This window comes from Vibrio splendidus, assembly GCF_024347615.1.
Taxonomy (GTDB): Bacteria; Pseudomonadota; Gammaproteobacteria; order Enterobacterales; family Vibrionaceae; genus Vibrio; species Vibrio splendidus.
Map to the genome: position 1 here is coordinate 1,956,867 of NZ_AP025508.1, position 57,671 is coordinate 2,014,537.

General features: G+C 43.2%; 51 protein-coding genes and 2 pseudogenes (2 of these 53 cut by a window edge). 23 read left to right on the forward strand and 30 right to left on the reverse strand.

The window, feature by feature from the left end:
- On the reverse strand, window positions 1-694 hold the 5' portion of the coding sequence (locus OCU90_RS08895) for an MBL fold metallo-hydrolase (protein ID WP_046225231.1). The gene continues 248 nt to the left of window position 1, outside the view; 694 of the gene's 942 nt are visible here — the first part of the coding sequence; it begins with the start codon at window positions 692-694; its stop codon lies off the left edge, out of view.
- Window positions 695-1,028: 334 nt separating this feature from the next.
- Window positions 1,029-1,853, reverse strand: a complete 825-nt coding sequence (fdhD, locus tag OCU90_RS08900) for a formate dehydrogenase accessory sulfurtransferase FdhD (RefSeq protein ID WP_004733738.1) — start codon at window positions 1,851-1,853, stop codon at window positions 1,029-1,031.
- Between the two features lie 370 nt (window positions 1,854-2,223).
- On the opposite strand from fdhD, the gene OCU90_RS08905 reads away from it, so the two are divergent.
- From OCU90_RS08905 to cobB, 11 genes are all read left to right on the forward strand, one after another.
- Window positions 2,224-2,688, forward strand: coding sequence for a DUF3305 domain-containing protein (locus OCU90_RS08905; protein ID WP_004733736.1), 465 nt, complete (start codon window positions 2,224-2,226; stop codon window positions 2,686-2,688).
- On the forward strand, window positions 2,678-3,367 hold the full coding sequence (locus OCU90_RS08910) for a DUF3306 domain-containing protein (RefSeq protein ID WP_061024181.1): 690 nt from the start codon (window positions 2,678-2,680) through the stop codon (window positions 3,365-3,367). The genes OCU90_RS08905 and OCU90_RS08910 overlap by 11 nt, the downstream gene beginning before the upstream one ends.
- 299 nt (window positions 3,368-3,666) lie before the next feature.
- Window positions 3,667-5,328: a 4Fe-4S dicluster domain-containing protein gene (locus tag OCU90_RS08915; protein ID WP_017094054.1), complete on the forward strand. Its 1,662-nt coding sequence runs from the start codon at window positions 3,667-3,669 to the stop codon at window positions 5,326-5,328.
- Window positions 5,329-5,337: 9 nt separating this feature from the next.
- A complete protein-coding gene (locus OCU90_RS08920; RefSeq protein WP_054542114.1) occupies window positions 5,338-6,006 on the forward strand; it encodes a TorD/DmsD family molecular chaperone in 669 nt (222 codons plus the stop codon).
- 76 nt (window positions 6,007-6,082) lie between these two features.
- Window positions 6,083-6,283 (forward strand): twin-arginine translocation signal domain-containing protein, encoded by a 201-nt coding sequence (locus tag OCU90_RS08925; RefSeq protein WP_004733728.1) that lies wholly within the window; start codon window positions 6,083-6,085, stop codon window positions 6,281-6,283.
- A gap of 10 nt (window positions 6,284-6,293) precedes the next feature.
- Window positions 6,294-9,149: a formate dehydrogenase subunit alpha gene (locus tag OCU90_RS08930; protein WP_061024184.1), complete on the forward strand. Its 2,856-nt coding sequence runs from the start codon at window positions 6,294-6,296 to the stop codon at window positions 9,147-9,149.
- 11 nt (window positions 9,150-9,160) lie between these two features.
- Complete coding sequence (gene fdh3B / locus OCU90_RS08935; protein ID WP_004733723.1) at window positions 9,161-9,769, forward strand: formate dehydrogenase FDH3 subunit beta; 609 nt, start codon at window positions 9,161-9,163, stop codon at window positions 9,767-9,769.
- 13 nt (window positions 9,770-9,782) lie between these two features.
- A complete protein-coding gene (locus OCU90_RS08940; RefSeq protein ID WP_061024186.1) occupies window positions 9,783-10,856 on the forward strand; it encodes a formate dehydrogenase subunit gamma in 1,074 nt (357 codons plus the stop codon).
- On the forward strand, window positions 10,840-11,256 hold the full coding sequence (locus OCU90_RS08945; protein WP_017083675.1) for a hypothetical protein: 417 nt from the start codon (window positions 10,840-10,842) through the stop codon (window positions 11,254-11,256). The genes OCU90_RS08940 and OCU90_RS08945 overlap by 17 nt, the downstream gene beginning before the upstream one ends.
- Before the next feature lie 453 nt (window positions 11,257-11,709).
- Window positions 11,710-12,930, forward strand: coding sequence for an ammonium transporter (locus tag OCU90_RS08950; RefSeq protein ID WP_017077239.1), 1,221 nt, complete (start codon window positions 11,710-11,712; stop codon window positions 12,928-12,930).
- A gap of 256 nt (window positions 12,931-13,186) precedes the next feature.
- Window positions 13,187-13,921, forward strand: a complete 735-nt coding sequence (gene cobB, locus OCU90_RS08955) for a Sir2 family NAD+-dependent deacetylase (protein ID WP_061024188.1) — start codon at window positions 13,187-13,189, stop codon at window positions 13,919-13,921.
- 126 nt (window positions 13,922-14,047) lie between these two features.
- On the opposite strand, the pseudogene OCU90_RS08960 reads toward cobB, so the two are convergent.
- The 6 genes and pseudogenes from OCU90_RS08960 to potA form a co-directional block, all read right to left on the reverse strand.
- A pseudogene (locus OCU90_RS08960) lies at window positions 14,048-14,843 on the reverse strand (GGDEF domain-containing protein).
- 90 nt (window positions 14,844-14,933) lie between these two features.
- Complete coding sequence (locus OCU90_RS08965; protein ID WP_017059627.1) at window positions 14,934-15,971, reverse strand: extracellular solute-binding protein; 1,038 nt, start codon at window positions 15,969-15,971, stop codon at window positions 14,934-14,936.
- Window positions 15,972-16,199: 228 nt separating this feature from the next.
- Complete coding sequence (locus tag OCU90_RS08970) at window positions 16,200-17,234, reverse strand: extracellular solute-binding protein (RefSeq protein WP_061024190.1); 1,035 nt, start codon at window positions 17,232-17,234, stop codon at window positions 16,200-16,202.
- Between the two features lie 148 nt (window positions 17,235-17,382).
- On the reverse strand, window positions 17,383-18,153 hold the full coding sequence (potC, locus tag OCU90_RS08975; RefSeq protein ID WP_009846722.1) for a spermidine/putrescine ABC transporter permease PotC: 771 nt from the start codon (window positions 18,151-18,153) through the stop codon (window positions 17,383-17,385).
- The gene (potB, locus tag OCU90_RS08980) at window positions 18,153-19,010 is read right to left on the reverse strand and encodes a spermidine/putrescine ABC transporter permease PotB (protein WP_004733704.1); all 858 of its coding nucleotides are present in this window, start codon (window positions 19,008-19,010) and stop codon (window positions 18,153-18,155) included. Before potB ends, potC begins: the two co-directional genes overlap by 1 nt.
- Window positions 18,994-20,109 (reverse strand): spermidine/putrescine ABC transporter ATP-binding protein PotA, encoded by a 1,116-nt coding sequence (gene potA / locus OCU90_RS08985; RefSeq protein ID WP_004733702.1) that lies wholly within the window; start codon window positions 20,107-20,109, stop codon window positions 18,994-18,996. Before potA ends, potB begins: the two co-directional genes overlap by 17 nt.
- Before the next feature lie 329 nt (window positions 20,110-20,438).
- Between potA and OCU90_RS08990 the strand changes: the two genes are divergently transcribed.
- The 4 genes from OCU90_RS08990 (at window position 20,439) to ttcA (ending at window position 24,144) form a co-directional block, all read left to right on the forward strand.
- Entirely contained in the window at window positions 20,439-21,293 is an 855-nt protein-coding gene (locus OCU90_RS08990; RefSeq protein WP_004733700.1) for a DUF2189 domain-containing protein, read from the forward strand.
- The gene (locus OCU90_RS08995) at window positions 21,286-22,134 is read left to right on the forward strand and encodes a glucosaminidase domain-containing protein (protein ID WP_061024192.1); all 849 of its coding nucleotides are present in this window, start codon (window positions 21,286-21,288) and stop codon (window positions 22,132-22,134) included. Before OCU90_RS08990 ends, OCU90_RS08995 begins: the two co-directional genes overlap by 8 nt.
- A gap of 123 nt (window positions 22,135-22,257) precedes the next feature.
- A complete protein-coding gene (locus OCU90_RS09000; protein ID WP_061024194.1) occupies window positions 22,258-22,908 on the forward strand; it encodes a DUF2987 domain-containing protein in 651 nt (216 codons plus the stop codon).
- 342 nt (window positions 22,909-23,250) lie between these two features.
- Entirely contained in the window at window positions 23,251-24,144 is an 894-nt protein-coding gene (gene ttcA / locus OCU90_RS09005; RefSeq protein WP_004733695.1) for a tRNA 2-thiocytidine(32) synthetase TtcA, read from the forward strand.
- A 100-nt stretch (window positions 24,145-24,244) separates the two neighbouring features.
- On the opposite strand, the gene uspE is transcribed toward ttcA, so the two are convergent.
- The 10 genes from uspE to ccoN form a co-directional block, all read right to left on the reverse strand.
- The gene (gene uspE, locus OCU90_RS09010) at window positions 24,245-25,192 is read right to left on the reverse strand and encodes a universal stress protein UspE (protein WP_004733693.1); all 948 of its coding nucleotides are present in this window, start codon (window positions 25,190-25,192) and stop codon (window positions 24,245-24,247) included.
- Between the two features lie 132 nt (window positions 25,193-25,324).
- On the reverse strand, window positions 25,325-26,071 hold the full coding sequence (locus OCU90_RS09015) for an FNR family transcription factor (protein WP_004733691.1): 747 nt from the start codon (window positions 26,069-26,071) through the stop codon (window positions 25,325-25,327).
- Window positions 26,072-26,157: 86 nt separating this feature from the next.
- The gene (locus OCU90_RS09020) at window positions 26,158-26,832 is read right to left on the reverse strand and encodes a sulfite exporter TauE/SafE family protein (protein WP_004733688.1); all 675 of its coding nucleotides are present in this window, start codon (window positions 26,830-26,832) and stop codon (window positions 26,158-26,160) included.
- Complete coding sequence (gene ccoS / locus OCU90_RS09025; protein WP_004733686.1) at window positions 26,822-27,058, reverse strand: cbb3-type cytochrome oxidase assembly protein CcoS; 237 nt, start codon at window positions 27,056-27,058, stop codon at window positions 26,822-26,824. Before ccoS ends, OCU90_RS09020 begins: the two co-directional genes overlap by 11 nt.
- Complete coding sequence (locus OCU90_RS09030) at window positions 27,058-29,430, reverse strand: heavy metal translocating P-type ATPase (protein WP_061024196.1); 2,373 nt, start codon at window positions 29,428-29,430, stop codon at window positions 27,058-27,060. Before OCU90_RS09030 ends, ccoS begins: the two co-directional genes overlap by 1 nt.
- 5 nt (window positions 29,431-29,435) lie before the next feature.
- Window positions 29,436-29,915: a FixH family protein gene (locus tag OCU90_RS09035; RefSeq protein ID WP_004733683.1), complete on the reverse strand. Its 480-nt coding sequence runs from the start codon at window positions 29,913-29,915 to the stop codon at window positions 29,436-29,438.
- Between the two features lie 108 nt (window positions 29,916-30,023).
- Window positions 30,024-30,998, reverse strand: coding sequence for a cytochrome-c oxidase, cbb3-type subunit III (ccoP, locus tag OCU90_RS09040; RefSeq protein ID WP_004733681.1), 975 nt, complete (start codon window positions 30,996-30,998; stop codon window positions 30,024-30,026).
- Window positions 30,998-31,171 (reverse strand): CcoQ/FixQ family Cbb3-type cytochrome c oxidase assembly chaperone, encoded by a 174-nt coding sequence (locus tag OCU90_RS09045; protein WP_004733679.1) that lies wholly within the window; start codon window positions 31,169-31,171, stop codon window positions 30,998-31,000. The genes ccoP and OCU90_RS09045 overlap by 1 nt, the downstream gene beginning before the upstream one ends.
- Before the next feature lie 9 nt (window positions 31,172-31,180).
- Window positions 31,181-31,801, reverse strand: coding sequence for a cytochrome-c oxidase, cbb3-type subunit II (gene ccoO / locus OCU90_RS09050; protein WP_004733677.1), 621 nt, complete (start codon window positions 31,799-31,801; stop codon window positions 31,181-31,183).
- An 11-nt stretch (window positions 31,802-31,812) separates the two neighbouring features.
- Window positions 31,813-33,240: a cytochrome-c oxidase, cbb3-type subunit I gene (gene ccoN / locus OCU90_RS09055; protein WP_061024198.1), complete on the reverse strand. Its 1,428-nt coding sequence runs from the start codon at window positions 33,238-33,240 to the stop codon at window positions 31,813-31,815.
- Between the two features lie 258 nt (window positions 33,241-33,498).
- Here ccoN and OCU90_RS09060 point away from each other — a divergent pair, with 258 nt between their 5' ends.
- From OCU90_RS09060 to OCU90_RS09085, 6 genes and pseudogenes are all read left to right on the forward strand, one after another.
- Complete coding sequence (locus OCU90_RS09060) at window positions 33,499-33,864, forward strand: hypothetical protein (RefSeq protein ID WP_061024200.1); 366 nt, start codon at window positions 33,499-33,501, stop codon at window positions 33,862-33,864.
- 115 nt (window positions 33,865-33,979) lie between these two features.
- On the forward strand, window positions 33,980-35,164 hold the full coding sequence (locus OCU90_RS09065) for an FIST signal transduction protein (RefSeq protein ID WP_004733673.1): 1,185 nt from the start codon (window positions 33,980-33,982) through the stop codon (window positions 35,162-35,164).
- Complete coding sequence (locus OCU90_RS09070) at window positions 35,164-36,888, forward strand: ATP-binding protein (RefSeq protein WP_061024203.1); 1,725 nt, start codon at window positions 35,164-35,166, stop codon at window positions 36,886-36,888. Before OCU90_RS09065 ends, OCU90_RS09070 begins: the two co-directional genes overlap by 1 nt.
- A gap of 282 nt (window positions 36,889-37,170) precedes the next feature.
- A pseudogene (locus tag OCU90_RS09075) lies at window positions 37,171-37,689 on the forward strand (helix-turn-helix domain-containing protein); the annotation flags it as partial.
- 339 nt (window positions 37,690-38,028) lie between these two features.
- Complete coding sequence (locus OCU90_RS09080) at window positions 38,029-38,631, forward strand: porin family protein (protein WP_061024206.1); 603 nt, start codon at window positions 38,029-38,031, stop codon at window positions 38,629-38,631.
- 344 nt (window positions 38,632-38,975) lie between these two features.
- On the forward strand, window positions 38,976-39,578 hold the full coding sequence (locus tag OCU90_RS09085; RefSeq protein ID WP_061024208.1) for a DUF2971 domain-containing protein: 603 nt from the start codon (window positions 38,976-38,978) through the stop codon (window positions 39,576-39,578).
- Between the two features lie 99 nt (window positions 39,579-39,677).
- Here OCU90_RS09085 and OCU90_RS09090 read toward each other — a convergent pair whose 3' ends face one another.
- The 4 genes from OCU90_RS09090 to matP form a co-directional block, all read right to left on the reverse strand.
- Window positions 39,678-40,898: a hypothetical protein gene (locus OCU90_RS09090; RefSeq protein ID WP_017088516.1), complete on the reverse strand. Its 1,221-nt coding sequence runs from the start codon at window positions 40,896-40,898 to the stop codon at window positions 39,678-39,680.
- 147 nt (window positions 40,899-41,045) lie between these two features.
- Complete coding sequence (locus OCU90_RS09095; RefSeq protein WP_061024210.1) at window positions 41,046-41,354, reverse strand: hypothetical protein; 309 nt, start codon at window positions 41,352-41,354, stop codon at window positions 41,046-41,048.
- Window positions 41,355-41,459: 105 nt separating this feature from the next.
- On the reverse strand, window positions 41,460-41,768 hold the full coding sequence (locus OCU90_RS09100) for a DUF3634 family protein (protein ID WP_017082208.1): 309 nt from the start codon (window positions 41,766-41,768) through the stop codon (window positions 41,460-41,462).
- Window positions 41,769-41,791: 23 nt separating this feature from the next.
- The gene (gene matP / locus OCU90_RS09105) at window positions 41,792-42,247 is read right to left on the reverse strand and encodes a macrodomain Ter protein MatP (RefSeq protein ID WP_004733655.1); all 456 of its coding nucleotides are present in this window, start codon (window positions 42,245-42,247) and stop codon (window positions 41,792-41,794) included.
- Between the two features lie 188 nt (window positions 42,248-42,435).
- On the opposite strand from matP, the gene OCU90_RS09110 reads away from it, so the two are divergent.
- Both OCU90_RS09110 and fabA read left to right on the forward strand, forming a co-directional pair.
- On the forward strand, window positions 42,436-44,088 hold the full coding sequence (locus tag OCU90_RS09110) for an AAA family ATPase (protein WP_054542642.1): 1,653 nt from the start codon (window positions 42,436-42,438) through the stop codon (window positions 44,086-44,088).
- A gap of 70 nt (window positions 44,089-44,158) precedes the next feature.
- Window positions 44,159-44,674, forward strand: coding sequence for a bifunctional 3-hydroxydecanoyl-ACP dehydratase/trans-2-decenoyl-ACP isomerase (fabA, locus tag OCU90_RS09115; RefSeq protein WP_010440782.1), 516 nt, complete (start codon window positions 44,159-44,161; stop codon window positions 44,672-44,674).
- Window positions 44,675-44,923: 249 nt separating this feature from the next.
- Here the strand turns inward: fabA and rmf are convergent, their stop codons facing one another.
- From rmf to OCU90_RS09155, 8 genes are all read right to left on the reverse strand, one after another.
- On the reverse strand, window positions 44,924-45,097 hold the full coding sequence (gene rmf, locus OCU90_RS09120) for a ribosome modulation factor (RefSeq protein WP_017074275.1): 174 nt from the start codon (window positions 45,095-45,097) through the stop codon (window positions 44,924-44,926).
- A 160-nt stretch (window positions 45,098-45,257) separates the two neighbouring features.
- Entirely contained in the window at window positions 45,258-46,961 is a 1,704-nt protein-coding gene (locus OCU90_RS09125) for a DUF3466 family protein (protein WP_061024212.1), read from the reverse strand.
- A gap of 9 nt (window positions 46,962-46,970) precedes the next feature.
- The gene (locus OCU90_RS09130) at window positions 46,971-48,887 is read right to left on the reverse strand and encodes an ABC transporter ATP-binding protein (protein WP_061024215.1); all 1,917 of its coding nucleotides are present in this window, start codon (window positions 48,885-48,887) and stop codon (window positions 46,971-46,973) included.
- Window positions 48,865-49,083 carry a glutaredoxin family protein gene (locus OCU90_RS09135; RefSeq protein ID WP_004733650.1) on the reverse strand — a complete coding sequence of 73 codons (219 nt, stop codon included), beginning with the start codon at window positions 49,081-49,083 and terminating at the stop codon, window positions 48,865-48,867. Before OCU90_RS09135 ends, OCU90_RS09130 begins: the two co-directional genes overlap by 23 nt.
- A 67-nt stretch (window positions 49,084-49,150) precedes the next feature.
- Complete coding sequence (gene rlmKL / locus OCU90_RS09140) at window positions 49,151-51,271, reverse strand: bifunctional 23S rRNA (guanine(2069)-N(7))-methyltransferase RlmK/23S rRNA (guanine(2445)-N(2))-methyltransferase RlmL (protein WP_061024217.1); 2,121 nt, start codon at window positions 51,269-51,271, stop codon at window positions 49,151-49,153.
- A gap of 547 nt (window positions 51,272-51,818) precedes the next feature.
- Window positions 51,819-52,367, reverse strand: a complete 549-nt coding sequence (locus tag OCU90_RS09145) for a cell division protein ZapC (protein ID WP_017086279.1) — start codon at window positions 52,365-52,367, stop codon at window positions 51,819-51,821.
- Between the two features lie 205 nt (window positions 52,368-52,572).
- The gene (gene pyrD, locus OCU90_RS09150) at window positions 52,573-53,583 is read right to left on the reverse strand and encodes a quinone-dependent dihydroorotate dehydrogenase (protein ID WP_061024219.1); all 1,011 of its coding nucleotides are present in this window, start codon (window positions 53,581-53,583) and stop codon (window positions 52,573-52,575) included.
- A 371-nt stretch (window positions 53,584-53,954) separates the two neighbouring features.
- Window positions 53,955-57,671, reverse strand: partial view of an NAD-glutamate dehydrogenase gene (locus OCU90_RS09155; protein WP_061024221.1) — the 3' portion only. Its footprint extends 1,125 nt past the window's final position; only the last 3,717 of its 4,842 coding nucleotides appear in the window; the start codon falls outside the window, past its right edge; it ends in the stop codon at window positions 53,955-53,957.

Consider the following 57,671-nt stretch of genomic DNA (forward strand, 5'->3'; position numbering starts at 1 on the left):
TGATGTCGGCGCCACGAGCGAAGTCTAAGAACGCAGGGTTGCTACCGTTTTGGTCAGCTGAAATCACCATCACGCCTTCTTCACTTTCAATTCGGTAAGCGAGACAAGGCACATCACCATGAGGAATACCCAGAGCAGTGATCTTCAAACCATCTTTTTCATAAACAACGGTTGGCACTGTGGATTGATAGTCAACATCGGTAAGATTGACTGGGAATAGGCCATCGGTCCCATCGTATAAGCCGGCAAGGTAAGCGTATGCGCCATGGTCTGGGTCAAAGTTCGCTGCGAAGTAACCGTTGAGGCTAGGGAACGCTGAACCTGCGGCTGGACCTGAAATCTCCAACGCCTTTTCACGTTCAAAGAAGTAGCCACCTTTAAGAAGAGCGGGCATGTCATTTACGTGATCGGTATGGAAGTGAGTGATACCCATGAAATCTAGGTCTTCAAGTTTTGCACCCGCTTGACCGAAACGTAGGTAAACACCGCCACCGGCATCAATCATGATTCGTGATTTGCCTTTCCACCATACGATTTCACCAGATGATGCACGTAGGTCATCCGAGATAGGACCACCTGAACCCAGTATTTGTAATGTAAAGTCCGTATCGACTGGTTTAAGTTCAATTGCGTGACAGTTGGCGCCCAAGGTCAATCCAAGAGCTATTGCTAGAGCTTTTAAAGGCTGTTTCATATTGTTATCCAATTCTTTTTTCTTATGTGTTTTCTTCGAAGTGAGCATTCAAAGAAGTGAAACTTTCGCCAAGCAGCACAATAAGTGCGTGCTTCGTTCTGTTCACGGAGCACAAGATAAAGAATTGTTAACGTTTGGTATATCTAGTTAATTTGAAAATAACGTTCAATAAAATCAAACGAAAAGATCGAACTCGTTTTGAAAAGGGAAATGTACTTGAGAAATAGGGGGGGGGGGAGATTAGGAGTTTGGAACGAGATAAAAGGTGCAAGTGCAAGCTTACACTTGCACCTTTTTTTCTAATAGATAACCAATGTCTAAAACGAATTATCGTTTACTGATCACCTTTTACATCGAATTCAATCTTCTCTGCGCCAGTGAACACTTGGAATCGCAGGCCTTTAGCGCGAGCAATGGTCGTGATACCAAATTGCTGAGCCAAGTCTAAGCCCATTTGCGTTACGCCAGAGCGTGATAGCAGAACAGGAATACCCATCTGCGCTACTTTGATGACCATTTCCGAGGTAAGGCGACCTGTGGTGTAGAAAATCTTGTCTGTGCCGTCTTCTTTGTTAAGCCACATCTCACCGGCCAAAGTATCAACCGCGTTATGTCGGCCAACATCTTCAACAAACGATAGAACCTTGTCGTCTTTGCAAACAGCGCAACCATGTACCGCGCCAGCTTTTTTGTACGTGTCGTTGTAATGAGTCAGTGCTTCTAAAGCCGTGTAAATTTCAGATTGCTTAATTTTGGTCTGAGGCACTTGGTAATCTTCCAACTGCTTCATCACGTTACCAAACATGGTGCCCTGACCACAGCCAGAGGTCACCGTCTTCTTCTTAAGCGCTTGCTCAAGTTGGCTAGTATCTTCTTTGGTAATGACCGCTGCAGAGCTGGTTTCCCAATCGATGATGATAGATTCAACCGCTTCAGGGTCAGAAAGGAAACTTTGATTCTTTAAATAACCCAAGACTAAAGATTCAGGGCGCGAGCCAAGCGTCATCAGGGTTACGATCTCTTTCCAGTTCAACATAACGGTAAGAGGGCGTTCACAAGCGATCTGTTTGGTTAGCTTCTCACCATATTCATCAAACACTTCAACTTCGATTGTTTGAAGTGGGTTTTCGCTAGTTTTTATTATGTTTGGTTTTACCACAGTCACGTCCTACTTAATGAGATAGCGATTTTAAGAGATAAGAAGTTAACAAGAGGGTCTAACGCCGTTCTTGTTCATCGATTCTTTAACTCATGCTTAAAGCAAATCTTATTCCAAAATAACGGGTATTCAGGAAAACATGAAGCATTCGATTAAAATAGCGCAAAATATGAGAGTTCACCGGGTGGAGTTGTCTGAAATAACCAGTATCGACTAACGTTATAGTGACAACTTGATAACGAACGCTATAGATACGCTCTCGTAGGTAATCCGTATTGGCGTGTTTATTGCTTTATGGGGTGTATATGATTGCGCACAGTACAAAATGTCCTAAGTGCATTCAGACCAAAGAAAATCAATTGGGTGAAGTATGTCTGAGATAAAAGAATTCAAAGAACAATATGAAAAAACAGAAGCAGCTTGGCCAATCGGTGTCCAAAGAATAGAGAAAGAGATCAAAACAGGTATTTGGGTAACTACTCAATGGGAATTGACGGGGTTTGAACTGTCGCCAGAAGATGATGCCCAAGACGTTTGTTTACTCCAATTACATAAAGACGAGCGTACAGACTATCGTTTCAACCTAAGCTCTCAGCAACCTAAGCTTTTCTTAGTGATGGATAATGTCGATTCTGGTGTTAAGCCCGTCATTCAGTTACTTACAGCATCACAAACCGTTGCAGGGCAATACATGGACGGTGACAACCAAGTGTTGTCTTACGATATTCCTTTGCCCGTACAGGCTTGGATGGAAGCCTTCATCGGCCGTCATGGTGAATTGCTAGAAGCAAGACGTAAGAAACGTAAAGGTGCGGGTAGATCTAATGGCAACTAACTTCTTTAGCCGTTGGTCTCAACGAAAGCTTGACGAATCCACTGACGAACCTTTGGAAGTGGAGCAAACACTGGAAGCACCAGCACTCACTTCCTCTGATTCTTCATCTTCTGAGATTTCGCCTGCTGATCTTTCGTCTGAAATGGAAGCAGCAGCGCCTCAGTCTTTAGAGAGTGATGCTTTAGAAACCAATGAAGAAGTTCATGCTTCTGACGTTCAAGATCCCGCACCAGAAGCCACTGAAGACTTGTCTGTTGCTCAATTATTGGTATCAGAAGCTTCAGAAAGCGTAAAAAAAGCCGCATTGCGTAAATTATTTCTATCCAAAGAGTTTAACATTCGTGATGGTTTAGATGATTACGACGACGATTACAGTAATTTGAAGTCTCTTTCTGAAGGGGTTGCGGAAACCTTGCGAGATTGGGTTAAAGACAAAACGGAAGAAGAAACCACACTAGAAGAAGAGCAAATCATTGATAGTAAAGATGAAAGTGAAGTTTTAGAACATTCTGAAAGCGATCTTGAGGTATCTGATAATGAATTTGAAACGTCAGAAAGTGCCGAAATAACCGAACAAGAAAAAGAACTGTACAAAAACACAGTATCGGATGATAACGCTACAATGTCAGACGAAGATGACCTGAAAGAGATGGGACAAAATATACCACACAAAGAATAGGTACATTTTGACTAAATACTCAATGAACCGCTTGAGACAAAATGTCCCAAGCGGTTTTTTTATACGCACAATAAACGCTATAAAAGATTAAATTACTGATATATAAGGTTTATTAAATTGGCATGGCATTTGCTAAATAACGTTTATTATCAACTTTTTTGTAGATAGACGAATTCATAGTCTGACGAGCGGGACACTGGCTAAAGGGTTAGTTGTTAACGGATTACTCAGCAAGTTCTCTATCGCTTACTACAATGAAGGTTGAACAGATTATCCATGTCCAAAGATGGAACTGAGCAATGCTTAAACAATTATTAGAACAAGCAACTTCAAATAACGCTAAAGCAAGACTGTATGCATTTGAAAATACAGTTGAGTTAACAAATCTGATTCCACCTACTGTTAGCTACGAAAGCGGCGGTAATACTCTTATTATTGGTCCAACTGCGATCATTGAAAGTGCAGCGGCTCAATTACCTCAATTGACGAGCTTAACCTTATTGTCGACAGACGGCGAAAAGGGCAAAAACCCAGAACTGTACTTCGCGAATTCGGTTCAAGTATCCGGTTTCCTTGGCACGTTTGAAGTTGTGATTGAGAGTAAAGGCACATCAAGCAACTTGGCGAAAATCGCGATTAATCACGATTGTTTCGATGTTGTTCTAGACCTATGTCTGAATAGCTGCATGACAGAAGAAGTGCCTGTACCGGGTTATTACCCAGTGGGCCGAGGCTATCCAAAACTGGCCGAAGCACTGGAAGAGATTCCAACGCTAATGGGTACATTTGATAAGCCTAAGTTCTTCCGTTTAGACACTGACCTTTGTGCGCACAGTTCTCGTGGCGTAAAAGGGTGTGAACGTTGTGTTGACGCTTGTCCTGCTGGCGCACTATCAAGTGAAGGCTCAGACAAAACAGGTCACAAGATCGAGATTAACCCTTATCTATGTCAAGGCGTAGGAACTTGTGCAACAAGCTGTCCTACAGAAGCGATTACCTATGCGCTTCCAAACCCTGACGATACTCAAAAATTCATTGAACGTACGCTAGCTAACTATGAACATGCGGGCGGTCTGGATCCAATCGTACTTATCTGTAGCTCTCGTCATGAGACTTACAATGTAATGGCGCTAAAAGCACTGCCAGATAACGTTATTCCAATCGTTGTTGAAGAACTGCCTTCTATTGGTATTGATACTTGGTTTGCAGCGCTAGTGAATGGCGCAACTCAGGTTCTGTTTGCTGCTTCTCGTTTTATGCCAGAGACGATCATTCGTGTTCTGAATAACGAAGTCGGGATTGCTCAAGAGCTACTAGACCAAATCGGTGTGCCAAAAGAAACCATCGATATCCTGTATTTAGAGTCTCTACGTGAAGGGCCTCCAACACTGTGCGTTGATTCTTTCGACCTTGCACTTGGCGATCTTCAAGGCAACAAACGTCAACGTCTATTCACTGCACTCGATGCTATGTCTTCATCTCGCATTCCTGTCGAGAATATCGTTGAACTTCCTTCGAATGCACCATACGGCACGGTTTCGTGTGAAAGCAAAGATTGTACGTTATGCATGAGTTGTGTTGCAGTTTGTCCTACACGTGCTCTTCATACCGACGGTGCTTCTCCATCACTTAAGTTTGTAGAACAAGACTGTATTCAATGTGGTCTGTGTGAAAAGGCATGCCCTGAGAATGTTCTCACTCTGACACCTCGTATGAATTGGGTGAAAGAAGAACGTCAACAAGCAGTTGTGATTCATGAGGAGAAAGCAGCGGAATGTTTACGTTGCCATAAGCCATTCGCTCCACAGTCTATGATTGACATGTTACAGAACAAGTTACGCGGTCACTCTCATTTTTCAGATGAAACTGCGATTAATCGTATTGCGATGTGTGAAGACTGTCGTGTAGTGGACATGTTCGACTCAATGGCTCAAGACCCATTGAATCAATTGAAATACTAGGAGTTGGCATTGGATACTAATTTGGATCAGGCACAAGAGCCTGAGCTCGCAAAAGAATTAAAGCAAGAACAGACACTAAGAACTGAAATCTATTTGGTTCTTTCTGCATTGTTTCGTAACGCACCTTCTGAAGAGGTCATTGATTTCCTAAAGACGTTAGACATTGAAGCGTCTGAGAGTGCAATGCAAAAAGCTTGGATTGCCATTCAACAAGCGGCAACGGAATCAAATCGCGAAGCGTTAGAAGACGAATATCAAGATCTGTTCATTGGCATTGGCCGTGGAGAGATAGTTCCATTTGGTTCTTGGCATAGAACTGGCGCCATGATGGAAAAACCATTAGCAGAGATTCGTCATGACCTAGAGCTTTTAGGCATTGAACGTGATGATCAAGTGAAAGAGCCAGAAGATCATATTGCTGCATTGTGTGAAGTGATGGCAATGCTAACCGGTGAAGAAGAAGCGCTTCAACAAGCCGTTTTCAATAAGCACCTTGGTCCTTGGTTCAACTCTTTTACGCGTCAGCTTGAAAGTGCAGAAAGTGCGAACTTCTACAAATCGGCAGCTCAGCTGTGTGAAGCATTCCTAACGTTAGAGCAAGTGCGTTTTAGCGTTAATACAAAAAGCAGTAAACATAAATTAAAGATTGATGTGAAAAACGTCACTGATTACGAGTAATCGAGCAGTACGCGATTATATCGATAGAGGGGCATTAAGCCTCCAAAAAGATCTACCGCAAGGTAAGGAAGCAATGATGAAAGATAATAAAGAAATAAACACAAGCCGTAGGGACTTACTCAAAGGCTTAACAACTGCAGCCGTAGCGGGTGCAGTTGTCGCTGGAACAACGAAGGTGGCAACTGCTTCAGAAACGGTTGAAATGCCGAAAGAAGACATGAAGAAGACGGGCTATCGTGAAACGCAACACATTCGCGATTACTACGACACGCTTTAGGAGATAACGGATGAAACTTGTCAAACGCTCCGATAGTGTGAGCAAAGAAACCAATCAACTGGGTGTGTCTCGACGTGCCTTTATGAAAAACACCTCTCTAGCGGCTGGTGGTGCGGTAGTAGGCGCTGGTCTATTCGCTCCGGGTATGATGAAAAAGGCGCAAGCTAAGTCAGTCGACCCTGAAGCGAAAACAGAAGTGAAACGCACTATCTGTTCCCACTGTTCTGTGGGTTGTGGTATTTACGCTGAAGTTCAAAACGGTGTTTGGACGGGTCAAGAGCCAGCATTCGATCACCCATTCAACGCTGGTGGACACTGTGCGAAAGGCGCAGCTTTGCGTGAGCACGGCCACGGTGAGCGTCGCCTTAAGTACCCAATGAAATTGGAAGGCGGTAAGTGGAAGAAGCTTTCTTGGGAACAAGCGATTGAAGAGATCGGTAATAAAGCGCTAGAACTTCGTAAAGAGTCTGGTCCTGATTCCGTTTACTTCCTAGGTAGTGCGAAACACAGTAACGAGCAAGCTTACGCATTCCGTAAGATGGCGTCGCTTTGGGGCACCAATAACGTTGACCACCAAGCGCGTATTTGTCACTCAACCACAGTAGCCGGTGTTGCAAACACTTGGGGTTACGGCGCGATGACAAACTCGTTCAATGACATGCACAACTGTAAGTCGATGCTGTTCATTGGTTCGAACCCTGCAGAAGCTCACCCGGTTGCGATGCAACACATCCTAATCGCGAAAGAGAAGAACAACTGTAAGATCGTTGTTGCGGATCCTCGTCGTACGCGTACTGCGGCGAAATCTGATCACTATGTTTCTCTACGCCCGGGGTCAGACGTTGCGTTTATCTGGGGTCTGTTATGGCATGTCTTTGCTAACAAGTGGGAAGACCAAGAATTCATCCGCCAACGTGTATTCGGCATGGACGAGATCCGTGAAGAAGTTGCTAAGTGGAACCCAGCAGAAGTTGAGCGTGTAACAGGCGTTAGCGAAGAAGACGTTTACCACACAGCAAAACTGCTTTCAGAGAACCGTCCGGGTTGTATCGTTTGGTGTATGGGTGGTACTCAACATACTACGGGTAACAACAACACACGTGCTTACTGTGTTCTTGAGCTTGCGCTAGGTAACATAGGTAAATCAGGTGGCGGTGCAAACATTTTCCGTGGTCACGATAACGTACAAGGCGCAACTGACCTTGGCGTACTATCAGACACGCTACCGGGTTACTACGGCTTGTCTGAAGGTTCTTGGCGCCATTGGTCTAAAGTTTGGGATATCGACTTTGACTGGGTTAAAGGACGATTTGACGACAACGCATACGGTGGTCAAAAACCAATGAACAGTGCAGGTATTCCTGTCTCTCGTTGGGTTGATGGCGTGCTTGAAGACAAAGACAAGATTCGTCAACGCGAAAACATCCGCGCCATGTTCTACTGGGGTCACGCGGTGAACTCTCAGACTCGTGGTCCAGAGATGAAGAAGGCGATGCAGAAGCTGGATATGATGGTTATCGTTGACCCATACCCAACAGTCGCGGCAGTAATGAACGATCGCACCGACGGCGTTTACTTACTTCCAGCAACCACTCAATTTGAAACCTACGGCAGTGTAACGGCGTCAAACCGTTCTCTACAGTGGCGTGATAAGGTTGTTGATCCTCTGTTCGAATCTAAGCCTGACCACGAAATCATGTACCTTCTTTCTAAGAAGCTTGGTTTCTCTGATCAACTGTTCAAAAACATCCGTGTTGAGAACAATCAACCATTGATTGAAGATATCACTCGTGAATTCAACAAAGGTATGTGGACGATCGGCTATACAGGTCAAAGCCCAGAGCGTTTGAAAGAACACCAACAAAACTGGCACACGTTCCACAAAACAACGCTTGCTGCAGAAGGCGGCCCAGCGAATGGCGAAACTTACGGTCTGCCTTGGCCATGTTGGGGCAACCCAGAAATGAAACACCCAGGGACGCATATCCTTTACGATACATCTAAACCGGTTGCTGAGGGCGGCGGTAACTTCCGTACTCGTTTCGGTGTGGAATTTGAAGGTCAAAGCCTATTGGCTGAAGACAGCTACTCAAAAGACAGCGAAATCAAAGATGGTTACCCAGAGTTCAGTGACAAACTGCTGAAACAACTGGGGTGGTGGGACGACCTAACAGCAGAAGAAAAAGCTTCAGCGGAAGGCAAAAACTGGAAGACTGACGTTTCTGGTGGCATCCAACGTGTTGCTATCAAGCATGGTTGTATTCCTTTTGGTAACGCGAAAGCGCGTGCGATTGTTTGGACATTCCCAGACCGCGTACCACTGCACCGTGAACCACTTTACACACCACGTCGTGATCTAGTCGCTGACTACCCAACGTGGGATGACAAGGAAGCAATCTTCCGTGTTCCTACGCTGTACAAATCCATTCAAGACCAAGATAAGTCTGGTGAATACCCGATTATTCTTACGTCTGGTCGTTTGGTTGAGTACGAAGGTGGTGGTGAAGAGACACGTTCTAACCCTTGGCTAGCAGAGCTACAACAAGAGATGTTTGTTGAAGTGAACCCTAAAGATGCAAACGACATTGGCTTCAAAGATGGCGATGATGTTTGGGTTGAGGGTGCAGAGAAAGGCCGTATCAAGGTGAAAGCGATGGTCACTCGTCGTGTGAAACCGGGTTTAGCGTTCTTGCCGTTCCACTTCGGTGGTAAGTTTGAAGGCGAAGATTTGCGTTCTAAATATCCTGAAGGCACCGATCCTTACGTTATTGGTGAAGCAGCCAATACAGCAACCACATATGGTTACGACCCTGTCACGTTGATGCAGGAAACGAAAGTAACCCTTTGTAATATTCGTAAAGCGTAAGGAGTCTTAAAATGGCTAGAATGAAATTTCTTTGTGACACCAAACGTTGTATCGAATGTAACGGTTGTGTCACTGCATGTAAGAATGAAAATGATGATGCTCTGGAATGGGGTATTCAACGTCGCCGCGTTGTCACACTGAACGATGGTGAACCGGGTGAAAACTCTATCTCTGTAGCATGTATGCACTGTACTGATGCGCCATGTATGGCAGTTTGTCCCGCAGACTGTTTTGAACATACAGAAGACGGCATCGTACTTCACAATAAAGATCTATGTATCGGTTGTGGTTACTGCTTGTTTGCTTGTCCGTTTGGCGCACCTCAATTCCCTAAACAGGAAGCCTTTGGTGAGCGCGGTAAAATGGACAAATGTACCTTCTGTGCTGGCGGCCCAGAAACAGAGCCAGGTTCTGTGGAAGAACGTCAGAAGTACGGTGCGAACCGTATTGCTGAAGGCAAGCTACCAATGTGTGCTTCTTTATGTTCGACCAAAGCACTGCTAGCGGGTGATGCAGAGAAAGTCTCTGATGTATTCCGCCAGCGTGTTGTTGAACGTGGTGCGAAGGGGGCAGGCTGGACAGACGGCAATGACCTTTCTTACGATGCGATGAAGAGCTAGTTAGGAGAGACATATGCTTACAATGTTTAAGCGTCTCTTCCTTGTTGTGCTGCCAATGTTGGCAGCACTAACAATGCTGTCTCCTTTGAGTCATGCATCTGAGACGAACTCATCACAAACTCAATCGAGCTCTGCTGAAAGAGAAATCACACAACTTGCTGGTGCCGATTTTTGGCGACAAGTAAGAAACGGTGAAGAAGGTTACACCACATCTCAATCGGCTGAGCACGGCGTGTTGATCAGTACTCCAGGTCAAACGTGGTACATATTGAAAGAGAAGTGGATGTCACCAGCCGGTGCTGTCGCTATCTTTGGCAGTATTGCTTTCGTTACCTTAATGTACGTTGTGATTGGCCCATTAATGCTGAGTGCGCCAAGGACGGGCCGTAAGATCAAACGTTGGTCTCGACTGGATCGTGCGTTGCACTGGAGCATGGCGTTTACTTTCTTAACACTGGCGTTCAGTGGTTTGATGTTGGTTTACGGCAAGCACTTTTTGAAGCCGTACATTCCAACTGACCTTTGGGGCTTTATCGTTCTATTGGCGAAGCAATACCACAACTACATCGGCCCGATTTTCTATGTGCTGTTGATGGCTGTTCTCATCAAGTGGTGGCGCAAGTCGATCTTCAAGATGGTCGATATCCAGTGGTTCATAAAACTGGGTGGTATGGTCGGGAAACATAAAGGTTCTCATCCATCTGCAGAGTTTTCTAACGCGGGGGAAAAAGCGCTATTCTGGCTATTGATTGTTATGGGTAGTGTCGCTGCGATCAGTGGCTTGGTTTTAGACTTCCCAATCTTCGGCCAAACCCGTCGTGATATGGAGCTTTCAAACCTAGTCCATATGTTGGCTGCTTTAATCCTTATCTGTGGCTTTGTGTTCCACATCTACATCGGCTTGTTCGGTATGGAAGGTGCACTTGAGGGTATGGTAACAGGCGAAGTTGATGAAACTTGGGCTAAAGAGCACCATGACCTTTGGTACAAAGAAGTGATGGAACAAGAGAAAAACGGCGCTGAACAAAGCGCAAACGCAGCAACAGAGAAAACAGAAGGGGTGAATAAGAATGAACAAACCTCATAAAGGTATTTGGGTCGCTTACATCCTAAGCTGCTTCACACCATTTACTTGTCTGATCTCTGGCGTGATTGCGATTGTCTACGCGGGTTATCGTTTAGATAAAGGTGAAGACGGCGAAGTAGTGGATACGCATTATTACGGCTTGATTCGCTCTTTCTTCTTGAACCTGACGTTCTTTGTTGTGCTTATCGTCACGGTAGCGACCTCTAATGGCGTGTTGATCGGTGTGAACGATTACTGGTATCAAAACCATATAATCGATGACATCGCTTACTACATTCCCTATGTCGGTATGTTGTTTGGTGGTGTGGCGATTGTGGTGTGGTTTATTCGTATGTATCAAGGCATGCAGCGCTTAAGTCAAAACCTACCGCAAAACCCGACAACAGGACCAAACCTGTAGTGAGTATCAGACGAACTAGATAACAACTTATCTAGAGCGATTTACTCAAAACAACCATCATATAGAAAGCCCAGTGATTCGAGTCACTGGGCTTTTTTTGTCCACCTAGAACAAGTGTCTAGTCAACTTAGAAGAAGATTTTTAGCTAATTCTTCAAGATATTTGGGGTAGCTCTAAAACAGAGCCAAGCCTGATATTGACCGCGCCAATATGGTGCAACTCCCTTAATTGGTGCAGTTAATTTTAAACATCCCTCCATCTCAAATATCCAAAAAAGTGCAGTGGTAATTTTAACCCTTTAAAATCATAAGTTTAAAACAAAAACTTGTTGCACGAAAATTACGTGAGCGTGTTGGAACGCATCTTGCGTTTACTGTTGAGTCTTTAATTAATTACGACATCAATTCGCACGGTTCTAGTGCAATTGAGACAAAGCTAAGGGAGAGAGCTTTAATGAGTCAAACGGTTACCCAAGTTCATAGCGCAGTAGAGAGCTTGACGCAGAGTTCAGACACTCTATTTCTATTATTAGGCGCCATCATGGTCTTCTTAATGCACGCAGGCTTTGCATTTTTGGAAGTCGGTACAGTAAGAAAGAAAAACCAAGTGAACGCGCTGGTTAAGATCCTCTCGGATTTCGGCGTTTCTGCCATTGCCTATTTCTTTATTGGTTACTGGGTGGCTTACGGTGCGCATTTCTTTGCAGATGCAGAAACCTTATCGCAAGGTAATGGTTACGAGCTGGTGAAGTTTTTCTTCTTGATGACGTTTGCTGCGGCGATTCCAGCGATCGTTTCTGGTGGTATCGCTGAGCGTGCACGTTTCTATCCAATACTCATCGCAACACTGTTCACCGTAGGCTTTGTTTACCCATTCTTTGAAGGGATCATCTGGAATGGTAATTTTGGTTTCCAAGATTGGCTTGAAGCGCAATTCGGTTATGGATTCCATGACTTCGCAGGCTCTGTAGTAGTTCACGGCGTTGGCGGTTGGATTGCTTTGGTCGCGGTTTACTTCTTAGGTATGCGTAAAGGTCGTATTCGTGCAGGTAAACACACTAACTTCGCACCATCTAACATCCCATTCTTAGCACTAGGTTCTTGGATCTTATGTGTGGGTTGGTTTGGCTTCAACGTGATGTCAGCTCAAGCGATCAATGGCATAAGCGGCCTAGTAGCCATGAACTCACTTATGGCGATGGTCGGCGGCATTCTAGCGGCTTTAGTCGCAGGTAAAAATGACCCAGGCTTCATCCACAATGGTCCTTTGGCTGGTCTCGTAGCGATTTGTGCAGGTTCAGACTTAATGCACCCACTTGGCGCTCTCGTTACAGGTGGTGTAGCGGGCGCATTGTTCGTTTACCTGTTTACTTACATGCAGAACAAAACACAGATTGATGATGTGCTGGGTGTATGGCCATTGCACGGCGTGTGTGGCGCTTGGGGTGGCATTGCAGCTGGCATCTTCGGCCAGCAAGCACTCTGGGGACTAGGTGGCGTGAGCTTTGGTGCGCAAGTCATGGGAACACTTGCAGGTATTATCGTTGCTCTGGCCGGTGCATTGGTTGTATACGGTGTTCTAAGTAAAGTGACTGGCCTACGTTTAAGTGAAGAAGACGAGTTCAACGGTGCGGATCTTTCAATCCATAAGATCTCGTCTATAAACGAAGACTAACGTCGTTCACTTTGATGGTTTTAACTCATCAAGTAAGCATCAGTTAAACAGAACTAAGCGGCTTCGGTCGCTTTTTTGTTTCAGTGAAAAGCAAAACAGAGAGTTTGAGTAACAACGGCAGCACCCATCAAGCGAGTTATGTCACAAATAATCAATGAATTCAGTTGGCTAAGACTATGGTCTAATCCCTAAAACTATTGTTGGAATTTGAACAATGCTAAGCTGTTACAAAGTGACATATTGAAAAGGACGTTGTATGCATTTCCCATATCGAAATATCGTAATTCTTACTGGCGCCGGCATCTCTGCGGAGTCGGGGATACAAACATTCCGAGCACAAGACGGGCTATGGGAAAACCATAAAATCGAAGATGTCGCGACACCAGAAGGTTTTGCAAAAGATCCTGACTTGGTGCAAGAGTTCTACAATAAGCGTCGCTATGGCTTACAGAACGAAAGTATTCTGCCAAACTCTGCCCATAAGGCGCTAGGTGAGCTCGAAGAGAAGCTAGACGGCAAAGTAACGATCATCACTCAAAACATCGACAACCTGCACGAGAGAGGCGGTAGCAACAATATTATTCACATGCATGGTGAACTTCTTAAGGCACGTTGCAGCGAATCAAACCAAGTTCTAGAACACAAAGACGACATCCATACCGGCGAATTGTGCCATTGTTGCCAGATACCAGCTCAAATGCGTCCTCATATTGTTTGGTTTGGCGAAATGCCATTAAGAATGGGTGACATCTATTCAGCGTTAGAAGAAGCGGATCTGTTCATCTCGATCGGCACGTCAGGTGTGGTTTATCCAGCCGCAGGTTTTGTACATGACGCTAGAATGCATGGCGCACATACAATTGAAATCAACCTCGAGCCAAGTGCGGTTGAGAGCGAATTTGAAGAGAAACGCTACGGTAAAGCCAGTATTGAAGTGCCGAAATTAGTGGGTGAGCTGTTGTGTTCAGAGAAGGGCTCTTTAACGGCTTAAACTCGTTATAGCTGGTACAACAGTTACAAAATGTTTATTACGTTTAGCTAAAAAGGCAAATGCGTGTCTGACTGCAACTAAGTCAGATGGGTGTTTGTTTTTTTGTTTCTGCTATTCATATAACACCTAAGACTTTTCAGTTTCAGAGCGCTGGGCTTTTTTCATCTCATACATAGCTCTATCCGACTCAACCAATGCTTGCTTAAAATTATCCCTGCAAGTGACCTCAATACCATATGAAAACGATATCTCCTCCCCTTGGAGTAAGCGACTTACTTGCTTAACAAACTTACCACCACGGCCAAGTTGAGCCGTTACTACAAATTCATCGCCACCAACACGAAATACCATTTCATCTTCAAGTGTCACTTGGTTCAAGGCTTGAGAGAAACGAACAATCATTAAGTCACCCATTTGATGTCCTTTGCGGTCATTCACCATTTTTAGACCATCTAAATCGAAGTAGATGAGTTCAAACTCTTCAAGCTTAATCGCATCGAACTTTTTGCGATTATATGAACCCGTAAGTTCATCTAATTTACTTTGATCTTTTAACTTACTAATAAGCTCCGTGAGCCCGTATGCAATGAGTAAAAAAGCGACTTGTAACAAGCCATCATCGAGCAACGTATTCCATAGTTCATGCTTATCAGACCATTCATCGAAAACTCTAAACTCTAAACTCTGTAGATACATCGTAAATAAGGCTTAGAATAAGTAGGCAAGCACCATAATGAAGCACTTTTTGTGGACTAATCGCGCTACGTGCGATGAAGTAAATATACAAGGCAATAACAAGAGTATTCGTTTCAAAAAATAAATCATAAATGGAATCTACTTGAATAATCGAACTTAAGCCAAGCGCCATAAATGATGCCATTAGCATAAGAGCAGTTAACAATAAAAGAGGGTTTGCTGGCATATCAGTTACGTTTCAATCGTTTATGATTTTTATAATACTTAGATAAAAATAAAGCGGCTTACGCCGCTTTATTAACCTGTCAGTAACAATCTAGTTGTTTACTTTAAGTTTTTGGAAGTACTCGTCATAAATAACGCTCGCTTCGCCAACTTCATCCTGCCAAACGCCGTTATCCATCACAGATTGCGGTGGGAAAACATTCTTATCTTCAGCAAATTCTTTAGGAAGAAGAGGGTAAGCCGTTTTAACTGGCGTCGGGTAACCGATCTCTAGAGCAATTTTCGCAGCGTTCTCAGGACGAAGAAGGAAGTCGATCATCTTATGAGCCGCTTCAGTGTTCTTAGCACCTGCTGGAATTGCTAGGCTGTCCATCCAGAAAATCGCGCCTTTTTCTGGCCAGATAATGTCAATCGTTGCACCTTCTTGGCGTGCCATGTAAGCAGAGCCATTCCAAAGCATACCAAGAGACACTTCACCCGCTAGGTAAGGGTTCGCTGGGAAATCTGAGTTAAATACCAATACGTTTGGCATTAGCTTACGAAGTTCTTCGTACGCTTCTTTGATTTCTTCAGGGTTCGTCGTGTTTGGAGAGTAACCCAGTTTAGACAGTGCGATATGGAAAACCTCACGAGAGTCATCCATCATCATCAGTTGACCTTCCCACTGTGTATCCCACAGGTCGCCCCAGTTTTTAACTGAAGACTTGTCTAGCATATCTGAGTTGATACCAATACCCGTTGCGCCCCAGATGTATGGGATCGAGTAGTTGTTGTTTGGGTCAAATGGCTTATCTAAGTAATTTGGATCCAAATCTGCAAAGTGGCTTAGCTTAGTTTTATCAAGCTCTTGAAGCATGCCTTCTTTACGCATCTTAGAAACGAAGTAAGTAGAAGGAACCACTAAATCGTAACCCGTACCTTGAGTTTTTAACTTAGCGTACATGCTTTCGTTAGACTCATAAGTTGAGTAATAGACTTTAATGCCAGTTTCTTCTGTGAAGTCTTCTAGTACTTCATTTGGAATATATTCAGACCAGTTGTAAAAATACAGTTCTTGGTCAGCTGCGAAAGAGGGTGTAGAAAGTAAAGTAGCAGCACACAATGCGCCGGTATACAGTGTTTTTTTCATTACTGTTCCGTTCATTTGTTTGATTTGGAGCTGGGTAGTGAACCCAAAGTAAATGGATTTCTAAAAATCGCGCTAGATTATAGCAGTGATATAACAAAATAGGCAGCCTAAGCTGCCTATTCATTGATATTCTTATTTTTAACGTGTTGATTACCTAACTCAGGTTGTTAAGTAAACCAGTTACTTATCAGCGTCTGTTGACCCGGAGCAATGAGATAACGAACTCGCTTACTGACCCGCTTTAAGCTTCATGAAGTAATCTTCGTACTTCACTGTCTTATCGCCCACCGCGGCTTGCCATTCAACACGGTCAAGATCTTCTTGCGACGGGAATAGCGCAGGGCTGTCTTTGAACTTCTCATTAGACGCTTTAACGGCCGTTAGGTAACCGGTGTCACGAGAGATTTGCTCTGCGATTTCTGGGCGAAGTAGGAAGTCGATCATCTTATGAGCAGCTTCTACGTTGATTGCGCCAGAACTGATAGTAAAGTTATCAACCCAACCAATGCCGCCTTCTTTAGGGAAAACCAGTTTGATCGGTAGCCCTTCATTTTGCGCAGCAGCGGCAGAACCGTTCCAAAGCATGCCAAGACCGACTTCACCAGACATGTATGGCGCGCCAGGGTTATCTGAGTTAAACACAAGAACGTTTGGCATCAACTTACGCAGTTCAGCGTAGGCTTCGTCGATTTCTTTCTCGTTAGTCGTGTTACCTGAGTAACCTAACTTACGCAGTGCGATGTGGAACACTTCACGCGTGTCGTCCATCATCATCAGCTGACCTTCAAGCTCAGGGTTCCATAGGTCAGCCCAGCTTTGGAAATCTTCTGGATCGTACATGTCTGTGTTAACAGCTAGACCCGTAATAGCAACAACATGTGGAATCGAGTAGTCGTTGTTCGGATCATATGGCTTATCTAGGTAGTTCGTATCTAGATTCGAAAAATTGTTTAGCTTGGTTTTGTCGATCTTTTGAAGCATGCCTTCGTCGCGCATTTTAGACACGAAGTAGGTCGAAGGAACCACAAGGTCGTAACCTTTATTGTGCGTTTTCAATTTTGCGTACAAAGTTTCATTCGATTCGTAAGTCGAGTAAATCACTTTGATGCCAGTTTCATCAGTGAACTGTTCTAAGATCTCACTATTGATGTAAGGTCCCCAGTTCATGAATACCAATTCTTTGTTATCTTTTGCAAATGATGGTGCAGATAACATTGAAAGCGCACATGCACTACCAGCTAATAGAGTAGCCCATTTTTTCATTGACGTTAGCTCCAAACTAAACGTTGCCCAAAGGCAGTAGATAGAAAAACAGAATGGCAATTTACCATTCTGTTTATGAATAACACTTTTGTTAAACTTGAAGTATTTTAACTTCTTATCAAGTCATCCTCAGTAAAGAGTAGGAGACTTACTTGATTTTCTCTCTCGCTAACAACTGGGAAATAATCACCAATACTAACGACACCACTAACATCACTGTTGCTAGGGCGTTGACCTCTGGAGATATACCCACTTTAACCATCGAGTAAATCTTCAGTGGCAATATTTCATACGTTGGGCCTGTTACGAAAGAGCTGATGATCACATCGTCCAAAGACAGAGTGAAGCTCAATAACCAACCCGCAGCAACAGCTGGCTTAGCAAGAGGAAGGATGATCTGTTTTAGAATCGTCCATTCACTTGCACCTAAGTCTTTTGCGGCTTCTAGCATCTTCACATCAAAGCCATTCAAGCGACTGTAAACCGTAACAACAACGAACGGCAGACAGAAAGTAATATGCGCCGCAAGTAGGGTAAAGAACCCAAGTTGTACACCCATAACTAAGAATAGCGCAAGAAGCGAAATCGCCATTACGATATCTGGAGACATCATCACGATAAACAACATGCCATTGACTATGCCTTTACCTTTAAATTGGTAACGGAATAGGGCTACTGCTGTCAGGCTGCCAACAATCGTTGCGGCAGTTGCTGAGAACACCGCGACGTTGATCGAGTGCCACGCAGCCTGCATTAGGCTATCGTTGTTAATCAGCGCGTCATACCACTTGGTGGTAAAGCCACCCCATTTCATACCAAACTTATTGGCATTAAAAGAGTTGGCAATTAATACGATAATAGGTAGGTATAGAAAAGCGTATACCAGCGCCATAAAGCTGAACTTAACTGTGCGACCCATTAGTCTAGCTCCACTTTCTTATTCAATAACTTGCCTGCACGGTAGTAGGCATAAAGCATCACGGCCATAGCGGTAGTCAGTGCAATACTGGTTGCGGCGCCAAACGGCCAATCACGGGCATTCAGCACTTGGCTCTTAATGACGTTACCGATCAACAGGTTCTTAGCACCGCCCAACAAGTCTGAAATGTAGAACATTCCAAGCGCAGGGAGCAATACAAGTAAACAACCACCGATAATGCCGGGCATCGTTAGGGGTAGAACAACCTTCAATAGCGTTTGAAGTTTGTTTGCACCTAAGTCTTTAGCCGCTTCTAAATAAGTATCGTCTAGCTTTTCAATCGCTGAGTACAACGGTAAAATCATGAAAGGCAATAGGATATACACTAACCCAATCATTACTGCCGTTTCTGAATACATGATACGAAGTGGCTTATCGATAATGTCTAACGCCAACAAACCTTTGTTCAACACACCTTGAGTTCCCAGAACCACTTTTAACCCGTAAGTACGAATCAAAGAGTTGGTCCAGAATGGCACAATCACTAAGAACAACATGATTGGGCGCCATTTCGTAGGCATTTTTGCCACGATATAGGCAAATGGGTAACCAATAATTAAACAAAGTAGGGTTGCGACAATCGCCATATAGAAAGAGTGCATCAGCACTTTAAAATACAGCGGATCAGCTAAACGCAGGTAGTTATCGAGAGTGAAGGTCATCTCGATCAAGTTCGCTTCATCACGAGTTAGAAAGCTAGTGCCGATGATCATGATGTTTGGAATCATCACGAACAGCACTAACCAACCTGTGATTAAAGCAACAATCGCGTTTTGTAAATTAAATTTCTTGCTCATCTTCTAACACCACTTCCCAGCTCTCAACCCAAGTTACTGCAACTTTTTGGCCCAGTGAGTGATCAACATCAGGGTCATCTTCGTTGAAGAATTCGCTAACCATGACACGCATACCTGATTCAAGTTCTACGACTGAATCTAATGTCATGCCTTTGTAGGTTCGCTCGACAATGTGGCCGACAATACCACTTTGATCCGACTCTTTAATTTCTTCGATACGAAGATCTTCAGGGCGAAGTAGTACTTGCAGTTTTTGGCCCGGTGCTACGTCTTTATCATGATAGATAATTGACTCTTCACCTTCGATTGTCGCAACAATGCGCTTTTCATCTTGACGAGATTTCGCTGTCGCTTCGAATACGTTAATTTCACCAATGAAACGAGCAACAAATAAGTTCTTAGGCTCTTCGTAGATTTCTCTTGGTGTTCCGTCTTGTTCAATCACGCCATCACGCATAACAATAATACGATCAGACATGGACAATGCTTCTTCTTGGTCATGCGTTACAAAAATGAACGTGATACCAAGTTGGCGTTGCAGTTGCTTAAGCTCGATTTGCATCTGTTTACGTAGTTTGTAATCTAGAGCAGAGAGAGACTCATCCAACAAAAGAACTTTAGGCTTATTAACGACAGCACGAGCGATTGCGATACGTTGCTGTTGGCCACCGGATAGCTGGTGTGGCTTTCGTTGTGCCATTTGTTCTAGGCGCACCATTTTTAAAGCATCCATGACACGAGGTTCAATCTCGGTGTTTGGCACTTTTTGCATGCGTAAACCAAATGCCACATTGTCGAAAACGGTCATATGTGGGAATAGGGCATAGCTTTGGAATACAGTGTTAACATGCCTTTGTTCAGCAGGAACTTGGGTTACATTCTGTTGAGCTAATAGTATTTCACCACTATCTGCCGTTTCAAACCCTGCAATCATCCTTAGTACCGTGGTTTTACCGCAACCGGACGGGCCTAATATCGTGAGAAACTCACCATGATTTACGTTTAGATCAAGATTGCCGATGACTTCCTTACCATCGAAACTTTTACTAATGCCAGTTAACTGTACGACTGGCTTTCCTACTGATTTTTTAGCGTTCAACGTCTGTTTTTCTCCACCTTGGTTCTATTTGAGACCTGTTGCTATACACCTTTAAGGCGCGCATCATAATCACCAAAAACGTGAATTCAAAGCATTTTTTACCATTCATAGATAAAAAAATTCGCAGGTAAAAGTAAACATCCTTTACCATACTGTTATTTATTGGGTTCACACCCTAACAAGTGTCTAATTATTAACCATTAAGACGCAAAAGCAAGCCTTGTTACAGATTCATATTTTAGTTTGCAGCCGACATATGGGTATAATGAAGGCAATTTTTTATCAATAAGTTAGGTGGCTTCGTTTAGTTGGCGCACCTAGGTATCAATATGAACAACGACATCGAAAAAGATTTTAATTTGGGCGGTAGCATCGACCGTGCACTTTCCGGCGATTATGAGCTCAAAGCAACGGCTGTATTCCAAGAAGCTTGGAAACATACGATAAGTCACTTTCTTTCGTTTTCCCCTGCGATTGTTGCGCTGATGTTCGTGCAATTGGCTATCTTTTATATCGCACTAAAACTGCAGCTTGGTGACCCAGCGATTATCTTAGACGCGGTTATCGACCCAGAGGCATTTACACCACAGGTCGTTGAATCCATTTTTATTGCTAACTTTAGCTACGAAGTAATCAGCGCGCCTATCTATGCTGGCATCTGTTTAATGGCAATGAGCCACGTCGCAGGCTTACAAACCAAAGTGCGTCATATCGGAAAAGGTTTACAGTTCACGGTTCCAGTCATTCTCGTTACTTTGTTCAGCCTCATGCTTCAAGGCATCGCAGGTATGCTTTTGCCATTTTTGTCTATCTACTTCTCACTAGCATTCAGCAATTCAATTCTGCTGATTTGTGATAAGAAAGTACCGCCAATGCAATCGCTGCTGCTTTCTCTAAGAGCGGTAAATAAGAAAATCTTCGTCGTCGCATCTATCTACTTAATGGTTATGCTGATGTTCATTGTGGCAGCAATGATGTACGGCATTGGCTTGATATTCGTTCTTCCGTTTTTCTTTCATGTGAAAGGCATCATCTACCGTGAAATGTTTGGTATTAAACTGAAGGTTATTGCGTCAGATCGACCTAATAGTGATGACGACAACAGCAACGGCGACAGTAATAACGACGGCAACAACAGTAACGATGGTAACAAAAACAAAAACCCTCAGGTGTTCGATGCGTAATAATGTCAAAGGCAGCGCAAGTAAATCACTTGCGCTAAAGGTAACTGCACTAGCGATTGTGGGGTCTATCTCACTGGTTGGTCCATACATTTACCAAGAAGAAGAGCGCCGACGTTCGGCAGACCAAAGTTCAAATACATCAAGTGAGTTTGGTGATTTGACCGTGGCTTCAGATCGACCAAATTTTGCTGCCATCGAAGATGTGAACGTAAAAAAAGACACATTCTTTTCGTTCCTTCGCCCAAGCATCAATATTGAAAACAAACGTATCACCAAAGAACGCGCGTTTTTAACTAAGCTATCTGAATCTGGTTTGAGCAACATTGACTCTGAAGACGCGTCTTATGCGAAAAGGTTAGGAAAGTTGTACAGCTTACCAGTGCCTAGTGAAGGTTTAGAACAGGTATGGCTGACAGAGATGCTGAGCCGTGTCAACGTACTGCCAGAGGCGCTAGTACTGACACAGGCTGCTAATGAATCGGCTTGGGGGACATCACGTTTCGCCACCAAAGCCAACAACTATTTCGGACACTGGTGTTACACCAAAGGTTGTGGACTTGTTCCGCTACAACGTAACGAAGGTAGCTCGCATGAAGTAGCAACATTCTCTTCAAGCCAAGAATCGGTGCATCGTTACTTCATGAACCTTAACCGCAACCGTGCTTACTCTGATTTAAGAGCCATTCGCGCAAAACTTGCTGCACAAGGTGATGACCTTTTAACAACCGAAACAGCGACAGAGCTCACTAACGGCTTGTTAAAATATTCTGAGCGAGGTTCAGACTATGTGACTGATTTACAAGCTATGATCCGTCACAACAAGGTATACTGGAAAAAGTAACTCATTTTGATACCAACTTGGTTGCCTTCGAAAGTCGGCTTACACCAAGTAACATCACAAAAAGAGCAGCTCATTGGCTGCTCTTTCTATTTATAAACGCTCAACTTCGACAAGATTATAATAATGAAAAAGACAGTACTCGCTCTATTAGCCTCTTTAAGCCTTGGCGTTTCTCTTCCTGCTTCGGCGCAAGAATACATGTTCACGTATTCTAAACTCTATACTCAGCTGAAAAACAACACCAAAGAAGGGCACGATGATGTCAAAGTTGCGGTCTTCTTTGTTGACCAACAAGCACAGAAAACCTGTCACATCAGCAAAGCTTGGATGGAGAAAGAAGAGCATTACGAAGAGTTAAAAGTGTCTCCTGCGAATGAGCTGCTTCTACCGGTAGATAAAAACCTACGCTCAGCAAACCCTCTTATCTTTGTACAAACCCAAGAACAAGAATGTGCGTATTCGCTCGTCGTAATGACTCAGGAACCTTTGGCTGGAACGGTTGAGGTTGCACAGTTAGAAAGCCTATTACCACAGATGCAAGCGATGCTAGAAGACGTCAGCGGCATGTTCTCTAGTTGGTTCACTCCTGATATTCAAGGTTTGACGCTAGAATTTGATAGTAAACTTGAAGGCAATATTGCCCTGTCTAATGGTAAGCAAATCCCAATCAAAGAAGGGCGTGCGAAATTCACGCTGGACGAACTGAACGGAAGTGACAGCATCACGTTACCAGAAGCCACAGTTCGTGTTTTGCCTTACATCCCTGCGCAATAATAACTACCGGCCAGAAGCTGTTTGCTCAGCTTAAGATCTTGACGAAACAGCCTGTTCTTCTTTGAACAGGCTGTTTTCGTTTAAAGTCTTAAACCTAAACCTTTAAATCTTGCCAAATCACATATCTCAACGGCCTTTCATCTTTGATTCTAACCTCTTATTAAGACATATTTTTCTCACCGCTAGAGGACAGATAGTATGATAAGGCGGAATCTTTCTCCTGCTTGGCTTGTTTATCCTGTTGTTGCTGTTCCAACCTGAAATAAAAATCCGTATAATCCACGCCCTAAAACAGTCCCACTAGCAATCTACAGTCGGTAATACGACGGTGTGAGAGTCGCAATGAACCAAAACGAAAATAAAAAAGATACACTTGAATTCAACAAGCTTCAGAAACTTCTAAGAAGAAATGTTGGGAATGCCATCGTCGACTACAACATGATCGAAGAGAATGACGTAGTAATGGCGTGTATTAGTGGCGGTAAAGATTCATTTGCGATGCTAGACATTTTGCTACGTTTACGTGAAGCAGCACCCATCAAATTTGATGTTGTTGCCGTAAACCTAGACCAAAAACAACCGGGGTTCCCTGAGCATATTCTTCCTGAGTACTTTGAAACTCTGAACATTCCTTACTACATCGTAGATAAAGATACGTACTCAGTGGTAAAAGAAAAAGTGCCAGAAGGTAAGACAACTTGTGGCCTTTGTTCACGTCTGCGTCGTGGTACGTTGTACTCGTTTGCAGAGAAGATTGGCGCAACGAAGATTGCTTTAGGTCACCACCTAGACGACATTGTTGAGACTATGTTCCTGAACATGTTCCACGGTGCTCGCCTTAAGGCTATGCCACCTAAGCTTCGCTCTGACGATGGTCGTAACGTTGTAATCCGTCCTCTGACTTACTGTCGCGAAACGGACCTAATCAAATACGCAGAGCACAAAGAGTTTCCGATCATTCCATGTAACCTGTGTGGTTCTCAAGAAAATCTGCAACGTCAAAACATCAAAGCGATGCTAATTGATTGGGATAAACAGACTCCAGGCCGTGTTGAGAAGGTCTTCAAGTCAATTCAGAACGTGAGCCCAAGCCAATTGGCTGACCGTGAGTTGTTTGATTTCATTAACCTTCCACTGGATCGTAGCGAAGATCGCAAAGCATACGAATTCGAAGAAGCTGAAATCTCGTCTTCAAACATTGATGAGTCAATGTTCATCGACGTAACTAACGTATAACGCGATATAAACGATTCTGTTGTTGGAATCGCGTAAGCTTTAGATAAACAAAAACGCCTCAAGCATTGCTTGAGGCGTTTTTTTATAATTAAAAAATCAGCTATTTAGACAGGTTCGGATCGAGCGGGCTAACGTAACCTGACGGTTTAAGAGCAAGTACATCGCAGTTAATCTTGTCGATGACATGTTCCGCAGTATTGCCGATAAACACAGCAGACAAGCCAGTACGGCCTGTTGTACCAAGGATAACCATAGCCGCATTGTGTTCAGACGCTACACGAGGAATAACATCTTCAGGCAAGCCTTGCTCAACCACGGTTTGCTCTTCACACATACCGTGTTTCTGGCGTAGTGCTTTCATCGCGGTTAAGTGGTGGCCACGAACTGCATCAGTATAAGAGGTTGGGTCAAACTCTGGCAATTCGATTGTGATATTCGCCGGTGTCACCGGGTAGGCGTTCACCAAGAACGGTTCAGCATCCAAACGACCAGTGATCTCAAGTAATCTGTCGACCATCGTATCATTGAGCTCTAAGTGAGCTTCTGTTTCAGAGCCAACATGAACGGAAGCGTAGATCTTCGCGTGTTCTGGCCAGAAATCATTTTTAACCAATAGCACTGGGCTAGGGCACTTTCTCAATAGGTGCCAGTCGGTTGGAGTAAATATGACCGATTCTAAGGTATCGTGCTTACGCGTGCCTTTGATCAAAATGTCATGCTCACCACTGTAAACCTCAGCAATGATTGCTTCATATGGGCGATTATGCCAAACCACTTGTACGTTAAATTCAATAGAATCATCAAGGTAAGGAGCAGCAACCTTATTCATCCAAATTTCACGCTGATGAATTACGCCTTTGCGCATTGCGTCTCTCTCATCGACAGAGAGCATAGATGTCATTTCATACGAGAAGTCGTAGATCGACAAAAAGAAAGTGATGTGGCTTGTTGAGGTGCTTTTCTTGGCAAGTTGGATAGCACGAACTAGAGCAGGTTGCTCATCGTGATTAATGTCTGCGACAACTAAAATTTTGTTATAGATACTCATAACTAAGCCTACTTTTCAGACCGAACATATAAATAATGTAGCGTAGTTATGGAGAGAATAAGAGAAATATAAGAGGTTTTAAGAGAGAAACATGATGTAGCTCATTATTGAACTACATCATTGATATCTAGACTATTCTTTTGAAACGCCAGCAAGTTCCATCAACGCATCGTGATCTTCGATAGTGATGTATTTGCCTTTAACGCTCAAGATGTCCGCTTTTTGGAAACGACCTAACAGACGGCTGATTGTTTCAACAGTCAAACCAAGGTAGTTACCAATATCGCCACGAGTCATCGTTAAGCGGAACTCACGAGGGCTGAAGCCACGTTGAGAGAAGCGAGTTGAAAGGTTGTAAAGGAATGCCGCAAGGCGCTCTTCCGCGTTCTTTTTAGAAAGAAGCAGAATCATTTCCTGGTCACCTTTAATCTCATTACTCATCAAACGCATAATCTGCTGACGCAATTTAGGCATTTTCCCTGATAAGTCATCGAGAATCTCATATGGAATTTCACATACCATAGAAGTTTCCAAAGCTTGAGCGAAACTAGGGTGTTCGTCACCCGTGATCGCGTCAAAGCCAACAAGATCGCCCGCTAAGTGGAATGCAGTAATCTGCTCATCACCTTGCTCGGTAATCGTATAGCTTTTAATCGTTCCAGAGCGAATAGCATAAAGAGACTTAAGTTCGTCTCCCGCTTTAAATAGCTCTTGGCCTTTTTGAATAGGTTTCTTTCTTTCAATGATCTGATCAAGTTGATCTAGCTCAGATTCATTCAAAGTAAATGGGATACAGAGTTGGCTAATACTACAATCTTGGCAGTGGATCGCACAGCCACCAGACTGAACTCGTTTCGTCACAGGCTTTTCAGAAATCATAACAATCTTTCACTATTTGATATACGTCAATATTTTAGCATTCCTTAATCCTAAAGGGTAGTAAAAAAACCGGATTAAAGACACCACTATACGGTATAAATAATGAGCTGTAGCGCCATATAACCGGTATAGAAGCCGTAAATGAGGATTAAAATTGCGCCAAACTGGCGAAATAAGTCAGCTTGTTGCAGTTTTTTGAGGAAATTGGCGCCCATTCCAACCGTGAGCATCGCTGGAAGAGTACCTAAACCGAAAGCCAGCATGATACCCGCTCCGTTATACCAACTTCCTGACACTGCCGCCCACGTTAGCATTGAGTAAACAAGACCACATGGAAGCCAACCCCAGATAAAACCAAAGGGTAAAGCATGGCTAGGGTGCTTCAATGGTAGAAATGATTTGCCTAAAGGAGAGATATAACGCCATAGCTTCTGTCCAACTTTTTCAAAGAACAACAAGCCAAACCACCATTTACCAATATACAAACCTAAGACGATCATAAAACCAGCCGCAAACAAACGCAGCCAGCCCAGCAGAGCATTAAAATCGCTCAGCTGACCTATCGAAGAGATTGCACCACCAATCACACCACCAATCACAGCATAGCTTAGCAAGCGCCCTAAGTTATAAAGCAAGGGAATGACAGGGGAAGGTTTACTGTTGCCAATCGAAAGAAGCGACGCAATACCACCACACATTCCCATGCAATGGCCTGCGCCGATCAATCCAACAACAAAAGCGCCAATCCAATCAGGCGTCATCGTTCTTTTTGTCTAAGTTAGTTTGGCTTTCTACGTTAGCTTTCTCATTCTTGACAGGTTTACTATCAGAATGATGATGAACATTAGTATCTTCATCAAACAGAATGTTATGGCCTTGGCGTTCAAGGTCTTCAAACTGCTCGCTCTTCACTGCCCATAGAAAGATTCCAACCGCGATACATACAAGTACGATCGCAATTGGAATGAGTATGTATAAACTTTCCATTATTTACCTTGCTCTTTTAAAAGCCTTAACGAGTTAGATACTACAATAATAGAGCTAGCAGACATGCCAACAACGGCAATGTATGGAGCAACCAAACCTGCGACAGCCAAAGGAAGAATAAGTAAGTTATATCCTAGTGACCAAGCTAGGTTTTCACGGATTATCCTACGCGTTTTTAGCGCTAAAGTACGGGACTTAAGTAATCTATCGAGCTTATCACCCAATAGCACCATATCCGCAGAGGCTTTCGCCACATCAGTACCGCCGCCCATAGCAACAGACAGGTGAGCACCGGCAAGAATAGGGGCGTCATTGATACCGTCACCAACCATCATGGTGATGTCACTTGCGTCTCTAGAGTTTAAATAAGCCAGCTTGTCTTCCGGCTTCGCGTTAGCAACAATGTCAGTAATACCAATCTCTGCTGCAACAGGCTTCGCATTAATCAAAGAGTCTCCAGTCAGCAGCGTAGTTTTGATTCCCGCTTCTTTGAATTGCTTAATGAACTCGATACTTTCTTTACGAATCGGATCTTCATAAGTGAATGTTGCAATATGACGACCAGACATCGACAAGTAAATACCATTACTTTCAGATGGCTGAGCTTCACCTAGAATGAACTCGCTGCTACCAATCGCCACTTCTTGCCCATTCAACTCGCCAGTAATGCCCGAGCCAATCACGTTGTTTACCGACTCTACTTCGATACCATCAGAAATATAAGTTTTGAACGCTTTAGCGATAGGGTGGTTAGCGTGTTGCTCTAGGCTTGCTGCAACTTGCAAACAAGTGTCTTTATTAAGGTCAGCAAACGTCTCAACTTTACTGATACGAATATCACCTTCAGTCAGAGTGCCCGTTTTATCGATGATCAAGTGGTTTACCTTGCACAAGGTTTCAAATACGTGACCTTTGCGCAGCAAAATACCAAAGTTACCCATACGAGATGTTGAACACGTAATCGCGGTCGGCGTCGCAAGAGACAGAGCGCAAGGGCAGGTCGCTACTAATACTGAAAGCATGATCCAGAAAGCGTCTTCTGGTCGTGTTTGATGCCAGTAGAACCAAGTCCCAAATGAAATAATTAAGATAACCGCGACAAAGTATCGAGCCACCACATCGGCGATTTCAGCAATTCGGGGTTTAGACAATTGAGCTTCATCTTGAAGACGAACGATATTAGAAATAACCGAATCCGCTTTAGAGGTCATCACTTCCAATTCAAACGATTCATCACCATTCAATGTGCCAGCAAAGACCGTATCACCTTCATTCTTGACCACATGGATAGATTCGCCAGTCAGCATGGATTCATCGATATGAATTCTGCCAGACAATACTTTGCCATCTGCGGGAATATGTTCACCCGGTAGAACGCGAATCTGGTCGCCAACTTTTAAGGTTTTTACCGGTACTTGCTCACCGTCTAGCGTTGTCGCCATCGCAGGAACGAGCTTAAGCAGGTTACCGCTAGCTGCTGCAGCTTTACGACGCGCGCGCATCTCAAGGAAACGACCAAGCAACAAGAAGAAGGTGAACATCGAGATAGATTCAAAGAACACTTCACCTTGCTCTGTCACTGTTGCCACTAAACTCGCAACGTAAGCAAATAGCAGAGCGATCGAAACGGGTACATCCATACCCAATGTTCGGCCTTTAATACTGCGCCACGCATTAATATAGAAAGGTAACGCAGAGTATAGGAGAACAGGTGTTGCGAAGATCAAACTTACCCAACGGAAGTAACTTTTGAATTCAGGTTCAAGGCTGCCAAATACTTCGAGGTAGAGCGCTACAGCTAACATCATGACTTGCATGGTCGCTAAACCAGCAATACCAAGACGATAGAGATAATTCTTCATCGATCGATGATAGGCGGCTTCTTGTTGATCAGCCTCGAATGGAGCGGCTTTGTAGCCTAGGGTATGGATTGCAGACAACAGCTCGCTCAGTTTAGCCTGAGTGTTGTCCCAGCTGAGCAGGGCGCGGTTAGTCGTGGTATTAACACGAATACTAACAACCCCTAACTTTGAAGAGACTTGCTTCTCAATAAGCCATGCACAAGCAGCACAAGAGACACCTTCTAGTGACAATGTCACTTCAGAAGTATTTTCAGAGTTACGGACGAACTCCAATTGAACATCTTCGTTGTCGTAATGACTGAGTGCTAGAAGTTGCTCTGGAACTAGATCCGCTTTTTCAGCCGGAGCGGTACGATATTGGTAATAAGAGACCAAACCGCTATCAACGATTGTCTGGGCTACGGTTTCGCAACCTGGACAACACATCGGTCGAACCGATCCTAAGATTTCTACTTTAAAATCCGTTTCCGCTGGTACATCTTCACCGCAGTGATAACAGGATTCACACATAAGCTTTAGTTCGTTAGTTGAGTAGGAGTATCAATTGGGAAGTTCATGCGACCTTGCACTAACCATTCAGAATCATGCGGAGAAAGCTCGATAAACCATGGACCTTGCATTTCATGGTCCAGAGTCAACGTGTAGTTACCGCTCGCATCAGCGGTCAGTAGCTGAGTAAAATCACGGTCAGGGAGCGTTCGGTGCACGAACATAGCGCTAATAGCAGGGAAGTGGTCTAGCTTGCCTTTGTCTAGGGTAATGATAACTGAGTTACCTTTCTCGCTAACTGAAGCTGATAGGCCAAGCTTTTTAGCAACGTTTACTTTTGAAATGTCGACATTAATACCTTTACCTTTTTTATAGTAATCTTCAGTGACAACGTTAACTGAATGGTTGGTAAGTATCGCGACTCGAACCAATGTTAGCATAGAAACGCCAACGGTTAGGAAGATCAAAAACCACGGCCAAAACTGCTTATACCAAGGTTGTACCATATTATTATTCTCAATATATCCAATGAAATAAAACTAATTTTTACAAACACTTAAGGTTATAACTGTAAAAGAAAGACAGCCCCTTAAGAAGGGGCTGTTATTATTATGTTACTCTTTATCTGAGTTGCTGAGGCTCCAGACGTAGGCAGCTACGAGCTGTACCTTATCCTCACCGAGGATGTCCTTCCAAGCCGGCATTACACCAGAACGACCGTTCATTACTGTTTCAGTTACATCAGCACGAGAATCGCCAAACAACCAATCGCGGTCTGTTAGGTCAGGAGCACCAACAGCAGGGTTACCCTTACCATCTGTACCATGACACGCAGCACACACTACGAAACGTGCTTTACCAGCTTCTGCTTCACGTACGTTCACGCTACGACCAGAAAGGCTAAGAGTGTAGCTAACCACTTCTTTAACGCCTTCTTCGCCAAGTGCATCTTTCCACGCTGGCATTTGACCGACACGACCATGCATGATGGTAGTAACGATCGCTTGTGGTTCACCGCCATATAGCCATGCATCATCAGTCAAGTTAGGGAAGCCCTTTTGACCACGAGCATCAGAACCATGACACTGAGAACAGTTTTGCAGGAACAAGCGTTGACCAACTTTGATTGCGTCAGCATCTGATGCAATGTCAGGAACAGAACGAAGACCGTTCTCATCATGAGCTAGCTTCTTGAATGCTTCGCCAAAGTAAGTGTTCGCGTCATCAAGCTCTTTTGCGTACTCATCTAACTGTTTGTTAGCTTGAGCTGCAGCGATTGCAGAGCGAGACTCTTCTACGCTACGAACTGTTTGGTTTGAACTCGTCCAACCTAGTAGACCTTTAAAGTTGCCAAGGCCTGGGTATAGAGCAAGATAAACAGCTGCAAACACAATTGTGCTAACGAAAAGGTATGTCCACCATTTAGGTAGTGGGTTATTAAGCTCACGAATACCATCGTATTCATGGCCCATGTCATGACCTTCTTCTACACCTGTTTTATCGTTGGAACACCAACGAAGTAAGGCTGCACAGCCAATCAGCGTACCGATTGTGATGACTGTTACCCAAATACTCCAGAATGTACTCATTACTTCGTCACTCCTTGATTTTTATCTTTCGCAGGTGCTTCATCAGCGAACACTAGGTTTGCATCTTCGTCGAAGCGCGACTTACGATTTTTACCGAAAGCCCACCAAACGATGCCGATGAAACAAGCAAAAACAGTAACAGTCCAAACACTTTGAAATGTAATAATGTCCATAATTATTCCTTATTTCATTGCGTGGCCAAGCGATTGAAGGTAAGCGATGATTGCATCCATCTCTGTTTTTCCTTCAACATCTTGTTTAGCGTTAGCAATTTGTTCGTCTGTGTAAGGAACACCAAATTGATTACGGAAGATTTCAAGCTTCTGCTTAGTCAATTTGCCATCAAGTACATTCTCAGCAAGCCATGGGAAACCAGGCATGTTTGATTCAGGAACAAGTTCGCGAGGGTCGAGAAGGTGAACACGGTGCCACTCATCAGAGTAACGATCACCAACACGCGCTAGATCTGGGCCAGTACGCTTAGAACCCCATAGGAATGGATGTTCCCAAACACTTTCGCCAGCTACAGAGTAGTGACCGTAACGTTCAGTTTCAGAGCGGAAAGGACGAATCATTTGGCTGTGACATACGTTACAACCTTCACGAATGTAAATATCACGACCTTCCATTTCCAGAGCAGAGTAAACGCGTAGGTTTTCTACAGGTTCAGTCGTTTGCTTTTGGAAAATAAGCGGGGTGATTTCTACTAAAGCACCAAAGCTGATTGCGATAACAATTAAGATCGCGAGTAGACCAACGTTTTTCTCGACCAACTCATGGCGATTATTTGAATTTGAGCTCATTCTAAATCTCCTTAAGCCGGTTGAGGGATAGCTTTAAGGCTATCTTTAGGTGCAGAAACAGTTTTGTACGTGTTGTATGCCAGTAAGAACATACCAGATAGGAAGATAAGACCACCTAAGAAACGTACAAAGTAGAACGGGTAAGAAGCTTCTACAGACTCTACGAAGCTGTAAGTCAATGTACCGTCAGAGTTAACTGCGCGCCACATCAGACCTTGCATCACACCAGAAATCCACATTGCAACAATGTAGAAAACCGTACCAATCGTTGCTAACCAGAAGTGAACATTGATTAGGGATACAGAGTACATACGCTCTTGACCAAATAGTTTAGGAACTAAGTGGTAAACCGAACCGATAGAAACCATAGCAACCCAACCTAACGCACCAGAGTGAACGTGACCGATAGTCCAGTCCGTGTAGTGAGATAGCGCGTTAACCGTTTTAATTGCCATCATAGGGCCTTCGAAAGTCGACATGCCGTAGAATGATAGAGAAACGATAAGGAAACGTAGGATTGGGTCGTAACGTAGCTTATGCCACGCACCAGATAGAGTCATAATACCGTTGATCATGCCACCCCAAGATGGAGCAAACAGAACCAAAGACATAACCATACCTAGAGACTGAGTCCAGTCTGGAAGTGCAGTGTAGTGTAGGTGGTGAGGACCAGCCCAGATATACAGTGACACAAGAGCCCAGAAGTGAACAATCGACAAACGGTAAGAGTAAACAGGGCGACCAGCTTGTTTAGGAACGAAGTAATACATCATACCTAGGAAACCAGCTGTCAATAGGAAGCCTACCGCATTGTGTCCGTACCACCATTGCACCATTGCATCAATTGCACCTGCATAAATCGAGTAAGATTCAAACGCAGATACAGGAACAGCTAAGCTGTTAACGATGTGCAACACGGCAACCGTGATGATGAAGGCTCCGAAGAACCAGTTTGCTACATAAATGTGCGATGTCCTACGTTTAATCATGGTTCCAAAGAACACGACTGCGTAAGCTACCCACACAAGAGTAATAGCAATATCGATTGGCCATTCAAGTTCTGCATATTCTTTACCAGAGGTTAAACCTAACGGTAAAGTAATTGCAGCGGACAGGATAATCGCTTGCCAACCCCAAAAGGTAAAGGCTACGAGAGGGCCACCAAAGAGACGCGTCTGACAGGTACGTTGCACAACATAATATGATGTTGCAAACAGCGCACTTGTACCGAACGCAAAAATAACCGCATTAGTATGCAGGGGACGTAAACGACTGTACGTCAACCACGGCGTATCAAAGTTTAGCTGTGGCCAAACTAATTGAGCGGCAATCAAAACACCAACGCCCATACCGACAATACCCCACAAAATTGTAACGAGGGTAAATTGACGGACGACCGTATAGTTGTAGTTTTGTTCAAGCTGCTTTTCTTGGCTCATTTGCATGCTTCCAATTTCTTATTTACTACACTTTACTTCCAACACGACTCACGTCGTAATGCCACCCAAATTAGAAAAGGAAATTCAGCCTATTCAGGGCTTTATTTCCACTTGCTGATTTTGAAAAAAAGTGGCATTTTCAACGCGACACTATACTTGAATTAACAAATCAATGACAGAGTAGTAACCTTACGCTTGGTCTGGAATTGGATTTTTATTTAAAAACTTTGAACTTTGTAACAAGGAGTAAAGATTATAATGGCGGCACAAAAGCTAACAAAAGGCAGGCTTGTTCAAATTATCGTCATGTTGGTTGTTTTAATAGCGGCATTTACTTGGAGAACAGTAACATACGACAATAACGAAACAGTAAGCTGTATAATTTCAAAACCGTGTGAATTTGGTATTGATAATCATAATGTTTTAATTTCGGGCGATAGTTCAGGGTATTCAATCGAAACATCTAAAACTGGCAAATTTATCATTAGCTACAATGAGAGCGGAATTCTAGAAGAAAAAGGGCCTTCGAATTGGCTGTTACAAACTAATGATAAGACCTCCTCAATAACAGTTACATTTCCACAACAGATAAGCACGTTTTCCGTAAACCTTTCTAAAGAGTAATAGAGGGAAAACTGAGTCACGCCTCGGTTCTTTTGATAGAAATATGTACCAAATCAGTGAAACACCATGCATTAAAGTGTTATAAAGAGGACATTAATAAAGTTTCCCGGAATCTATGAAATTTCTATCAAAAGTCTCTTATTCCCTAGACGATAAAATCGCAGTAGATGAGTTGCTCAATGGGGTAGAAAACCCTGACGATATTGCCTGTCTTATTTGCTACTGCACAGAAGAGTACTCAACACTCGCTGTGCAGAGATATTTCGTAGATGCTCTCCCTAACACCCCAATACATGGCTGCACCACTTGTCACGGCATTATGACCGAAACTGGGTTCCACTCCGGCCCAGTGATAGGCGTACTCATCATCTATGACTCCGGGATCAACGCCTATGGTACGGGTATCGAGCACTTTAGCGACTCCATAAACCAAAGCACCTTCAGCGCCATCGATAAAGCACTTAAGAACGCCAACCGAGAAGGTGAAATCCCTGATCTTATCTTACTGCATTCCACTCCTGGCAATGAAGAGAAGGTCATGGCGGCTATCGATAAGAAGTTTGGTACTGAGGTACCTGTTATTGGTGGCAGCGCGGCGGACAATCAGGTTTCTGGAAACTGGAGTATCTTTACCGAAGAGTCACTCTCTATCAATGGCGTGTCTTTAACTGTGGTATTTGCTTCTCAGTCCATCTATTCGTCTTTTAGTGCAGGCCATACGCCCACTCGCTATTCTGGGACCGTGACTAAAGTAAGAAACCGAATATTGTTGGAGATTGACCATAGACCAGCCGTCACCGTTTATAACGAATGGACCAATTTCCATCTAGGTGGTAGTGATGATGGCTATATATTCGAAAAGTCGTCCGTGTATCCGCTAGGGCGAAAAGTTGGCTCTTCATACGACTACCCATATTTCAAATTGTCCCACTCAATCAGAGAAACAGAGTGCAATGGAATCGAGCTGTTCACAGATATCAGTGAAGGCGACACCATTTATTTGATGCAGGGTTCTAAACAGCAATTGATAAGCCGTGCCGCTAATATTATTCACTCTTCTTACTACAACGACATGGATTTAGAAGAGAAACTAGGTGCGATCAACATCTTCTGTGCAGGTCCAATGTTGAACCTTAAGCAAGATATGGACGAAGTATGCGATCAAATAAATCAAGCACTTAACGGACTCCCATACATATGCCCATTCACCTTTGGTGAACAAGGAAGGTTATCTGGCGGTGAGAGTGCGCACGGAAATTTAATGGTATCGTCTGCAACGTTTTATAGGTTGAAAAAATAATGGGCTCTGAAGGTCAAGAAGCGCTGCAAGAAGCACGTATTGAACTGCAAAAACTAAAAGCCCGTGAGCGAAAACTGGCTGAAGAGAACAGGGTGATCTTATCAACCATCTCTGCGATCAGTAAGGCAAGTAACATATCTGAGATATTTTATAGTCTTGAATTTGTGCTCAAAAAATACATTAAGTTTGATGACTTTATCGTAATATCTAGGGTAGGGAACGAAGGCAATTTCAAAACCCTACTAACCAATAACAAAGTCTTCGAACAAATGAATTGGAGTGATTGTGGCAAGCTATCTCGAGTGATCAATGGAGAATGCACCATCCTTTTTGAACCCAAGTCTCTGGGTGAATTCAATTCCTTACATCCTATTATCCTCGATCAAATCAACTCTGTTCTAATTACTGGTATCGATAGCGGGCTAACACAATCCGTCATCATCTTTATCCACTCCAATACCAAGCACTTTAGTGTTGAAACCAAAGCAACCCTAAACCGCTTTAGACCACTGATTGAGCGTGCTGTTTTCGATATTGAAAACAAAGAAAAGCTCGAAGCAACGGTTCGAGAACGAACAGCAGAACTCGTCACAGCAAGGAAAGATGCAGAGAGAGCCAACAAGGCCAAGTCTGAATTCTTAGCAATGATGAGTCATGAGTTAAGAACCCCGTTAAATGCCATCATTGGCTTAATAGACACGCTGAAATCCACACCTCTGAACGACGAACAACAGTCTATACTGCTTAATATGAGCACATCATCTGAGCTTTTATTGGCAATTATCAGTGACGTATTGGATTTTTCTAAGATTGAATCTGGATGTTTCTCACTAGCACCTCAATGGAGCAACGTAAGAGACACTGTAACGTTTGTATTGTCTGAACAAAAGAAGACAGCAGACTATAAAGGATTGGCGCTAACGGTAACCAGCGATATCCCTGAAGGTGAACTTCATTACATCGACCCAAGTCGCTTGGCACAAATCCTATTTAATTTGATCGGTAACGCGATCAAGTTCACTGAACGCGGGCATGTTCATGTTTCTATCAAATACCTGCAGAGCTCATTCTATATAACTGTAGAAGACACCGGGATTGGCATTAGCCCACAACAACTTTCGTCGCTATTCAGTCCATTTGTGCAAGCTGATAGTACAATCACACGCAGATTTGGTGGTACCGGTTTAGGCTTGGCGATAACCAAACGACTGGTAGAATTGATGCGAGGACGCATATCTGTAGAAAGTGAGCCAGGTAAAGGATCTAAATTCGAAGTACAGTTACCAGTGCTTACCAGAGTCACGAACAATCTAGCTCACTGTGAAGAAGACAAATCTTCAAGAGAACTCAGAAGCCGCTATTCAGTTTTAGTTGTCGAAGACAATCCTACAAATCAAATGGTGATTAAATTGATTCTAACGCGACAAGGCCACGAAGTTTTTATCGCAAGTAACGGTGAAGAAGCCATTGGCTTTGTTGAAAGAGGAAACGACTCGATAGACATTATCTTGATGGATGTGTCGATGCCAGTAATGGATGGCCTAACGACAACTAAATACATGAGAGACGCGAACATCAAAACGCCAATCGTCGCGCTAACAGCACACACATCACTGGAAGATAAATATTCGTGCTTAGATGTAGGCATGAATGATTTCGTTACCAAACCAGTAAGAACCAAAGAGATCACAGAGGCTATTGATCGATTAATGCTTGAAATCTAATAAACGTATTCTTAATCGAAGATTAGGATATATGTTTATTAGGTATTTTATGGTAAATAGCCTTACTGTTAAATAGAACGCCAATTTGGTAGATAAACAAGAGGCAGGGCATCACACAAAGATACCTGCCTTATAAACGCTAAAACCAATTTAACATAATATACATAATACGCAGTGGGATTGTTAGAGCAATTTAGTAATGTCCGGTTTGAGCCATTTTAAAATGTCCTCCTAAGCTTACCTATATTGGTCTGCTTAGGAGTTATCCGGATGCTTATTACTATGAGTGAAAAAGATATTCAGCGATTCAAGGTGCTTACTGACGTACGTGAAAAACGACTACGCCAAGTTGACGCTGCTGTCATTTTGAATCTGTCTGCGCGTCATATCCGACGTTTGGTGAACAAACTTGTCTCTCTTGGAGCTCAAAGTCTTACACACGCAGCGCGTGGACGCCCAAGTAATCGACGCTACTCAGAACATTTCAGAATTGAAATACTGAAACTTATCCATGAGCATAACTCTGACTTCTCACCAACGTTCGCTCTGGAAAAACTGACTGAACGACACAATCTATCCGTCTCTAAAGAAACACTTCGTCAATGGATGATCGCCGACGGACTGTGGCTTCCACATTTACAACTCAAACCTCGGGTCTATCAGCCTCGTTACCGTCGTGATTGCTTCGGTGAACTTATCCAAATTGACGGCTCCCATCATGACTGGTTTGAGGGCCGTAGCGACAAATGCTGCCTATTGGTGTTCATTGATGAAAGATTTAGTGAGACAGAATCTGCATTTGTAGACTGAAAAGACTTGGTTACTCTTTTTCGCATAGATATAGCTATGCCAATCCGAACCACTATCTTTGATTTACTTGATGCTCAACAGTCATTATTGCCAGACGTTTCCATTCAAAACGTACTTCTATAAACAGCTTGGTTGACAATAAGTTACAGTTCAACACAAAGTACTACTGTCTGGACTGTAGTACTTTGTCTCACAACTGCGACAATGACACTTCTATTATCAACAAGTCTTTAAAATTAGATATTTAGACTATTTTTCAATTAGTTAGAGTACCTGCTGTTTGTTAACATATTCTGGAATTGAATAACTTACTATCTTAGAAGGCTTTACATGAAAATCAGTACAATCGCCCTATCGCTATTCACCGCTTTTTTTGGCATCAGTTCGCAGGCGCTTGCTAGTGAAACCGAAAACTCACCTAGAGATCATGGTCATTTTTATGCTGGTGTTGATATCGGCTTTTATAATGAAACTGAATTAGAATATCGTGGCAGCGCCATTGAAGATTCATCTGACCTATCAGACTTTAGCTATAACTTGGTTGGAGGCTACGAATTCAATACACACGATGTCGTCAAACTGGGACTAGAGGCCGAGTACCGAAAAATCGGAAAAGTTAGCTATAGCGACTTAATGGATATTGAAGGCCAAGCTTTCTTCGTAAACATTAAACCAAAGTTTATTGTTCAAGGTGACGTCTTAGATCTGTATGTATCTCTATTAGCAGGTGTTGGCTCTATGGATATGGAAGCGAAAGCTTTTGGAGTCTCAGGTTCTAAGTCTGAAGCAGCCTACCAAGTTGGTGCTGAACTTGGTGCGATAGTGACAGACAACATCGACATCCATATTGGTTACCGCTATGTAAACGTTGAAATAGAATCCATCGACGTGTCAACCCAAACCGCTTACTTAGGTGCAAGGTACCACTTCTAAACTTGATTCACTCGAAGGCTCAATACAATTAAAGCCGTCCTTTTAAAGTTCGGCTTTAATCTTGGTCACCTATTTACCCTTTCCCTGCTCAACCTCTACTTTAACAAGACAATTCAACCATAAATAAAGTTACGTTGTATCTTTCTAAAAAGCTACAACTTGAAAGCTTAGCCTTTATGCAAAATAAACCACTTAAACCGGTCACTATTTCGTGTTTAAATTTTGATCTATCAAACAGTTGTGCCAATAAATTTGGTGATTGAGCAATCAAATGCTATGCATTCGGGTATGAGTTATGAATTAAAGTGTTAACATCAAGCAATGTTGTAAACTAGGTGTTTGATATGTTGCCTAAACTTTATAAGTTCAGATCTCTCCACGACAGAAACATACAATCTATTGCCGAATGTTCGTTATGGTTTGATTACGCTAAGACCTTTAATAACCCATTTGAGTCTAACCATCTGCTCGACAAAGAACTTCAGAACGATTTCAAGGTTGTGTGCTTTTCTCAGTCAAGTAACCACCCAATACTATGGTCTCAGTATGGCGACAACTTTAAAGGCATGTGCATCGAGTATGATCTCAATTGTTATAATGGTGAGGCCAAGCTCAATTGCTTTGGAGTCCAGTATGAAGACGACCCAAACATGTTCCACTTAGAATCGTTGAATGAATTCCAAACATCTGAATTGGATGTAGAAATATTTAAGATCAAGCATTCTAATTGGCGCTACGAAAAGGAATATCGCTGGGTGTTGCCTGATGAGGAGATGCTCGGCAATAAGCTGTACCTTAATAGAGAATGCCTAAGTTCTGTGATCCTCTCTGAACACGCTCCTGCCGACAGGAAGCTTAAAGTTCTGATGACTTGCCAACGCCTTGGTATTCCCGTTAAACACGCAACAGCAAAACAAGAGTCGTTTACATTCGAAGTGGTCAGCTAAAATAACACAACCAACTGATTATTATTGAAAAACTAGCAAGTCATCAGAAGTTGCAGTGTAATAAAAAGGGAGCCACATTTAATGTGGCTCCCTTTTTATTTACATGTTCGTCGTCAGTTGTCCAGGCACTCTAGCCTGCATTTGTTCAATTGTCGTTATAGACATTTGAACTGTGGAAAACCAATAAGGGCGATGCTTAACGTTAAACAATTCGCTGTTATCCAACGCTTCGAAAATAGAAAACTTTCGACCTTGGGCGAGAGCCGCGCCATAAACTGTTCGCTCAAGCACGGGGATATCATTCACTTCCTCTAGAAGCGCCCTCTTAATGAACAGATTACTTGGGCTCCAATCTACAAATTCAACGAGATTTTTAAGTAGCTTAAGCTCCAATTTCTCTACCATTACTTCGAGAAACTGTGTGTTTGGTATCACCTCTGTACAAGCATAATATTCATCATGCTTGTCACTTGCTTCACGATAGCCAAGCATCGTTTTTACCAATGCATCTTCAAAAGTTGAAGAAAAGTGGTTACAAATCAAGAATAAAGGCAGAACTCTCAAAACACCAAGTAGAATACCGACGTTAGGATCTTTTACCGACGTTTCTTGAAGTCGAATTCGAGTCGCATTTGAAGTCACTACCAGATGCTGCCAAACCTTAGGCGAGATGTGTTTGATGTTGCCATCACTCCATTTAATAAGCTGCTGGCTCATCAGCAATGGAAACAACAAACGACAGTTCTCGATACCGATTTGGCGCGCTGCAACTTTAGGATCGAGAATTACCTTGGATTTTTTACCGTACTTTTCAGTGAACTCACGATTGGAAACAAACTCGATTAAGCTTGAACTCAATGCACTACTTTTAGCTGATATTTCATGAAGCTTAGAAAAGTTTAAGGATGGCGAATAGCCAACATTAGCGAACTGGTTGTAGTCTGGTAGCTCTGAAAACAATGTGCTTATTAAAGTCCCTTGAAGCTTCTCAAGCATAAGCTCCGAGGCTGCATTACTTACATCATCGACCACGTAACGCAGTGTTTGTTGCTTCGCGACGACTTTCTCACGATGAGCGTTAACTCTATCTTGTTCACAACGCAATAAAATACGTTGATTGTGAGATATGCGGTCAGATTCATCAAAAATAACGCTATCACAGTATCTATTTTCCAAACTCAGTAATGTATCTACCGTAGATTGTTCGAGTTTATACTCCGGAGAGATCAGCCACCGATTAAAGCGAGCCTCAACATTGATTGAGACTTTTCTAGATATCTCAATCACTTCAGGGGGGTAATTTTTATGTGCTAACAACAACAGTGACTTTCCTTTGCCCTAAATGCTCTTTTGTCGGCATATCCTGCCTTTATAATAAAACTAATATTAATAGAAATTAGAGATTGGTTCACGTAATTGTTTCAATAAAATTAAGGTTATTTAGTTATAGTGCATGACATCGGATTATTATGTGATATGGAGGCGGATGTACTTTTCAGGAAAGCTGTATTTGAACTTTTTCTTCCTCGGTAAGTGCTTTTTAGCTTGTTTGCATGCTTTGCTATCGCCAGATGCCCTAACCTTTTTAATTCTGGCATAACCTTTAAAGTGCTTCATTTCTATCATCAGGTCGCAATAGCCATCAAAATCAATATTACTCTTATTGAGCCCTTCCAGCACTGTGGCTTTGATTTTTTTGGCTACGGGGTTAACCAATGCATCGTCGGCAAAAACGAATGGGGATAAAAAACACGACAAGAATATTAGATATCTCATACTGCTCTCTCTTTATTGGGGGTGAGAACAGTATGCTTACAGTTAAGGGAGATGACGAATTAACTAAGTATGACGTTTTACCAGATAACGCGTAATTCTCGACAATTACGCTTTCTTTGAACCTTTGGATTTAAATCCATTATGCGGAAAAACGTTACGAATACGTTGTTGAACGCTTTTAGGTACATCTTTAGTAAATTTGAGATTGTAACCAGAGCGCTTCGCATACACTTTCAACTCACCCTTGAAGGAATTATTGTGGCCAATTTCTTGAAGGTTGTGCTTAAAGCTCGGTGGAAGATGACCTTTAACTTGTTCGATCGCCCCGTCACTAAATTTGATTTTCAATACCGGCCGATCAACTGCGACTAACCAAAAAACCAACGCTGCACCAATTAAGATTACATACATCATAATGTCACCACTACTGTTGACGGTTATTTATCGTCAGAAAGGAGCTTACTCAAATCTTCTTTAAGGCTAGTAACTGTCTTGCTGGCCTGCTCACTTCGAGACGCTTCGCTAACCAAATACTCTATCGCATCAGATAACGTACAACCGAGTTCGTTTGCTCGTTGAGATAACTTCTCCCAGACTCGATAATCAAGATCGATAGACTTCTTTTTAGTATGAACTTGCTCAGCGTTGAAATGGCGCTTACGTTTGGCTCTGATCGCTTGCTTGAGTTTGTTATCAAGCTCAGGCGACATGTTATTTGAGATCCACTCAAGAACCCCTGTAGGTTGGTGTTCTAGCTCCAACAAAGCTTTCACGGCAACATCAGCTTCACTTGAATCTATATGGCAAGTGATCGAATCACCTTCTTTCCATTTTTTTACCAAGTAGTTCCATTTCCAACCACATTCTAAATTTTCAAGCTGCTGATATTTCATGTCTAATCTCGAGAGTTAACCTAGTGACAGCGTAACCCATAATAGGTCACTTAACAATTATTGTCTTGAAAGAATAGACCAAGATCATACTTATATTAGCTTAGTGTTTAGTAACTACAACATAGACCTATATGAGTCCTCGGTTTTTCTATATACTCCCTACCTTATTATCATAATCAGACATTTAAATGACTCAAGTAGATTGGCGACATGTAACGCCTCAGTACGATGAATATAGCGCTCAACTAGAGCAATTCCCTGACATCTCTCCTTTCACATTCTCAGATATTCAACATAGATTTAGAGATGCGCTAACCCGTTTTGTACGCCTATCCAATCTTTCACGAGTTCTACTTGTTAATGCGCCTGACAACTCAATCTATCGTCAACTTATCGTTGAATCTTTGACGACAGAATTAAAAGACGATGCTCAGCCTGTTATAAAAACCGAATCTTTAAATGCAGCCACTTTATTTGACCAAGTTCAGTCTAAAAATGGTGAAATTGTAGCGACAAAGCCAGGTCTACTTTCTAGAGCGAACAATGGTTACCTCGTTGTCTCAGCGAATCTGATCCTTGCAAATCCAGGAAGTTGGTTGTTATTGAAATCCGCACTTCTCGGTGAAGCAGTCGAACCAATTAGCAGTTTTCCAGAGCATCTAAATCAAACGCCTATCGCTGCACTGACATACAACATTAAGTTGATTGTTGTCGGAGACCGCGCTCAACTTGGTGATCTGGACTATCTAGATGGCGATATTCAAACAGGGTTTTGTCTATTCAGTGAAATAGAACAAGATATCAAGCTTTCACACGATACTTTGACCCAATATCTTGGGTATCTAAGATGGCTTCAGCAACGTTATAACCTCCCATACATTACGCAACAGGCACTAATTGGGATTCTTACCGCTGGCGCGCGTGAGACTGAAGATCAGAGCTATATCCCTTTATGCCCTATTTGGCACAATGCGCTATTGAGCGAAGCTTTAGTTGAAGCGGACAATGGTGACATTGATATTCACCATATTCAGCAAGCTCAACAACACAAATACAACCGCGAGTCTTACCTTCCTGAACGTGCTCTCGATGATATTCGAGATGGCCAAGTCATAATCGAAACTGAAGGTGAACAAGTAGGCCAAGTTAATGGCCTGACTGTTATCGATGTACCGGGGCACCCAATATCGTATGGTGAACCTGCACGAATTTCATGTGTTATTCACTTTGGTGATGGTGATATTGCAGATGTTGAGCGCAAAGCCGAACTTGGTGGTAATCTTCATGCGAAAGGCATGATGATCATGCAAGCATTTTTAAGTAGCTCGCTAAACTTAGAAGACCCGTTGCCATATGCTGCTTCTGTTGTGTTTGAGCAATCATACTGCGAAGTTGATGGCGATAGCGCTTCCCTTGCTGAGCTTTGCTCTCTGGTAAGTGCTTTGTCGGAATACCCTATCAATCAACAAATAGCGGTAACCGGTGCTGTCGACCAATTCGGCCGTGTACAAGCCGTTGGTGGGCTAAACGAGAAAATCGAAGGCTTCTACCATGTGTGTAAACACAACGGGCTAACTGGCGAACAAGGTGTGATCCTTCCAAGATCTAACTTAAGACACCTTGCTCTGAAGCCAGACCTAATTGAAAGCATCAAAAACAAAGAGTTCCATATCTGGTCTGTGTCTAATGTAGATGAAGCGATTCCTCTTATTATGAACGCACCATTTAGGGACGAAGAACAAGAAAGCGTTCTGAGTAAAATCGCGGAACGTATTGAAAACTTTGAAAGACATGAGCACCCTATTGGAATCGTTGGACGCATTAAAAACTGGTTTGTCTAGTACTGATCGGACTTGTTTAGCGTACACCTGTTCACTAATATGCACCTATCAAAAATCGGAGTAATTGATAATGCAAAACAAACGTGATTCTTACACTCGCGAAGATCTTCTAGCATCAAGCCAAGGCGAACTATGGCCAGAAGGTCCTCAACTACCAGCACCGAACATGTTGATGATGGATCGCATCACTAAAATGTCTGAGACTGAAGGTGATTTCGGTAAAGGTTTGATTCTTGCTGAACTGGATATTACTCCTGACCTATGGTTCTTCGACTGTCACTTCCCTGGCGACCCAGTAATGCCTGGTTGTCTAGGCCTTGATGCAATGTGGCAGCTTGTTGGCTTCTACCTTGGTTGGGTTGGCGGCAAAGGCAAAGGCCGTGCTCTAGGTGTTGGTGAAGTTAAATTCACTGGCCAAATCTTACCTACGGCTAAAAAAGTAACTTACGAAATTCACATGAAGCGTGTTGTTAACCGTCGCCTAGTAATGGGCCTTGCAGACGGTCGCGTTCTTGTTGACGGTAAAGAGATCTATGTTGCTAAAGATTTGAAAGTTGGTCTTTTCCAAGACACATCAGCATTCTAGTCTAATAGTTAGATTTTTAATAAAGCAGCCAATGGTTGCTTTATTTTCATTCCAATACATTTAGTTATAGTGCACTAAGATGTAGCTAAGTAACTTTCATCAATTATATGTCCACCAGCGAAACAATCTTAAATCACTTTCTAAGCAGCCAGTTCTCGGTTTATAAGGCCTTGTATGGTTCTCAGAAACTAACAAGGCTCCAGCTGTTATACCACATGGAGCCTTGACCTTTGAATATGTTCGCCCTATCTACTTATAGAGACCTGAATGCTTATCATCTTTGGCATCACGCCAACCACCTAACCAATACGATTTAGAATCCATTTGGCTATATGGGCAAGCTTCTTGTGACCTGCCATTTAAACCAGCTTTGTAACCTTGAGATTGTGCTCGTTCTAGGCGATCACGCTTTTGTCTCTTCATAGTGCAGTCCTCATACGGGTGTTCGTTTACTAGCATACAATGATTACAACTTCGTGGAGTTTTGTTGACTCCAACTTTAAGAATCGACCACTTTTGCACTTTTCTCAAGGCGAAAAAAAGCCCGAGTTCAGAATTGTGAACTCGGGCTCAAGAGATAAAATTATTTAAATTTTCTACGGAACCCTAACAGGCCAAGTACAGTCAAACCTAACCAACCTAGGCTACCGCCTTGACGATCAACTTTCTCCGTATCAGCGCTACGAGTTTGAATGTCAGCTTTAGTAGCTCCGGCAATTGGAATCAGCTTAACAGCTACTACTTCTTCTACCGCGTTAGATGCAGCGCCGCCACAATACGAGTTATGTGACGTTGTATCATATGCTTGTGTTGTTCCACCAACGGTACACTTGATAGCGGTGGCTGAGATCACACCTGCATCATTGATATCTGAAGCATCAATAATTCGGAACTTGTTGTTTTCTCCAGAAGCGTTACCATCATTTGTTAGATCATCTAACCACCAAGCTTTGCTCTCAAACAGCGCAATTCTTGATGCGTCAGTACCGGTCGCTTGATACGGGTAAATAAAACCTCTGTGTCTACGCTCACTACCATCTACTTCACGAGTCGTCTCAGCGTCAATTTGGCCGACAAACTCATTGAAGTTGTTGACGGCTTTAGCTTCGCCGCTCGAACCACCAAAGAAGATGCCACCAGACAAGTATGTCGCAGTCGGAGTTGACGCAGATGCATCAGATACAACGAAAATCTTGTTACCTGCACTACCACTTTCTGGCACATAACCGTTACGCTTAGAATAACCGACAGCGAACAAGTTATCGTTAATATCGGTCGCTACAGAGTTACTGTAAATCGCATCGTCATTAGATGACCCAGATTTAACCTCTGCACCACTAATTACTTTAGTAGTCCAAGTCGCCCCAGAAATATCCAGTGAATTACTCACAAAGACACTTGCATTCATGTCTTGTAAATCACCATTACCATCTACAGTATTATAGCCTACGCCATAAAAAATTGAATTTGACTCATCGATTGCAATTGATCGCATGCTACCTTGAGCAAAATAATCACCTTGTTGGGCGTTGCCACCTCTGACCCAGTCAATTTCTTTTGTTGTAGTACCATCCCAGATAGCCGCTTTTGAACTAAATGCCTTATCAGGTTCAGAAGTATCTGTCGGAACTTGCTCTACAGATACACTACCTACATTATAAACAGTACTGTTTGCAGTTATCGCTTTCCATGCTCGAGTTTCTGAAGTACCAGTAGGCGCAGCTGTCGTCGTAAACAACGCATTATTACGGATACCACCTTCAGATTTAACGCCAACAGGTTTAGCATCGTCATCTAGAGAATTGATTACCGTATTACGGCTTTCAAATGTCTCCCCTCCTTCAACGAATGCTCTCGCATTGACGTACGTAAGGTCATTCCTTTCCTTACTCCATGTATCGTTCCAACGATTTTGCGCCCAGCTTTCACACGTAGAGTATCGCAGCTCGCGTTTACAATAGTTTTCGAAATCATCGCGCTCTTGGATGTATTGAAATGGAGCATCCATTGCGAATGGTACTTCTTCACGATAACTTACAGCTTCCAGAGTATCGCGAGTTTCACCAGCCAATTTAAAGCTATCACATGCAATTCCACCAACCGTACCGGTCGTAAAACAACTTTCAGTTCCCGAAACCGTTGCTGGCTGAATCGCAACACCAAATATTTCAGATGCACCAGTAATAGAAGGCGTTACTTCAACTACCTTGTAAAGCGCAGCGTTGGCATTAGTTGCAGCCAAAACTAGGGCTGCAACTGTTGTTAATTTAAATTTAGTACAAGTCATTATTACTTCTTAACTTTCCTGTTGTAGTGCCTCGAGCTCTTCCCAGCGCTCAAAAGCAACTTCAAGCTCCTGCTCTGCTGCAGATAGCTTATCTAATACTGGTTGTGTCTGCTCTACAGGTTTTGAAAAGAAGCTTGGATCGTTGACTTCTTCCTGAAGAGTTTCAATTTGAGTTTCCAATTCTTCTAAACGCATTGGTAGCGCTTCAAGTTCTCGTTGTAGCTTATACGATAACTTCTTAGGTTTAGCTTTAACTGGCGCAGTTTTGGGAGTTTCCTCAACAACTTTGTCAGTCTTTGCTGGCTTTTCAACCTGACGATACTCAAGTGCTTGTGCTCTTTGTTTCTGAGCATCGTGGTAACCACCAACAAACTCTTCAACTACACCGTCACCTTCAAATATCCAACTCGTCATTACCGTATTATCAACGAACTGACGATCGTGGCTCACGAGAAGCAACGTACCCTCATAGTTGGCAAGCAAATCTTCTAAAAGTTCCAATGTTTCGATATCTAAATCATTGGTTGGCTCATCGAGAATCAACAAGTTATTCGATTTAAGGAAAATACGAGCCAATAACAATCGGTTTTTCTCGCCACCAGATAGTGCTTTAACAGGGGTACGTGCACGTTTAGGAGAGAACAAGAAATCTTGTAAGTAGCTCAGTGCATGACGCTCACGTCCGCCTACTGTTACTTCTTGCTTACCATCAGCCAGGTTATCAATCACCGACTTCTCAGGGTCTAGAATTTCACGGTATTGGTCGAAGTAAGCCACTTCCAGCTTAGTACCACAATGCAAACGACCTGAATCAGGTTTAAGTTGATCAAGAAGCAGTTTAAGAACTGTACTCTTACCACAACCATTTGGCCCGATAAGTGCGATACGGTCGCCACGCATGATGTTGAAGCTAAAGTCTGTAACGATCTCTTTGCCTTCAAATGCAAAGTTAAGGTTCTCAGCTTCAAATACGATTTTACCTGAACGTGCAGACGTATCGATTTGGATGTTCGCTTTACCCTGTACTTCACGACGATCTTGGCGCTCTTCACGAAGCTTTTTAAGAGCACGAACACGGCCTTCATTACGCGTACGACGCGCTTTGATGCCTTGACGAATCCAAACTTCTTCTTGCGCTAGCTTTTTGTCAAATTCTGCGTTTTGCATCTCTTCAACACGTAGTGCTTCTTCTTTCTCTAGCAAGTAGTTGTCGTAATCACCAGGGAAAGAACTTAGCTTGCCACGGTCAAGATCAACAATGCGTGTTGCCATTGATTTGATGAAAGCACGGTCATGCGAGATAAAGATGATTGAACCACGGAAGTCTTTTAGGAAAGCTTCTAACCATTCGATCGTTGCTACGTCTAAGTGGTTGGTAGGCTCATCAAGCAGTAATACGTCAGGGTCACATACAAGCGCACGTGCAAGTGCAGCTTTACGTTGCCAACCACCAGACAGTTCCGTCAGTTTGGTATTTGCTGTTAGTTTAAGAGCAGCAAGAACATTACTTACACGATCTTCAAAACGCCAAGCATTCGCATGATCTAATTTTTCTTGAACGCGAGTAAGACGGTTCAAATTCTTTTCGCTAGGATCTTCTGCAATCACATCAAGTAAGTTGTGGTATTCCTTAAGCAACTCACCTATCTCAGCTAAACCACCAGATACGTATTCGTAAACAGAACCTTGCTCATTACGCGGTGGATCTTGCTCTAGACGAGATACAACCACATCTTGTGTGATCTGCATCTTGCCGTCGTCCATGATGATGTTACCAGACAAGATCTTCATCAACGTTGATTTACCTGCACCATTACGGCCAACCAAACACACACGTTCGTTTTCTTGCAGTGCGAAATCCGCACCATCTAATAATGGGTGATCGCCAAACGCCAATTGCCCATTATGAATTGTAAGTAATGCCATTCTTCTTTAACCAATCGTTAAGTTCTAACAAGCCAAAAGGCCAGTTAAGCTCTGAGTGTTTAGACAAATCAGAGCTTTCAAATTTGAGTACCGGAATAGTGACCCCGTAACGGGAGAAGAGCTCATCATCCAATGCGATATCCACCACATTAATCTGATGACTTATATTCAGCTGTTCCGTGAGTTTGAATGCCATCTCACATAGATGGCACCCTTCTGTACTGTAGAGAGTCAGCACTATATATCCTTATACAATCTCTTAATTACTTATGAGTAATCAACCAGCAGTTATGAATGTGCTTGTTGCGAGAGAAATCCAGAGGTAACGTCTTAGACGAGATATTCTGAGCTTTAAGACCCAGCTCTTCCAGTCCTTCCATATCCATCTTGAAATGACGCTTGTTGTTAGAGAACACAATCGTGCCTTCTTCTCTTAGAAGACGCTTTAAATCTTCCATCAACTGGATGTGGTCACGTTGAACATCAAAAGATTGATCCATACGCTTAGAGTTCGAGAATGTTGGTGGATCAATAAAGATCAAATCGTAAGATCCTTGCTCTTTCGCCAACCATTGTAAGCAGTCAGCTTGAACAAATTGATGTTGACGACCAACACGGCCGTTCAGTTCCATGTTCTCTTTTGCCCACTCAAGATACGTGTTCGACATATCAACAGTCGTTGTAGAGCGAGCGCCACCTACTGCAGCATGAACAGAAGCACTGCCTGTGTAAGCAAACAGGTTCAAGAAGTCTTTACCACTAGCCATCTCACCAATACGACGACGAGTAATCTTATGATCCAAGAACAAGCCTGTATCTAAGTAGTCATGAAGGTTAACAATCAGCTTAACGCCGTATTCGTTTACTTCTAGGTTAGAAGAGTCTTGAGCCATCTTCTGATATTGAGAACGACCCTTCTGCTTCTGACGAACCTTAAGCACGACGTTGTTTGCTTCAACGCCAGTCACTTGAATCGAAGATCGGATGATATCGGTTAAACGACGCTTAGCTTTGTCTTCCGGTACATCTTTAGGTGCTGCGTATTCTTGAATCACAAGGTGACCCGGGTATACGTCAATCGCTACATTGTATTCAGGTAAATCAGCATCGTAGATACGGTAGCAATCTAGTTGTTCTTTCTTAGCCCACTTACCGATCTTGCCGATGTTCTTTTTAAGACGGTTAGCGAAATCAGGAGCAATCAGCTGTTCTTGCTCGCCAGTTGGACGCTCAGACATAGGACGGTCTGAAATTGAGTAGTTCTTCTGGTGACACGGTAACGCACCGTTGTTCAGTTTGAACTGTTTGTCTGCACGCATACGCAAGCAGCTAAGTAATTCATCAGAACTTGAGAAGATAGAAGCGTTGCAACCGCCAAACTCAGCCTTCAGTTGAGCACCAAATGCCGTGTAGAGTGCAATCAGGCCCGGCTCTGTACCTAGACGCTCACCGTAAGGCGGGTTAGACACAATCACACCATCAGTAAACTCTGTAGGACGCTTAAGCTTTGCTGCGTCACCTACTTCGAATTCAATTAACTCTTCAACGCCAGCACGACGTGCATTGTCACGCGCCGTTTTGATCATGCGTTCGTCGTTATCGTAACCGAAGAACTTACATTCTACTTTCTTAACGCCACGGCGGCCTTGAACGTTCGCTTCAGCTTTAACTTCAGCCCAAAGCTCAGGTTCGAAATCTTCTAGTGATTCAAAACACCATTTCTGACGTTTCACACCAGGTGCCATGTTTGCAGCCATCATCGCTGCTTCAATCACTAACGTACCTGAACCACACATTGGATCTAGGAAAGGTTTGGTTGCGTCCCAACCACTACGAAGAAGAATCGCTGCAGCAAGAGTTTCACGCAGTGGTGCGCGACCGGATTCAGGACGGTAGCCACGTTGATGAAGACCACTACCTACCATATCCACACCAAGAATCGCTTTGTCGCGATGTAGACGAACGTGAATACGAATATCTGGATTTTCTTTGCTAATAGATGGGCGCGGTAAAGACTTCTTCTCGAAGCAATCTACAACGGCATCTTTTACTTTCATCGCACCGTATTGGCTATTACGGATTTCGTTGTTCGTACCATTGAAGTCAACAACGAAACGCTTAGTGCTATGGAATTGATTTACCCAGTTAACCGCAGTGGTCGATAGGTAAAGATCCATGTCATCCATACAAGTGAATTCTGAAAGGACACGTACAAATCGAGAAGCCAAACGGCTCCACAAACAACAACGATAAATTTGCTCATTGGTGGCTTTGAATTTAACACCTGCTTGAACAGGTTTTGCGTTTGTAATCCCTAGTTGGGTTAGTTCTTCAACTAATAAATTCTCAAGGCCATTTGAGGTAACCGCTAGATATTGATTCATAGTGTTCTTTTATTGATAAAAATGAGCTCGATTATACCTGAATTTGCTATTAGAGCATCACACTAAACTCGTCTTTTCATTGAATCTTTCTACTAACTGCTTAGCAAATGGTCAGTCATGAAGCGATCGCTTACCCGCACTCCCTTACAACACAACAACTCTCAATCTCACAGAAATAACACTCATCGATAGGCTTAAACCGTCAAGTGCATTTATATTCACCCTAAAATTGGTATACACCAGATTGAAATTTAGGTTGAAATTTAGCAACAAAAGACCCCAAACAGGGAATAAACAGAGGAAACCCGCTATCGATAATGAGAGAATCGGTCTAAATTGAGGTTAAAAAAGATACGTTTTTTGCAAATTAAATAAGTGAACAACGTCATTCAAATGAATGAACTACGTCGTATTTATTGAGATAGGCTTTTTTAGGCACAAAAAAATCGGCTATTAAGCCGATTATGGGGAAGGTATTACAGGTTTATTCGTAGCGATGGTTGGTCGAAATAATGCTCTAGTGATGCTCTAGGTTAGAGATTAGAGCTTAACCCACCATAGCAATATGCGCTTGATGAAGGATGGCATTTGCGTCAGTCATTCTATCGTGCATGACTTTAATCGAGTCTCCAAAGCGTAAACCTTTTGAAGGCGTTAGGAGGAACTCTTCTAAGTCTACAAATGCACATAAGCTCGCACACTCACCTACTTCTAATACGATGAAGTAACCAAGACTATGCTCGTTATTCATTTGTACAATATCCCCTTCTTGAGGATATTCATGACCAGCGCCTTGTGAGTCGAAGAACCAGCTTTTAGGCTGTACAGGCTTATGGAAACGCTTTGCAGCCACACAATAAAGTGCAAGCTCTGCTTGGCGTGGCTCAGACAGTTCTAAGCCAGAAATTTGTTCTTTGAAGGTTTGGTAGGAAGATGCATCATCAACAGTGAATTCATTATCTTTAAAAGCGCAGTCCACCAGCTTATTGCGGACCAGATTCGTTTTAAAAATCATATCCTCTCCGAGGTTTAGCATTAATGAACATTGCTGCTCATCGTAATACCAACTCCATGTATCGCTAGGTTTAAGCATCATTTCGTCTCACACTGTTGAACCATTCCATTAGGTAAAACGCAAAATTACCTTCAATTACAGTAATTTTACTGTGCGATAGGCAAAAAAAAAGAGGAAATGAATTCCTCTTTCTTATCGCTTTTCTCTACAACTCAGTGAGTTACAGTGTCTCTTTTAGTAAGACGATGCCGGATTGTAGTCTTTGGACTAAGATCGTTTTTGCGAACTATAGATTTTTGACGATGTCGCCTACAAGTCCTGGACCTTTGTAGATGAAACCAGAGTAAACTTGTACAAGCTTCGCGCCTGCCATCATTTTCTCTTTTGCAGCAACGTAAGAGTCAACGCCACCTACCCCGATGATCGGTAGTTGGTCGCCTAGCTCTTGGTGAAGTTTACGAACAACTTCAGTACTGCGAGATTGAACTGGACGTCCGCTTAGGCCACCCGCTTCGTCGCAATGCTTCATACCTTCGACGATACTGCGATCCAATGTCGTGTTGGTTGCGATCACACCATCGATCTTATTTTTGATCAATGATTCGCAAATTTGGCTGATTTCGTCATCACTTAGATCCGGAGCGATCTTAAGAGCAAGCGGGACATATTTACCATGCTTCGCTTCTAATTCGGATTGCTTGGTTTTTAGTTCAGACAACAGATCATCAAGTGCTTCGCCATATTGTAACGAACGAAGTCCTGGAGTATTTGGTGAAGAGATATTTACCGCAATGTAACCCGCGTATTGGTAAACCTTCTCCATACAGATAATGTAATCTTCTGCGCCCTTTTCAATTGGCGTGTCTTTGTTCTTACCAATATTGATACCTAAGATGCCGTCATAGTTCGACTTCTTAACATTCTCAATTAGGTTATCTACGCCTAGGTTGTTAAAGCCCATGCGATTGATAATACCTTCGGCTTCAACAAGACGGAACAGACGTGGTTTGTCATTACCTGCTTGTGGACGAGGAGTAACAGTCCCTACTTCTACAAAACCAAAACCCATTGCGCCAAATGCATCAATACATTCGCCGTTTTTGTCTAGGCCGGCAGCAAGGCCAACTGGATTTTTAAAAGTAAGACCCATGCATTCTACAGGTCGGTGAGGTAATTGTTGGCGATACAAAAGATCAATAGGTGTGCCGGTGAAGCGTTTGAAATTTTGGATTGCAAGATCATGTGCCTTTTCGGCATCAAGTTGGAAAAAGCCAGTTCTGGCTAGACGGTAAAGCATTGTGCCTCCGATAGAAAAAAGCGCCGTGTAAACGGGGCGATATTATTTACTTATTTACCCAACTATTCAATCTATTACTGTCTGTAAGGGTAAGATAATCGAGTTTGCTAACGAAAGAGGTTTATTATTAAGCAAACGTTACCGTATCCTCCAGTGAATGGTCTATTTGACTATCATTCATGTAACGAACATCGTTTAACTCGGCCAATTAGAAGCTAACTTTATCAAGCATAAGTTACTCAACGAAATAATTGGACACGTCATTTACTATTCAACCAAACGACACTGTTCTGCCAAATAACATTGCTCAGCCAAACGAAAAAGGCAGACCTAATGGCCTGCCCTTGTTTCTTTTCGTTTTTATCTAGTCGCTAGTCTGTCGACATACAGTTTAGATTCAATAGCATCAATTCGCGTAGTGCTACTGAGAACTTAGCAAACTCATGAACCGAACCCACTTTGAATTCGTTCAAGATGCTTTCCCAACGATGCAGAGAAACCGAGTTACTTTCCATCCAGTCATCAAGCGCTTTAATCACATCGATGTCTGAAGCACAACCGCAGTTAAGCACTTGGCCAGTTAGCTGACGTTGCTGCCAATCCAGATCTTCTCTGAATGCTGCACGTGCCAGCGCTTGCCAATTGTTGTCTACTGCTTGACCATTGATTTGCTTCAAGAACCAGTGCAAAGACAAGCGATCGCCAAGATTGAAGTAAAGCTTAGACGCTTGTTGTACTGTTTTACCTGTTTCACGAGCCACTGTGGATATATCCAGTGCTGAGTACAAGCTAGACAAACGCGCGACTGAATTAGCCAACTCAGCGTTTACACCTTGGTCAATCCATAGCTGTGCCATTGCGTTATGCTCTTCTACTTCAGAAGCCACTAGGTTTTCATCCAGTTTCTCTGTGATAGTTAGAACATCACCTTGGTAAAGTTCAATCAGTGCTTTCACTGACTGTTTACCGGTACGGTTTCTTAGCAACCAACGAGCCAAGCGACGAAGTGTACGGCGAACATGGTAGATCAATTCGTATTGAGCTTCAGAACTTGAAACATTGTCCAGTTCACGGATGCTCTTCAGAACTTTACCAAGACCGTAGATTTCACGTGATGCTGCGTAAGCATTGGCAATATCAACGATATTTGCGCCCGTCTCTTCTTGCAGACGAGTAACGAAGTTACAACCCATCTCGTTAACCATTTGGTTAGCCAGTGCAGTTGCAATGATTTCAGAACGTAGTGGATGACTATCCATGTGTTGAGAATAGTTACGACGTAACGCTGTTGGGAAGTATTGCATAAGTTGTTGAGCATGGAATTCATCATTAGCGATATCATCACTAACAAGATCTTCTTTAAGCACCATTTTTCCGTAAGCGACAAGTACAGAAAGCTCTGGTCTTGTTAGGCCTTGGCCCTGCTTTTCACGCTCAAGCAGTGTTTCGTCATCTGGGATGTATTCCAAACCACGATCCAAGTACCCTGCTTTCTCCATAGTGTGAATAAAGCGGATTTGCTCTTTTACTAGGCCAACACCTTGATGTTCAGTAACCGAAATAGACTCAGCTTGGCAATATGCGTCGTCTAGTACGATCTCGCCAACTTCATCTTCCATTGATTCAAGTACTTGGTTACGTTGCTTAACGGTTAGATCACCATTAGACACCAAACCATTCAGGAAGATCTTAATGTTTACTTCGTTATCCGAACAGTCAACACCACCAACGTTATCAACGAAGTCAGTATTAACGCGGCCACCCGTTAGCGCGTATTCGATACGACCCAGTTGAGTCATACCCAAGTTACCGCCTTCACCAACAACCTTAGCTTTCAGGTCACGGCCATCGATACGAAGCACGTCATTTGCACGGTCACCAACATCAGTATGAGTCTCGTTTGAAGACTTAACATATGTACCGATACCGCCATTCCAAAGAAGATCAACCTGCATAGACAAGATCGCTTTGATCAAGTCATTTGGTGCCATTGATGCTTTCTTAGTACCCAGCATTTTCTGAATTTCAGGCGTCAAAGAGATAGACTTCGCTCGACGAGAGAAGATGCCACCACCTTGAGAAATCAGGTCTTTGTTGTAATCTTCCCAGCTTGAGCGAGGAAGATTAAACAAGCGCTCACGCTCTACCCAGCTTGATGCTGATTCTGGATTCGGGTCGATGAAAATATGCATGTGGTTAAACGCAGCTTGCATACGAATATGCTTAGACAACAGCATGCCGTTACCAAATACATCGCCCGCCATATCACCTACACCGATAGCGGTAAAGTCCGTTGTTTGACAGTTGATGCCCATTTCACGGAAGTGACGTTTGACAGATTCCCAGCCACCTTTCGCCGTGATACCCATCGCTTTATGGTCGTAACCGTTAGAACCACCAGAGGCAAAGGCATCGCCTAACCAGAAATTGTATTCATCAGATACTGAGTTTGCTAGATCTGAGAACGTTGCTGTACCTTTATCGGCAGCAACAACCAAGTACGGATCATCTTCATCGTGACGAACAACACTCTTCGGTGGGATAACCTCGCCTTCAATGATGTTGTCTGATACGTCTAGTAGCGCACGGATGAAGCGCTTGTAACAACGTTGACCTTCAGCGAAGATCTCGTCTCGGCCAGACATCATGTGCTGACGCTTACAAACAAAACCACCTTTTGCACCAACCGGTACAATTACTGTGTTCTTAACTTGTTGTGCTTTAACTAGGCCTAGAATCTCAGTACGGAAATCCTCTTGACGGTCTGACCAACGTAAACCACCACGAGCGACTTTACCGCCACGTAGATGCACACCTTCAATGTCTGGTGCGTAAACGAAGATCTCAAACGCAGGAACCGGCGCTGGGATATCTGGAATCTCGCTTGGTCTCATTTTCAGAGCCAACCAAGGTTTAGACTGTTTGTTGTCGTCTAACTGATAGTAGTTAGTACGAAGCGTTGCTGTGATCATTTCCATGTAGCGACGAATGATACGATCATCATCCAAGCTTTCTACATGATCCAACTGTTCAGTGATCTTCTTGATAAGATCTTGTTGGCCTTTCGCGCTGCCCTTCAATTTAGGATCAAAACGCTTGCCGAATAAGCTCACTAACCCTTTCGCTAGATCTGGGTAATGAGACAATGTGTCTTCGATGTATTGTTGACTGAATGGGAAACCAACTTGGCGCATGTAACGAGCATATGCACGTAAGATTGAGATTTCACGGCCAGAAAGACCCGCTCCCAATACCAAGCGGTTGAAACCATCGCTGTCTAACTCACCCGCCCAAATTGCCGCAAAGGCTTGTTGGAATAGATCGCGAGCTTCACGAAGATCAATCGTCTTGTCACTCTTATGAAGCATCGAGAAATCAAGGATCCAATAAGTTACCCCATTGGTCTTGCGTACTTCATAAGGTGACTCACCAATAACGCGCAGGCCAAAGTTTTCAAGCATTGGCATCACATCAGACAGGTGAATCGGCTCGTCACTGTGATAGAACAACTTCAAACGAACAGCTTTAGAGTCTGCCGCCTCTTCTTGAGGTCGGTAGAAAAGCATGCCCAGTTTGTTGTCTTCACTTAGTGCTTCTAGACGCTCGATATCTGCAACAGCAGAACCAGGCATCATGTCTTCTTTGTACGAACGTGGGAATGCACGCATGTACTCTTTCGATAACGGAAGACCTTTGCTCTCACCGAAGTTAGCAACGATTGATTCAGACAGGCGGTCATCCCACGTAGACGATACTTCCATTAAATTTTGCTCAATTGTTTTCACGTCCACATCCATGTTGTTGTTATCAACACGAACAATATAGTGCGTTCTTGCCAGTGGGCTTTCAGAGAAGTATGTCGTGAATTCGACTTCTTCTTCACAACCGAAGTATTGCTTCAAGATGCGCTGGGTTTGACGACGAAGTTCGGTGTTGTAACGATCTTTTGTTACGTAAACCATACAGCTGAAGAAACGGCCAAACGGGTCTTTTCGAACGAACAAACGCAGAAGGTCGCGATCTTGCATTTGTACTACACCCGTACCCACTTCAAGTAGCTCTTCTTCTCGAGCTTGAAGCAGTTCATC

Excerpts from the sequence above, each read along its gene's own strand:
- OCU90_RS08950 (WP_017077239.1), top strand. The coding sequence starts at position 11,710 with ATGAGTCAAACGGTTACCCAAGTTCATAGCGCAGTAGAGAGCTTGACG.
- ccoP (WP_004733681.1), bottom strand. The coding sequence starts at position 30,998 with ATGAGTACATTCTGGAGTATTTGGGTAACAGTCATCACAATCGGTACG.
- OCU90_RS09030 (WP_061024196.1), bottom strand. The coding sequence starts at position 29,430 with ATGTGTGAATCCTGTTATCACTGCGGTGAAGATGTACCAGCGGAAACG.
- rmf (WP_017074275.1), bottom strand. The coding sequence starts at position 45,097 with ATGAAGAGACAAAAGCGTGATCGCCTAGAACGAGCACAATCTCAAGGT.
- rlmKL (WP_061024217.1), bottom strand. The coding sequence starts at position 51,271 with ATGAATCAATATCTAGCGGTTACCTCAAATGGCCTTGAGAATTTATTA.
- OCU90_RS09035 (WP_004733683.1), bottom strand. The coding sequence starts at position 29,915 with ATGGTACAACCTTGGTATAAGCAGTTTTGGCCGTGGTTTTTGATCTTC.
- OCU90_RS09015 (WP_004733691.1), bottom strand. The coding sequence starts at position 26,071 with ATGATTTCTGAAAAGCCTGTGACGAAACGAGTTCAGTCTGGTGGCTGT.
- OCU90_RS08990 (WP_004733700.1), top strand. The coding sequence starts at position 20,439 with ATGAACAACGACATCGAAAAAGATTTTAATTTGGGCGGTAGCATCGAC.
- OCU90_RS09095 (WP_061024210.1), bottom strand. The coding sequence starts at position 41,354 with ATGAGATATCTAATATTCTTGTCGTGTTTTTTATCCCCATTCGTTTTT.
- OCU90_RS08945 (WP_017083675.1), top strand. The coding sequence starts at position 10,840 with ATGAACAAACCTCATAAAGGTATTTGGGTCGCTTACATCCTAAGCTGC.
- OCU90_RS08965 (WP_017059627.1), bottom strand. The coding sequence starts at position 15,971 with ATGAAAAAAACACTGTATACCGGCGCATTGTGTGCTGCTACTTTACTT.
- OCU90_RS08910 (WP_061024181.1), top strand. The coding sequence starts at position 2,678 with ATGGCAACTAACTTCTTTAGCCGTTGGTCTCAACGAAAGCTTGACGAA.
- OCU90_RS08915 (WP_017094054.1), top strand. The coding sequence starts at position 3,667 with ATGCTTAAACAATTATTAGAACAAGCAACTTCAAATAACGCTAAAGCA.
- OCU90_RS09145 (WP_017086279.1), bottom strand. The coding sequence starts at position 52,367 with ATGATGCTTAAACCTAGCGATACATGGAGTTGGTATTACGATGAGCAG.
- ccoN (WP_061024198.1), bottom strand. The coding sequence starts at position 33,240 with ATGAGCCAAGAAAAGCAGCTTGAACAAAACTACAACTATACGGTCGTC.
- OCU90_RS09100 (WP_017082208.1), bottom strand. The coding sequence starts at position 41,768 with ATGATGTATGTAATCTTAATTGGTGCAGCGTTGGTTTTTTGGTTAGTC.
- OCU90_RS08970 (WP_061024190.1), bottom strand. The coding sequence starts at position 17,234 with ATGAAAAAATGGGCTACTCTATTAGCTGGTAGTGCATGTGCGCTTTCA.
- ttcA (WP_004733695.1), top strand. The coding sequence starts at position 23,251 with ATGAACCAAAACGAAAATAAAAAAGATACACTTGAATTCAACAAGCTT.
- pyrD (WP_061024219.1), bottom strand. The coding sequence starts at position 53,583 with ATGCTTTACCGTCTAGCCAGAACTGGCTTTTTCCAACTTGATGCCGAA.
- OCU90_RS08905 (WP_004733736.1), top strand. The coding sequence starts at position 2,224 with ATGTCTGAGATAAAAGAATTCAAAGAACAATATGAAAAAACAGAAGCA.
- OCU90_RS09110 (WP_054542642.1), top strand. The coding sequence starts at position 42,436 with ATGACTCAAGTAGATTGGCGACATGTAACGCCTCAGTACGATGAATAT.
- OCU90_RS09070 (WP_061024203.1), top strand. The coding sequence starts at position 35,164 with ATGGGCTCTGAAGGTCAAGAAGCGCTGCAAGAAGCACGTATTGAACTG.
- OCU90_RS09085 (WP_061024208.1), top strand. The coding sequence starts at position 38,976 with ATGTTGCCTAAACTTTATAAGTTCAGATCTCTCCACGACAGAAACATA.
- OCU90_RS09125 (WP_061024212.1), bottom strand. The coding sequence starts at position 46,961 with ATGACTTGTACTAAATTTAAATTAACAACAGTTGCAGCCCTAGTTTTG.
- potC (WP_009846722.1), bottom strand. The coding sequence starts at position 18,153 with ATGGGTCGCACAGTTAAGTTCAGCTTTATGGCGCTGGTATACGCTTTT.
- fabA (WP_010440782.1), top strand. The coding sequence starts at position 44,159 with ATGCAAAACAAACGTGATTCTTACACTCGCGAAGATCTTCTAGCATCA.
- fdh3B (WP_004733723.1), top strand. The coding sequence starts at position 9,161 with ATGGCTAGAATGAAATTTCTTTGTGACACCAAACGTTGTATCGAATGT.
- OCU90_RS09000 (WP_061024194.1), top strand. The coding sequence starts at position 22,258 with ATGAAAAAGACAGTACTCGCTCTATTAGCCTCTTTAAGCCTTGGCGTT.
- OCU90_RS09045 (WP_004733679.1), bottom strand. The coding sequence starts at position 31,171 with ATGGACATTATTACATTTCAAAGTGTTTGGACTGTTACTGTTTTTGCT.
- ccoO (WP_004733677.1), bottom strand. The coding sequence starts at position 31,801 with ATGAGCTCAAATTCAAATAATCGCCATGAGTTGGTCGAGAAAAACGTT.
- cobB (WP_061024188.1), top strand. The coding sequence starts at position 13,187 with ATGCATTTCCCATATCGAAATATCGTAATTCTTACTGGCGCCGGCATC.
- OCU90_RS09060 (WP_061024200.1), top strand. The coding sequence starts at position 33,499 with ATGGCGGCACAAAAGCTAACAAAAGGCAGGCTTGTTCAAATTATCGTC.
- OCU90_RS08995 (WP_061024192.1), top strand. The coding sequence starts at position 21,286 with ATGCGTAATAATGTCAAAGGCAGCGCAAGTAAATCACTTGCGCTAAAG.
- OCU90_RS09135 (WP_004733650.1), bottom strand. The coding sequence starts at position 49,083 with ATGGCATTCAAACTCACGGAACAGCTGAATATAAGTCATCAGATTAAT.
- OCU90_RS08930 (WP_061024184.1), top strand. The coding sequence starts at position 6,294 with ATGAAACTTGTCAAACGCTCCGATAGTGTGAGCAAAGAAACCAATCAA.
- matP (WP_004733655.1), bottom strand. The coding sequence starts at position 42,247 with ATGAAATATCAGCAGCTTGAAAATTTAGAATGTGGTTGGAAATGGAAC.
- potB (WP_004733704.1), bottom strand. The coding sequence starts at position 19,010 with ATGAGCAAGAAATTTAATTTACAAAACGCGATTGTTGCTTTAATCACA.
- OCU90_RS09080 (WP_061024206.1), top strand. The coding sequence starts at position 38,029 with ATGAAAATCAGTACAATCGCCCTATCGCTATTCACCGCTTTTTTTGGC.
- uspE (WP_004733693.1), bottom strand. The coding sequence starts at position 25,192 with ATGAGTATCTATAACAAAATTTTAGTTGTCGCAGACATTAATCACGAT.
- OCU90_RS08940 (WP_061024186.1), top strand. The coding sequence starts at position 9,783 with ATGCTTACAATGTTTAAGCGTCTCTTCCTTGTTGTGCTGCCAATGTTG.
- OCU90_RS09130 (WP_061024215.1), bottom strand. The coding sequence starts at position 48,887 with ATGGCATTACTTACAATTCATAATGGGCAATTGGCGTTTGGCGATCAC.
- OCU90_RS09020 (WP_004733688.1), bottom strand. The coding sequence starts at position 26,832 with ATGACGCCTGATTGGATTGGCGCTTTTGTTGTTGGATTGATCGGCGCA.
- OCU90_RS09065 (WP_004733673.1), top strand. The coding sequence starts at position 33,980 with ATGAAATTTCTATCAAAAGTCTCTTATTCCCTAGACGATAAAATCGCA.
- OCU90_RS08925 (WP_004733728.1), top strand. The coding sequence starts at position 6,083 with ATGAAAGATAATAAAGAAATAAACACAAGCCGTAGGGACTTACTCAAA.
- ccoS (WP_004733686.1), bottom strand. The coding sequence starts at position 27,058 with ATGGAAAGTTTATACATACTCATTCCAATTGCGATCGTACTTGTATGT.